The sequence below is a fragment of the Sphaerisporangium perillae genome, from assembly GCF_023276435.1.
Taxonomy (GTDB): Bacteria; Actinomycetota; Actinomycetes; order Streptosporangiales; family Streptosporangiaceae; genus Sphaerisporangium; species Sphaerisporangium perillae.
This window is the reverse complement of sequence record NZ_JALLPO010000059.1, coordinates 1-45,459: the sequence shown is the minus strand read 5'-3', so window position 1 is coordinate 45,459 and position 45,459 is coordinate 1. Positions and strand designations below refer to the sequence as shown.

36 protein-coding genes and 1 riboswitch are annotated in these 45,459 nt (G+C 70.7%); of the genes, 17 read left to right on the top strand and 19 right to left on the bottom strand.

Features of this window, described 5'->3' with window-relative positions; translation table 11 throughout:
* Positions 1 to 95 precede the first annotated feature (95 nt).
* Both MYF83_RS38030 and MYF83_RS38025 read left to right on the top strand, forming a co-directional pair.
* On the top strand, positions 96 to 704 hold the full coding sequence (locus tag MYF83_RS38030) for a thymidine kinase (RefSeq protein WP_248965662.1): 609 nt from the start codon (positions 96 to 98) through the stop codon (positions 702 to 704).
* Positions 705 to 830: 126 nt separating this feature from the next.
* Positions 831 to 1,022: a hypothetical protein gene (locus MYF83_RS38025; protein ID WP_248965661.1), complete on the top strand. Its 192-nt coding sequence runs from the start codon at positions 831 to 833 to the stop codon at positions 1,020 to 1,022.
* A gap of 50 nt (positions 1,023 to 1,072) precedes the next feature.
* Here MYF83_RS38025 and MYF83_RS38020 read toward each other — a convergent pair whose 3' ends face one another.
* Together MYF83_RS38020 and MYF83_RS38015 are read right to left on the bottom strand one after the other, a co-directional pair.
* Complete coding sequence (locus MYF83_RS38020; protein ID WP_248965660.1) at positions 1,073 to 1,975, bottom strand: serine/threonine-protein kinase; 903 nt, start codon at positions 1,973 to 1,975, stop codon at positions 1,073 to 1,075.
* Positions 1,976 to 2,094: 119 nt separating this feature from the next.
* Positions 2,095 to 2,823, bottom strand: a complete 729-nt coding sequence (locus MYF83_RS38015; protein ID WP_248965659.1) for an SRPBCC family protein — start codon at positions 2,821 to 2,823, stop codon at positions 2,095 to 2,097.
* Between the two features lie 297 nt (positions 2,824 to 3,120).
* Here MYF83_RS38015 and MYF83_RS38010 point away from each other — a divergent pair, with 297 nt between their 5' ends.
* From MYF83_RS38010 to cydB, 4 genes are all read left to right on the top strand, one after another.
* Positions 3,121 to 6,057, top strand: coding sequence for an AfsR/SARP family transcriptional regulator (locus tag MYF83_RS38010; RefSeq protein WP_248965658.1), 2,937 nt, complete (start codon positions 3,121 to 3,123; stop codon positions 6,055 to 6,057).
* 48 nt (positions 6,058 to 6,105) lie between these two features.
* Positions 6,106 to 7,080, top strand: a complete 975-nt coding sequence (locus MYF83_RS38005) for a polysaccharide deacetylase family protein (protein ID WP_248965657.1) — start codon at positions 6,106 to 6,108, stop codon at positions 7,078 to 7,080.
* Between the two features lie 183 nt (positions 7,081 to 7,263).
* Positions 7,264 to 8,718 (top strand): cytochrome ubiquinol oxidase subunit I, encoded by a 1,455-nt coding sequence (locus tag MYF83_RS38000; protein WP_248965656.1) that lies wholly within the window; start codon positions 7,264 to 7,266, stop codon positions 8,716 to 8,718.
* Positions 8,719 to 8,727: 9 nt separating this feature from the next.
* On the top strand, positions 8,728 to 9,657 hold the full coding sequence (gene cydB, locus MYF83_RS37995; protein WP_248965655.1) for a cytochrome d ubiquinol oxidase subunit II: 930 nt from the start codon (positions 8,728 to 8,730) through the stop codon (positions 9,655 to 9,657).
* 68 nt (positions 9,658 to 9,725) lie between these two features.
* Here the strand turns inward: cydB and cutA are convergent, their stop codons facing one another.
* The 5 genes from cutA to MYF83_RS37970 all read right to left on the bottom strand — a co-directional run bounded on the left by cutA (position 9,726) and on the right by MYF83_RS37970 (position 16,663).
* The gene (gene cutA, locus MYF83_RS37990) at positions 9,726 to 12,119 is read right to left on the bottom strand and encodes an aerobic carbon-monoxide dehydrogenase large subunit (protein ID WP_248965654.1); all 2,394 of its coding nucleotides are present in this window, start codon (positions 12,117 to 12,119) and stop codon (positions 9,726 to 9,728) included.
* A complete protein-coding gene (locus tag MYF83_RS37985) occupies positions 12,116 to 12,604 on the bottom strand; it encodes a (2Fe-2S)-binding protein (protein WP_248965653.1) in 489 nt (162 codons plus the stop codon). The genes cutA and MYF83_RS37985 overlap by 4 nt, the downstream gene beginning before the upstream one ends.
* Positions 12,597 to 13,493, bottom strand: coding sequence for an FAD binding domain-containing protein (locus MYF83_RS44050; protein ID WP_248965652.1), 897 nt, complete (start codon positions 13,491 to 13,493; stop codon positions 12,597 to 12,599). Before MYF83_RS44050 ends, MYF83_RS37985 begins: the two co-directional genes overlap by 8 nt.
* Positions 13,490 to 14,866 carry a uracil-xanthine permease family protein gene (locus MYF83_RS37975; protein WP_248965665.1) on the bottom strand — a complete coding sequence of 459 codons (1,377 nt, stop codon included), beginning with the start codon at positions 14,864 to 14,866 and terminating at the stop codon, positions 13,490 to 13,492. Before MYF83_RS37975 ends, MYF83_RS44050 begins: the two co-directional genes overlap by 4 nt.
* A 231-nt stretch (positions 14,867 to 15,097) precedes the next feature.
* The gene (locus tag MYF83_RS37970; RefSeq protein WP_248965651.1) at positions 15,098 to 16,663 is read right to left on the bottom strand and encodes a PucR family transcriptional regulator; all 1,566 of its coding nucleotides are present in this window, start codon (positions 16,661 to 16,663) and stop codon (positions 15,098 to 15,100) included.
* Positions 16,664 to 16,822: 159 nt separating this feature from the next.
* Here MYF83_RS37970 and MYF83_RS37965 point away from each other — a divergent pair, with 159 nt between their 5' ends.
* The 4 genes from MYF83_RS37965 to MYF83_RS37950 all read left to right on the top strand — a co-directional run bounded on the left by MYF83_RS37965 (position 16,823) and on the right by MYF83_RS37950 (position 23,354).
* Entirely contained in the window at positions 16,823 to 17,722 is a 900-nt protein-coding gene (locus tag MYF83_RS37965; RefSeq protein WP_248965650.1) for an oxamate carbamoyltransferase subunit AllH family protein, read from the top strand.
* 185 nt (positions 17,723 to 17,907) lie between these two features.
* Positions 17,908 to 19,290 (top strand): AllF/FdrA family protein, encoded by a 1,383-nt coding sequence (locus MYF83_RS37960; protein ID WP_248965649.1) that lies wholly within the window; start codon positions 17,908 to 17,910, stop codon positions 19,288 to 19,290.
* Positions 19,287 to 20,669 (top strand): YlbE family protein, encoded by a 1,383-nt coding sequence (locus tag MYF83_RS37955; protein ID WP_248965648.1) that lies wholly within the window; start codon positions 19,287 to 19,289, stop codon positions 20,667 to 20,669. Before MYF83_RS37960 ends, MYF83_RS37955 begins: the two co-directional genes overlap by 4 nt.
* A 174-nt stretch (positions 20,670 to 20,843) precedes the next feature.
* Positions 20,844 to 23,354 carry a serine/threonine-protein kinase gene (locus MYF83_RS37950; protein ID WP_248965647.1) on the top strand — a complete coding sequence of 837 codons (2,511 nt, stop codon included), beginning with the start codon at positions 20,844 to 20,846 and terminating at the stop codon, positions 23,352 to 23,354.
* A 64-nt stretch (positions 23,355 to 23,418) separates the two neighbouring features.
* On the opposite strand, the gene MYF83_RS37945 is transcribed toward MYF83_RS37950, so the two are convergent.
* Together MYF83_RS37945 and MYF83_RS37940 are read right to left on the bottom strand one after the other, a co-directional pair.
* Positions 23,419 to 25,062, bottom strand: coding sequence for a metallophosphoesterase family protein (locus MYF83_RS37945; protein WP_248965646.1), 1,644 nt, complete (start codon positions 25,060 to 25,062; stop codon positions 23,419 to 23,421).
* Between the two features lie 84 nt (positions 25,063 to 25,146).
* Positions 25,147 to 26,742, bottom strand: coding sequence for an FAD-binding oxidoreductase (locus MYF83_RS37940; protein ID WP_248965664.1), 1,596 nt, complete (start codon positions 26,740 to 26,742; stop codon positions 25,147 to 25,149).
* 174 nt (positions 26,743 to 26,916) lie between these two features.
* Between MYF83_RS37940 and MYF83_RS37935 the strand changes: the two genes are divergently transcribed.
* The 3 genes from MYF83_RS37935 to MYF83_RS37925 all read left to right on the top strand — a co-directional run bounded on the left by MYF83_RS37935 (position 26,917) and on the right by MYF83_RS37925 (position 29,964).
* Complete coding sequence (locus MYF83_RS37935; RefSeq protein WP_248965663.1) at positions 26,917 to 28,455, top strand: glycerol-3-phosphate dehydrogenase/oxidase; 1,539 nt, start codon at positions 26,917 to 26,919, stop codon at positions 28,453 to 28,455.
* Between the two features lie 170 nt (positions 28,456 to 28,625).
* Positions 28,626 to 29,540 carry a sucrase ferredoxin gene (locus MYF83_RS44045; protein WP_248965645.1) on the top strand — a complete coding sequence of 305 codons (915 nt, stop codon included), beginning with the start codon at positions 28,626 to 28,628 and terminating at the stop codon, positions 29,538 to 29,540.
* Between the two features lie 112 nt (positions 29,541 to 29,652).
* Positions 29,653 to 29,964 (top strand): WhiB family transcriptional regulator, encoded by a 312-nt coding sequence (locus tag MYF83_RS37925; protein WP_093171423.1) that lies wholly within the window; start codon positions 29,653 to 29,655, stop codon positions 29,962 to 29,964.
* A 155-nt stretch (positions 29,965 to 30,119) separates the two neighbouring features.
* Here the strand turns inward: MYF83_RS37925 and MYF83_RS37920 are convergent, their stop codons facing one another.
* The 5 genes from MYF83_RS37920 to MYF83_RS37900 all read right to left on the bottom strand — a co-directional run bounded on the left by MYF83_RS37920 (position 30,120) and on the right by MYF83_RS37900 (position 35,650).
* Entirely contained in the window at positions 30,120 to 30,776 is a 657-nt protein-coding gene (locus tag MYF83_RS37920) for a phosphoribosyltransferase (RefSeq protein ID WP_248965644.1), read from the bottom strand.
* Between the two features lie 139 nt (positions 30,777 to 30,915).
* Entirely contained in the window at positions 30,916 to 32,025 is a 1,110-nt protein-coding gene (rsgA, locus tag MYF83_RS37915; protein WP_372500363.1) for a ribosome small subunit-dependent GTPase A, read from the bottom strand.
* 200 nt (positions 32,026 to 32,225) lie between these two features.
* Entirely contained in the window at positions 32,226 to 33,479 is a 1,254-nt protein-coding gene (gene glyA / locus MYF83_RS37910) for a serine hydroxymethyltransferase (protein WP_248965642.1), read from the bottom strand.
* A gap of 23 nt (positions 33,480 to 33,502) precedes the next feature.
* Positions 33,503 to 33,584, bottom strand: a riboswitch (ZMP/ZTP riboswitch).
* Complete coding sequence (locus tag MYF83_RS37905; RefSeq protein WP_248965641.1) at positions 33,581 to 34,516, bottom strand: YihY/virulence factor BrkB family protein; 936 nt, start codon at positions 34,514 to 34,516, stop codon at positions 33,581 to 33,583. It overlaps the preceding riboswitch by 4 nt.
* 330 nt (positions 34,517 to 34,846) lie before the next feature.
* Entirely contained in the window at positions 34,847 to 35,650 is an 804-nt protein-coding gene (locus MYF83_RS37900; RefSeq protein ID WP_248965640.1) for a TIGR03084 family metal-binding protein, read from the bottom strand.
* 579 nt (positions 35,651 to 36,229) lie between these two features.
* Here MYF83_RS37900 and MYF83_RS37895 point away from each other — a divergent pair.
* The 3 genes from MYF83_RS37895 to MYF83_RS37885 all read left to right on the top strand — a co-directional run bounded on the left by MYF83_RS37895 (position 36,230) and on the right by MYF83_RS37885 (position 37,251).
* Entirely contained in the window at positions 36,230 to 36,694 is a 465-nt protein-coding gene (locus MYF83_RS37895; RefSeq protein WP_248965639.1) for a hypothetical protein, read from the top strand.
* Between the two features lie 102 nt (positions 36,695 to 36,796).
* On the top strand, positions 36,797 to 36,994 hold the full coding sequence (locus tag MYF83_RS37890) for a hypothetical protein (protein WP_248965638.1): 198 nt from the start codon (positions 36,797 to 36,799) through the stop codon (positions 36,992 to 36,994).
* Positions 36,991 to 37,251 carry a hypothetical protein gene (locus MYF83_RS37885; RefSeq protein ID WP_248965637.1) on the top strand — a complete coding sequence of 87 codons (261 nt, stop codon included), beginning with the start codon at positions 36,991 to 36,993 and terminating at the stop codon, positions 37,249 to 37,251. Before MYF83_RS37890 ends, MYF83_RS37885 begins: the two co-directional genes overlap by 4 nt.
* 696 nt (positions 37,252 to 37,947) lie before the next feature.
* Here the strand turns inward: MYF83_RS37885 and MYF83_RS37880 are convergent.
* Positions 37,948 to 39,639, bottom strand: a complete 1,692-nt coding sequence (locus tag MYF83_RS37880) for a DUF3987 domain-containing protein (protein WP_248965636.1) — start codon at positions 39,637 to 39,639, stop codon at positions 37,948 to 37,950.
* Between the two features lie 644 nt (positions 39,640 to 40,283).
* Between MYF83_RS37880 and MYF83_RS37875 the strand changes: the two genes are divergently transcribed.
* Positions 40,284 to 40,673, top strand: a complete 390-nt coding sequence (locus tag MYF83_RS37875) for a hypothetical protein (RefSeq protein ID WP_248965635.1) — start codon at positions 40,284 to 40,286, stop codon at positions 40,671 to 40,673.
* A gap of 194 nt (positions 40,674 to 40,867) precedes the next feature.
* Here the strand turns inward: MYF83_RS37875 and MYF83_RS37870 are convergent, their stop codons facing one another.
* The 4 genes from MYF83_RS37870 to MYF83_RS37860 all read right to left on the bottom strand — a co-directional run.
* Positions 40,868 to 41,719 (bottom strand): endonuclease/exonuclease/phosphatase family protein, encoded by an 852-nt coding sequence (locus MYF83_RS37870; protein ID WP_248965634.1) that lies wholly within the window; start codon positions 41,717 to 41,719, stop codon positions 40,868 to 40,870.
* Positions 41,720 to 42,024: 305 nt separating this feature from the next.
* Positions 42,025 to 44,355, bottom strand: a complete 2,331-nt coding sequence (locus MYF83_RS37865; RefSeq protein WP_248965633.1) for a GmrSD restriction endonuclease domain-containing protein — start codon at positions 44,353 to 44,355, stop codon at positions 42,025 to 42,027.
* A gap of 107 nt (positions 44,356 to 44,462) precedes the next feature.
* Positions 44,463 to 44,678 carry a DUF1905 domain-containing protein gene (locus tag MYF83_RS44635; protein WP_372500361.1) on the bottom strand — a complete coding sequence of 72 codons (216 nt, stop codon included), beginning with the start codon at positions 44,676 to 44,678 and terminating at the stop codon, positions 44,463 to 44,465.
* Between the two features lie 96 nt (positions 44,679 to 44,774).
* Positions 44,775 to 45,459, bottom strand: a 685-nt coding sequence (locus tag MYF83_RS37860; RefSeq protein WP_248965632.1) for a hypothetical protein, incomplete at its 5' end; no start/stop codon positions are given.

Below are 45,459 nucleotides of genomic sequence, written 5' to 3'. Positions count from 1 at the left end.
GGGGCGGGGTGGTGGGGGAGATGACTGTATGCTGGCGCGCCGTGAGTGAAACGTCCGCCTTGTCTAGTGCGCCCGCGCATCCTCATCGCGATGCCGTGCTGAGGTTCTTCCACGGCCCGATGGACTGTGGCAAGTCCACGCTCGCGTTGCAGATGAACTACAACCACGGACGCCAGGGCAGGCGGGGTCTGGTGCTCACCAAGCACGACCGCTCGGGCGGCCCGCAGATCACCAGCCGGATCGGCCTCGGGCTCGAGGCGGTGGAGGTGGTCGACGACCTCGACCTGGTGCGGCTCGTGCTGGAGCGCGACCGCATCGACTACCTGATCTGTGACGAGGCGTGCTTCTACACGGTGGCCCAGATCGAGCAGCTCGCCGATCTGGTCGACGAGCACGGCGTGGACGTCTACGCGTTCGGCCTGGCCTCCGACTTCCGGTCGCGGATGTTCCCCGCGGCGCAGCGCCTGTTCGAGCTGGCCGACGAGGTGTCCCGGCTGCAGGTGGAGGTGCTCTGCTGGTGCGGGCGCGAGGGCAGGTTGAACGCCCGTGTCGTGGACGGCGTCATGGCGCGCACCGGAGAGCAGGTCGTGATCGCCGACACCGACGGGTCCCAGGTGCACTATCGCGTCCTGTGCCGCCGCCACTACCGCACCGGCGACCTGGGCGAATCGCATCCCGCCTCACTGGCCGCGTCGACCACCTGATATGAGGACTTGTCAGTAGATCATTAGCGCTCTACGGTATGTGATCATGCTCCTGCCCCCCGGGAGTCCCGGCCTGGAAAGAGCGCCTTCAGCAAGCCCGAAGACAGAAGAGACGACCAGGTCAGCATGGTCAGCCGCCGAGCCTTCGCCCTCGGCGCGGCGGGCGGACTGGCCGCGACCGGCACGGGGGCCATGGGCCTCTTCGCCGCGCAGCCCGCGAACGTCCGGGACGGCGTTCCTGCGCTACTCGAGCGCTCCGGCGCGGTACGCGTTCCGCGACTCCTGGGCCACGGCCGCCGTCTCCGGCTGACCGCCTGACTTCCTGGGCCCGGAGCCGAGCGGCCTGACGGGCCCAGGGAGGCCAGAGGTCAAGGGACGGAGGAGATGTCGTCCATGCGGTCAGCGAGCTGGAGAGGGTCGCCGCCGAGCAGGGCGGACGTCGCGCGCCACCAGGCGAACCACTCGCCGCTGCGCCACATCCAGTCGACCCGCTCGATGGCGGCGATGACGTCGCCCTTGGCCTGCCACCACGGGCCGACCTGCTCGCCGGTGGCGCCGTGGCGCAGCGCCCACTGGCGCAGGTACTCGGCGGCCCGCTGGTCGACGGTCTCGGCGTAGGGGTCCGGGTCTTCTCCAGGGAGGGGATGGGGGCCGAGTCCCGCCGCCACTCCCCAGCTCCACTGGGCTTCGGCGGCCCTGGAGTAGCGCAGCGAGGCGAAGTCGAGGTTGGACCCGAGCCGGCCGTCCGGCCGTTCCACCACCACGGCGTCCAGGCGCCCGCCCGCGTCGAAGGCGACGACGAGGCGCCGGCCGGGAGCGGCGTCCTGGGGCAGCTCGACGCGGTCCTCCGCCTGCCAGGAGTTGAGGTCCACCGACGCGATGGGCGGACCCCAGGCGGCGTCGGCGCTGTCGTCGGCGATCCAGGCGGCCAGCATCTCAAGGACGGTGAGATCGGTCCACGGCTCGATGGCCGTGTTCGCCGCCAGCACCTCGTCGGGGGCGGGGATCTTCCCGCTGCGGCCGGACGACCACCAGCCGACGCCGAGGACTCCGGTGCCGACGAGCAGGCCCGCGATCGCGGCGAGCTCGGAAGAGCGCCTGGTGAGCATGGCTCCCTGCGCCAGCTCGGCGCAGCGGGTCACGCGCTCCTCGCCGAACACTGCTCCGGCCTCGCTCAGCAGCAGTGCGGCCGTCGGATGCCGCTCACCCAGCAGGTCGTGGATGAGCCGCCGAGCCTCCGATCGAGCGTCCTCCGCACGGAACTCTCGCATAGTGCTCACGTTACGCCGGGAGATCCTCTTCCGCGAGGTCCTGTAACGGCCTCGGGATCAGCTGAGCTCCGCACATACCGCCTGACCTGCGGCGACACCGGATCGCCCCTGCCGCGCGGCTATCGCCGCCGGCCGGTGCGGCCGAGGAGCCAGCCGATGACCGCGCTGCCGAGCGCGATGCCCGCGCCCATGCCGAATGCCGTCAGCACCGGCCAGACCGGCGTCCCACCGGCGCGCGACCGTTCGGCCGCCCGCCCCGCCTCGTCTCGCGGCCGCTCGAACACCTGACCCGCGGCGAGGCCGGCGGGTTCGCCGGACGGCTGCTCGGCCGCCCCCGCCATGCTCGGAACGGCCTGCGCCGCCCCCGCCATGCTCGGAACGGCCTGCGCCGCGCCCGCCAGGGCCGGGACGTGCTGGAGGTGCCGCTCGACCGCGGTGAAGAACTCGCCGGCCGTCTTCTTGGCGACCGAGCCCAGCATCCGCTGCCCCACGCCGCCGATCATGCCGCCGACGACGGCCTCGGCGTCGTAGTCGACCCGGGTGGCGCCGCCGTCGACCTCGCTGAGCCGGATGCGCACGGTCGCGTCCACGGTGCCGGGCGCGCCGGCGCCCCGCGCGCGGAGGGTGAACGCTTCGGGCTCCTCCGGGTCGGACAGGGCGACCTCGCCCTGGTAGACGCCCTTGATGGAGGCGACTCCCGCGCTGACCGTCATGCGGTAGGTGTCGGCGCCCGTGGCCTCGAGCCGCTCGCAGCCCGGAATGGTGCGCACCAGAACGGCCGGGTCCTGGAGCGCGGACCACACGCGGCCCCGGTCGACCCCGACGACGGCGCTGCCGACGACCTTCATGGACACCTCCGATGCCGAGGGAATGCCGAGAGACTAGAGACGGGCCCACGGCGGCGATAAGAGCAACTTCTGCCCGTCCGCTCCGCCCGCCCTCGTCAATTCTCGCCGCGTCACGGCTTTCCGTCCCGCGTCAAGGTCACGCTAGCTCATGCTCGTCGCCGATCGGCCGGAGGCATCGGCGGTCGCGAGACCATTTCGATTCGTGAGCAGTCTTCGCCTTTGCCGTCTTTCGGGATATAACTAGCCAATTATTCGCAGGCAGCCGGCCGGCAGACGCACAAGAAGAAACGGATATCTGTGAGCGCTCGAGCAGCGGGGCTTCACTTCGCCGTCCTGGGCCCACTGGAGGTGACCCGCGACGGGGAGAGGCTCGATCTCGGCGGCAGCCGGGTCAAAGCGGTGGTGGCGACGCTTCTGATCGCCCAGGGCAAGGTCGTCACCGTCGACCGGATCGTCGAGGCCGTGTGGGCCGAGCAGGCTCCCAACAGCGTCATGGCCAGCCTCTACTCGTATGTGACCAAGCTTCGCAAGGCCCTGGAACCGGACAGGCCCTCGCGAGCGCCCACCGGCATCCTGGACCGCCAGGGGCCCGGGTACGTGCTGCGCGTCAGGCCCGAGTCGGTGGACGCCGAGCACTTCGCCGCCCTGGCCGAACGCGGCGCCCGGCTGCTGGCCGAGGAACCGGCCGCGGCGGCGGAGAACCTCGAGACGGCGCTGCGGCTGTGGCGCGGCCCCGCGTATTCCGACCTCGGGGACAGCGACGTGGCCACGGCCGAGATCGCCCGGCTGGAGAACGCGCGGCTCGCCGCCCGCCAGGACCACGCGGCGGCCCTGCTGGCCATGGGCCAGGCCGTCCCCGCCGTGGGCCGGCTGGAGGCGCTCGTCCGCGAGCACGCGCTGGCCGAGCGCTCGTGGGAACTGCTGGCCCTCGCGCTGTACCGCAACGGGCGGCAGGGAGACGCGCTCGCCGCGCTGCGCGCCGCCCGCGAGCGGCTGATCGACGAGCTCGGCGTCGACCCGGGCCCCTCGCTGCGCGCCATGGAGGCCGCGGTACTGCGGCAGGATCCCGCGCTCGAGTGGAAGGCTCCCAAAGAGACCGCGACGCTGGCCGAGCCGGCCGAGCGGCGCGACGCCCCCGGCCCCCGGCTCCCCGCGCCGCTGACCCGCCTGATCGGCCGCGACGAGACGGTGAGCACGGTGAAGCAGCTCCTCGAGTCGCACCGGCTCGTCACGATCACCGGCCCCGGCGGCACCGGCAAGAGCCGCACGGCGCTCGAGGTGGCCCGGTACTTCGCCGGCTACGTGAGCGATTCCGGCGCTTCCGGGCGCCCCGCCGATCCGGAGCGCTCCGTCGCCGCCGAAGGGCCCTGGCTCGCCCTGCTCGCCGACGTGACCGACGAGGCGCTGCTGCCTGCCGCCGTCGGCGCCGCGATGGGCACGGCGATCACCAAGAGCACCGACGACCTGGTCGAGTCGATCGGCGACCGCGAAATGCTCCTGGTGCTGGACAACTGCGAGCACCTGATCGACGCGGTGGCCGGGCTGGCCGAGTCCGTGTTATCGCGGTGCCCGGGCCTGCGGCTGCTGACCACCAGCCGGGAGCCGCTGGCCATCGCCGGAGAGGCGACCTGGGACCTGCCGCCGCTCGATCCGGAGACCACGGCCGTCGAGCTGTTCCTGGAACGGTCCCGCGCGATCCGCCCCGACTGGCGGCCGCGGCCTGCGGAGCGCGAGGTCATCCTCCGGATCTGCCGCGAGCTGGACGGGCTTCCGCTGGCGATCGAGCTGGCCGCCGCCCAGACGCGCGTGCTGTCGCTCCAGCAGATCGAGGAAGGGCTCAACGACCGCTTCGCGCTGCTCGCCACCGGCTCGCGCACCGCCCCGGCGCGGCACCGCAGCCTGGAGGCGGCCATCGAGTCCAGCGCGCGGCTCCTCACCCTGGCCGAGCAGCGGCTCCTCGGCAGCCTCAGCCTGTTCGAGGGCGGGTTCGACCTGGAGGCGGCCGAGCGGATGGCCGACGGGCCGACGGTCCTGCCCCGGCTCAGCGGGCTGGTGTCCAAGTCGCTGGTCACCGTGGACGGCGCGGGCACGCCCCGGCGGTACCGCATGCTGGAGACGATCCGGCAGTACGCGCTGCGCGTCCTGCCCGCCGGCGAGCGGCCGCACTGGGAGAAGCGGCATCTCGCCTGGGCGGTGGAGCTGGCCGAGACCGCCGACCGGCGGCTGCGGACGTTCGACGACGAGCTGTGGATGCGCCGGCTCCGGCGCGAGCAGGCGAACACGCGCGCCGCGCTCGCCCATGCCCTCGTGGCCGGCGACGGTGAATCGGCGCTGCGGATCGCCACCGCGCTGTCCTGGTACTGGTACCGGGCGGGGAACGTCCAGGAGGGCATGGACTGGCTGACCCGGGCCCTCGACGCCGTCGATGCCGATCATCCTCTGCGCGGCCAGGCGCTGATCGGGCGGGCGCTGCTCCGCTACCTGGCGGGCGCCGCGATCGCGGGCAACGACGACGTGGAGGTCGCGCTGCGGCAGGCCGAGGTCGTCGGGGACATCGAGGTCATGGCCAGAGCCCTGCCGTACCGGGCGTACTTCCTGCAGCTCAGCGGCAACCCGAGCCAGGCCCAGCTCGCCCTCGCCGAAGGCTGGAAGCACGTCCGGGCCGCCGGGCTGCCGTGGGTGGAGGCGGAGCTGATGATGGTGCGCGGGCAGATCACCCGCGTCGCCGGGGATCCGGCGCTGGCCGCCGTCCAGCTCGTGGAGGCGGCCGACGTCGCCGAGGCGTGCGGTCACGACTGGGCGTACGTGTCCTCCGGCTGGATCAGCGCGAAGGTCGCCATGGACCTCGGGGACGCCGACCGCGCCGTGCAGCAGGCGGCGCGGCTGCTGGTGTACCTCGACCGGACCGTGGACGTGACCTCGTGGCTCGCGGGCGCCCACGCGCTCGCCGGGGCCCTCGGCATGGCCGGGCAGGCGATGGAGGGCGCGGTGATGCTCGGCACGGTGTCGGCCATCGGGTCCCGGGTGGGGTACTCGCCGCTGCTCATGGATCCGCTGGACGGGCCGCGCAACGTGGCCTGCGTGCGGGCCACCCTCTCGCCCGAGGCGTACGACGAGGCGTTCTCCCTCGGCGCGAGCCTCACCAAGGAGGACGCCGTCGCGACGGCGCGCAGGCTGATCGTCCACTCAGCCGAGGACAACGACCACACGGTGCTCCGCGTCAACCGGCACTGATCGCGGAGCTTGCGGTGCGGGATCATGCCGATGGCAAGATGGCTGACCATGATCTGGGGACGAAAGGTGTCAAGCACGGTCATCGGCCTCGTACTGGTCGCTATCTGCTCGGCGAGCGGCACGGCGTTCCCGGACCGGCCCCCGGCCGTCCCCCCGTCCCCGCCGCACGCGAACGCCGCGACCGGGAGCGCCGCACCGACCGTTAGCGCCGTCCCGACCGCGAGCGCCGCCCCGTCCGTTAGCGCCGCCCCGACCGCGAGCGCCGCGCCGGGCGGGCCCGCCGGCGCGCTGCCCAGGCCAGGGGAGGTCGGCCGGATCCGGGCACGGGCCGGTGAGGCGCTGCCGGTGGTGAGCGCGATCGCGACGAAGCGCAAGGTCGTGTTCCTCACCATCGACGACGGCTGGGAGCAGGACCCCGGGTTCGTCCGGCTGGTCAGAGAGCGCGCCGTCCCGATCACCGTGTTCGCGACGCGCGACGCGGTGGAGGCCCGGGGCGTCCCCGATCCCACGGCGGCCGGCGGACGGTACGTGGGCGCGGGCAAGTGGTCCTACTTCCGTGAGCTGCGCGACGCGGGCGCGCCGATCGAGGACCACACGCTCACCCACGCGAACCTCTGGCGGCTCGGGCCGGACGCCCAGAAGCACGAGATCTGCGGCTCCGCCAAGGTCATCGCCAGGGAGATCGGGCGCAGGCCGGTGCTGTTCCGGCCGCCGTTCGGCAACTACACCGGCACCACCCTCCGGGTCGCCAAGGGGTGCGGCCTGTCGGCCGTACTCCTGTGGACGGCCAGCGTGCAGCCGGGCGGGAAGATCTCCTACCAGACGCCGGACAAGCGGCTGCATCCCGGAGACATCCTGCTCCTGCACTTCCGCGCCCATCTGGCCAGGGATTTCCGCATCCTGCTCGACAAGATCGAGCGGCGCGGGTTCGCGCTGGGCGACCTCTCCGCCTACCTCAGGGCGGGCGGAGTGCGCCTTCCCGCTCCATCGGGCGGCGTACCCGGGAATCCGCCGGTGGGGTGACGCCCCGGGCGGGCCCGGGGACGGATCATTGGACGCGTCGCCGGGGGGCCTGGCGGCGAGCGGGGGGTGTGACGAAGATCGCAGTACGCAGGGCACCTTCCGCTCCTCGTTTGCTCTACAAGCTGTAGTACTACTAGAAGTAGAACTACAGGCGGTAGAGCTTCTTGGATCCGTGAGGGGCACATGGACGCACTGGACCTGGCGCGGTGGCAGTTCGGGGTCACCACCGTGTACCACTTTCTCTTCGTACCCCTGACGATCGGCCTGGGGATCTTCGTCGCCGGCCTGCAGACGGCCTGGCACCGCACCGGCAAGGAGCACTACCTCAGGCTCACGAAGTTCTTCGGCAAGCTCTTCCTGATCAACTTCGCGATGGGCGTGGTCACGGGCCTCGTCCAGGAGTTCCAGTTCGGGATGAACTGGAGTGAGTACTCCACCTTCGTCGGAGACGTGTTCGGCGCCCCGCTCGCCATGGAGGCGCTGCTCGCCTTCTTCCTGGAGTCCACGTTCCTCGGATTGTGGATCTTCGGCTGGGACCGGCTGCCGAAGCGGATCCACCTGGCGTGCATCTGGGCCGCCACCATCGGCTCGAACCTGTCGGCGTACTTCATCCTCGCGGCGAACGCCTGGATGAAGCACCCGGTGGGCTACGAGGTGGTCGACGGCCGGGCCCGGATGACCGACCTGTGGGCGGTCCTGACCAACTCCACGGCCCTCGCGCAGGTCCCGCACGTGATCGCGGCCTCCTTCGTCATCGCCGGCGGGTTCGTCATCGCGGTGAGCGGCTACCGGATCACGCGGGAGCGGCGCATGGCCGCCGACGCGGACGCGACCGTCCCGTTCACCCGGGCGGCGCGCGGGCGGGTGGCCGCCCGCCTCACCGGCGACCCCGCCATGTGGCGGAGCAGCCTGCGGGCCGCGCTCGTCATGACCGCCATCGCCGGCGCGGTCGTCGCGGGCAGCGGCGACCTGTCCGGGCAGTACCTGCGCGAGCAGCAGCCGATGAAGCTGGCGGCCGCCGAAGGGCTCCGGCACGACGAGAAGGGGGCGCCGTTCTCCCCCGTGCCGGGCATCGAGGTGCCGAACATGCTCAGCCTGCTGGCCGCGCACGACCCCGGCGCCGAAGTGCAGGGCATCGACGACATCCAGCGGCGGTACGAGCAGCGATTCGGCCCCGGGGACTACGTGCCGAACCTCCCGGTCGTCTACTGGTCGTTCCGCGTCATGACCGGATTCGGGCTCTCCACGGTGGGCCTGTCGCTCCTCGGGCTCTGGCTGACCCGGCGCCGCCGCCCGGCGCCGGAATGGTTCGCCAGGATCTGCCTGCTGGCGCTGCCACTGCCGACCCTCGCGATGATCGCCGGATGGCTGCTCAGCGAGATCGGGCGGCAGCCCTGGACCGTCCAGGGCGAGTTGCTCACGGCGGCGAGCGTGTCCCCCGGGGTCTCCCTCAGCGAGGTCGCGATCTCCCTGGCGATCTTCACGGCGCTCTACGGCGTGCTCGCGATCGCCGAGGCGAGGCTGCTGGTCCGGTACGTCAAGGCGGGACCCGAGCCCGTCGAGACGCCGCTCGAACCTCGCCTGCCGGACGACATCGACGCCCAGGCGGCGCGCCTGGCGCCCACCTTGATGTATTAGGAGATCGCCATGGAACTCACCACCTTCTGGTTCCTGGTCATCGCGTTCCTGTGGACCGGCTACTTCGTCCTTGAGGGCTTCGACTTCGGCGTCGGCGCGCTGCTCCCCGTCCTGTCCCGCGGCGAGGGCGAGCGCCGGCAGATGCTCGCGACGATCGGACCGGTCTGGGACGGCAACGAGGTGTGGCTGATCACGGCCGTCGGCGCCATGTTCGCGGCCTTCCCCGCCTGGTACGCGCGCCTGCTCAGCGGCTTCTACCTGCCGCTGGTCATGGTGCTGGCCGGCCTAATCGTGCGCGGCGTCGCCCTGGAGTGGCGCGGCAAGGTCGAGGGCAGGGAGCGCGCGCTGTGCGACGCGGGCATCGTGGCCGGCAGCGTGCTGACCGCGTTCCTGTGGGGCGCGATCTTCGGCAACCTGCTGTACGGCACCATGGCGGCGACCGTGCTCGGCGGGGCGCTCTCGCTGACCCTGGCCGTCGTGCACGGCGCGGTGTTCGTCGCGCTGAAGACCACCGGCCCGCTGCGCGCCAGGGCCCGCCACACCGCGCTCGCCGTGTCGGTCGCCGCCCTGCCCGTCGCCATCGTCGCGCTTCCCGCGCTGCCGGGGGCGGGGGCGGCGAACGCCGCCTGGACCTCCCACCCGGTGCTGTGGCTGGCCGCGCTGGCCGCCATGATCGCTCTCGCCTCCGCCGTCGCGCTGATCTGGCGCCGCCGCGAGGGATGGGCGTTCACCGCGACCGCCGCGTCGATCGTGCTGGTCACCGGCACGCTGTTCGGAACGCTGTGGCGCGAGCCGCTCCCTGGCCTGACCGTGGCCGAGGCCGCCTCCGGCCCGTACACGCTCGGCGTCATGACGTGGATCGGGCTGATCGCGCTGCCGTTCGTCCTGGCCTACCAGGGGTGGACGTACTGGGTCTTCCGCAGGCGCGTCACGGCCTGACGCCGGACGCACCTGAGGGCGGGGACCACGCGGTCCCCGCCCTCACGGCCTGAACGCGCCCGGCGCGATCACGGCGACGCCGTGCGGCTCCGCAGTTCGTGCAGCTCCGAAGGGGAGATGGGCATCCGCTCGATGGTGATGCCCTCGGCGTCCTCGATCGCCGAGGCGATCACCGCCGACACCGGGATCACCCCGGCCTCGCCCGCGCCCTTGATCCCAAGGGGGTTCAGCGGCGAGGGCGTCTCCAGGTGGGCGGTCTCGATGAACGGCACCTCCGTGGCGTAGGGCATCAGGAAGTCCATGAACGAGGCGTTGAGCAGCTGCCCGTGCGCGTCGTAGACCATGCGCTCGTACAGCGCCCCGCCGACGCCCTGGGCCACGCCGCCGTGGATCTGGCCTTCGACGATCATGGGGTTGATGAGCCTGCCGCAGTCGTGGACGACGGCGTACCGCAGGATGTGGATCTCGGCGGTGTCCGGGTCGGTCTCGACGATGGCGGCGTGCATCCCGGAGGCGAACGTCGAGCGGATCGGGGAGTAGTAGTCGCGCCCCTCCAGCCCCGGCTCCTCCCCCTCCTGGACCGGCGGCCGGTCCATCGAGGCGGCCCCGGAGAACTGTGTGGCCCGCTGGGCCTCCTCGTCGAAGGCGTACCGCAGCGGGTTGGACAGCACGGCCACCGTCGCCAGCGGGATGGAGGCGCCCGGGTGGCCGGCCACCCGCACCACGCCGTCCTCGATCTCGAGGTCGCGCGGATCGGCCTCCAGCGCCTCCGCGGCGATGCGCAGCGCCTTGTCGCGCACCTTGCGGCAGGCCAGGGCGATCGCGTTGCCGCTCATCACGGCGGCCCGCGAGGCGAACGTGCCGACGGCGTAGCCGAAGCGCCGCGTGTCGCCGGTCACCACCGACACCTTCTCCAGCGGCACGCCCAGCTCGGTGGCGGCGATCTGCGCGAACACCGTCTCATGCCCCTGGCCCTGGGAGGTGAGGCCGGTCGAGACGTGGACGCGCCCGTCGGAGGTCACCTGCACGTGGCCGCCCTCGTACGGGCCCACGCCGGTGCCCTCCACGTAGCAGCCGATGCCGATGCCGAGCCGCCGGCCCCGCTCGGCGGCCTCGGCCTTCATCGCGGGGAAGCCGTCCCAGCCGATCAGCTCCTTGAGCATCCGCAGGGACTCGGGGTAGTCGCCGCTGTCGTAGATCAGCGGACGGCCGTCCTGGAAGATCAGGCCCTGGTCGTAGGGGAACTCGCCGGGCTGGATGAAGTTGGCCGCGCGCACCGCCGTGCGGTCCAGGCCGAGGTGGGCCGCGATGCGGTCCATGGTGCGCTCCATGCAGAACACCCCCTGCGGGCGCCCGGCGCCGCGGTAGGGCGTGACCTGCACCGTGTTGGTGTAGATGGAGGAGAACTCCACGCGGTAGGCGCCGATGCGGTAGGGCCCGAGCAGCTGGGTCGCGGTGATGATCGGCACGATGATGCCGTACGGCGTGTAGGCGCCGTGGTCGTGCAGGATCGTCACGTCCAGGCCGAGCACCCGCCCCTCGCCGTCGAAGCCGACGCGCACGTGCTGCACCTGGCCGCGCTCGTGGGCCGAGGAGATGAAGTGCTCGCGGCGGTCCTCGGTCCACTTGACCTCCCGGCCGAGCAGCATCGCCGCCCAGGGGACCAGCACCTCCTCCGGCCAGGGGTGGACGATCTTCACGCCGAACCCGCCGCCCACGTCGGGGGCGATCACCTCGACCGACGGCAGCGGCAGGGCGAGCTTGGCGGCGATCGCCATGCGCACGCTCGTCGAGGTCTGGGTCGAGCTGTAGACGCGCAGGGACGCGTCGTCGGCGTCCCACCGGGCGTACACGCCGCGCCCCTCCAGCGGCATGGACGCGCTGCGCTCGAAGTCCAGGCGGAACGACAGCACGTGCGGCGCGGCGTCGATCGCCTCGCGTGCCCCCAGCCCCTGCGCGGACGGCACCTCCTGGACCAGGTGGGCCCCCACGTTGCCGGGGACGTCCTCGTGGACGAGGTGGACGCCGTTGGCCGCCTCCTCGATGCCCACGACCGGCTTGAGGAACTCGTAGCCGACCTCGATGAGGCCCGCGGCGTCCTCGGCCAGGTAGCGGTCGCGGGCGACGACCATGACCACCGGCTCGCCGACGTGCCGGACGACGTCCCTCGCCAGCGGGTAGGCGGTGCGCCCGTGGGTGAGCGCCGGATGCGGGATCAGCAGGGGCAGCGGGTCGCGGACCCGTTCGGGCAGGTCCTCCCAGGTGTAGATGGCGACCAGGCCGTCCACGTCCAGCGCCGCCGACACGTCGATGTCGCGGATGCGGGCGTGCGCGTGCGGCGAGCGGACGAAGGCGGCGGCGAGCGCGCCCTGGCCGAGGTCGTCGAGGTAACGGCCCTGCCCGGTGATCAGCCGCCGGTCCTCCCTTCGCTGGACCGGCTCGCCGAAGAGCTTCGTCGTCACGCCTCATCACCCATCAGCTCGGCCGCGCGGTGTACCGCCTTGACGATGTTCTGGTAGCCGGTGCAGCGGCACAGGTTGCCCGAGATGCCCTCGACCACCTCATCGTCGGCCGGCGTGGGGTTGTCGCGCAGCAGCGCGGTGACCGTGCACAGGAACCCCGGGGTGCAGAAGCCGCACTGCAGCGCGTGGCACTCGGAGAAGGCGCGCTGCACCGGCGACAGCGACCCGTCCGGCCCGCTCAGCCCCTCCACGGTGGTGATCTCGTGCCCGTCCACCGACACCGCGAAGGTCAGGCAGGAGCGCACCGGGTCGCCGTCCAGCAGCACCGTGCAGCAGCCACAGACGCCGTGCTCGCAGCCCACATGCGTGCCGGTCAGGCCGAGCTCGTGGCGCAGGCAGTCCGACAGCAGCCGCCGTCCCGGCACCTTCACCTCGCGCACGACCCCGTTGACCGTCAGCGAGATCTCGTGCAGCGTCTCAGCCATCCAGGCCCTCCCTCCCCTGCTCGCCCGCGGCCTCCTGGGCGGCGATCCGCAGCGCCCGCTCGGCCAGCACCCCGGTCAGGTGCCGCCGGTAGGCGGCGGTCGCGTGAATGTCCCCTTCGGGATCGATGCGCTCGCGCACGGACGCGGCCACGGCCGCCCAGTCGACCGACGCGGCGGGCCGGTGGGCGCACACCTCGGACATCTCCAGAAGCACCGGCACCGGGCCGACGCTCACGCAGGCCACCTTGGCCGAGACGATGCGCAGGTCCTCGTCGAGTCCGACCACGGCGGCGGCGCCGGCCATGGCGTAGTCGCCGTGCCTGCGCGCCACCTCGCAGAAGGCGCTGCCGGTGCGGGGAGGCAGCGAGGGGAAGAACGCCGAGACGGCCAGCTCGCCGGGCTCGACGGCCGACTCCAGCGGCCCGGTGAAGAACGCGCCGGCCGGGACGTCGCGCTCGCCGCCCCCGTGCCGCGCCAGCCGCACCGACCCGGAAAGGACGGTCAGCACGGCGGGCAGCTCGGCGGAGGGGTCGGCGTGGACCAGGCTGCCGATGACCGTGCCGCGGTTGCGGATGACCGGGTGGGCCACCAGCTTGAGCGCGGTGCGGAGCAGCGGCTGGGCGCGCGCGACGGAGGAGGAACGCTCCACGGCGGCGTGCCTGGCGAGCGCGCCGACGCGCACCCCGCCGTCCGCCACGACGAGGGTGTCCAGCTCGGCGACGCGGTTGATGTCGACCAGGTGGGACGGCGAGGCCAGCCGCATGTTGAGCAGCGGGATCAGGCTCTGGCCGCCGGCCAGCACCTTGCCGTGCGGCCCCGCCCCGGCGAGGACCTCCAGGGCCTCGCCGAGGCCGCGCGGCGCGTGGTAGTCGAACGCCGGTGGTTTCACGCGGTGCCGTCGCTCCCTTCCGCCAGGGCCGGCGCCGGCCCGGTGTCCGCCGGAGCGGATGTCCGCCTGGCGATGACGCGCAGCAGGTGGTAGCCGCCGAGCACGACGATCGTGCCGAGCGCGATGCCGGCCAGCGAGAAGTCCTTGGTGATCTGGTGCGACACCGGCCCGATAGCGAGGATGATGCCCGCTCCGATCGGCACCATGTTCACCGGGTCGGAGAAGTCGACGCGGTTCTCGATCCAGATCTTCGCGCCGAGCAGGCCGATCATGCCGTACAGGATGACGGTGATGCCGCCGAGCACTCCGCCGGGCGTCGCCGCGACCAGCGCGCCGAACTTCGGGATCAGGCCGAACGCGATGGCCACGACGGCGGCGATGTAGTAGGCGGCCGTGGAGTAGACCCGGGTCGCGGCCATGACCCCGATGTTCTCGGCGTAGGTGGTGGTGGGCGAGCCGCCGACCGCCGTGGCGACGGCCGTGCCGACGCCGTCGGCGAGGATGGCCCGGCCCATGTACGGGTCGACGTCGGTGCCGGTCATCTCGCCGACGGCCTTGACGTGCCCGATGTTCTCGGCGATGAGCGCGATCACGGCCGGCAGTACCAGCACGACGGCCGAGACGGCGAAGCTCGGCCTGTGGAAGTCCGGCAGGCCGAACCACGGGGCGTCGGCGACGCCCTGGAAGCTCACCCGCGGATGGGTGTCGACCTTGCTGAGCCCCGCGTTGTAGGCGGTGATGTTCCCGAAGACCTTGTCGGCCGCGAGGGACAGCAGGAAGCCGGCGACCAGGCCGAGCAGGATGCCGATGCGGCCGATGAACCCCTTGAACGCCACGATGATGACGAAGGTGACGACCATGGTGATCAGGGCGATCCACGGGTCCTGGGGCCAGTAGACGTCGGCCACCACGTAGGCGAGGCCGAACCCGATGAGCATGACGACCGCGCCGGTCACGACCGGCGGGAAGATCTTGTTGATGGCGCGCACGCCGAGGTAGTGGATCGCGACGCCGCACAGGGCTAGCACGACGCCGGCCACCAGGATCGAGCCCGTGACCGTGCCGCTGTCGCCGCCGGCGGCGCGGATCGCCACCACGCCGCCCACGAACGAGGCCGACGTGCCGAGGTAGCTCGGGACCTTCCCCTGCACGATCAGCAGGAACAGGATCGTGGCGACGCCCGACATCATGATCGCCAGGTTGGCGTTCAGCCCCATGATCAGGGGGAAGACGAAGGTCGCGCCGAACATCGCGATCACGTGCTGCGCGCCGAACCCCACCATGCGCGGCCAGCTCAGCCGCTCATCGGGTTTGACCACCTCTCCGGGGGCCAGAGCGCGCCCGTCGCCGTGCAACTTCCATCCGAAGGCCATGAGAGCCCCTTCACTGACCGGGCCGGGCGGTCGGTGGCCACCCCGCAGGCGGACCTCCGCGGCGTATTGCTTCTTGCCGTACTCGATGTTGTCGCTGTTGTCGTTGTTCTGTCTTGTTGCGGGCACATTAGACCGGCGGACGGCGGCCCACATGGTAAGGAGTTGCCAAACGTGCCCCGCCTACCAGCACTCTTCTTGCGCACGGGTGAGCGGCGCAGGAGGTGAGACGCATCAGATGCCGCGCATCCGCAGGACGTGGAGGGCGAGGGTGAGGTTGAGGCGCAGGTGGGCGTCCTCGGTGAAGTTGCCCAGCATGCGTTCGAGCTTGCCTATGCGGTAACGCAGGGTGTTGTAGTGGAAGTGCAGGCGGCGGGCGGTCTCCGCCACGTTGAGGTTGGTCTCGAGCAGCACCTGCAGGGTGCGGCGCAGGTCGGCGTTCTCGGCGTCCTCGTCCAGGGCCAGCGGGCCGAGCGCCTCCTTCACGAAGGAGTGCAGCTCGGCGGTGTCGTTGACCAGGGACAGCAGCCGGTAGACGCCGAGCTGGTCGAAGTGGGCGACGGCGCCCGGCCCGTGGAGCTGGCGGCCCACGCGCGCGGCCTTCAGCGCCTGGCCGTAGGCGTCGGGCAGGGAGTCGGCCCCCTGGGCGACCCTGCTCATGCCGGTCGAGAAGGTCGCGGGACGGCAGTCGGCGAAGGAGGCCACGGCGTCCTTGGCCAGGCGGGCCATGTCGACGCCCGAGCCGACGATGGCGACGACCTCGTGGGAGAAGCCCGCCACCGCGCCCTGCGGGTCGTGGCGCCGCAGCGCGGTGACCCACGCGGTGAGCAGCCGGTCGGGCGGGATGTCCCACTCGGGGTCGATCTCGGCCACCAGCACGCCGACGGGCCGTTCGAGATCCCACCCGAAGGAGCGGGCGCGGGCGGCGATGCGCGGCCCGCCCCGGCCGGTGAGGACGTCGCGCAGGAAGTCGGCGCGGTACTTGCTCTCTACGGCGGTGACCGCCTCCTGCCGGGTGACCACGAGGGCGGCCACGGTGGCGGCGCGTTCGAGGATGCCGATGTCGCCGTCGCGCATCGCCCCGGCCGGGCTGTGGGCGACGATGCGCCCGTGGTGGTGCCCGCCGGCGACGACGGGGACGACCGTGTAGTCCCTGCCGGAGACGGACGGGGCGGCGCGCAGCGTGGCGGCGTCCCCCGCGGCCTCCAGGACGTGCCCCGCCGGGTCGAGGACGGCCACGGAGACGTCGAGGAGCCCGGCCACCTCGGCGACGACCTCGCGGAGCCCCCCGCCGGCCAGCACGATCTGGACGAGCGCCTTGTGCGCCTCCTCGGTGCGGGCGAGCAGCGCGGCCTGGCGGTTGAGGATGTCGGTGAGAACCTGGTTGAGGATGTCGTCGAAGCCGACGTCGTTGGGCAGGAGTATCAGGGGGAACCCGAGCCGGTCGGCCTGCTCGACCATCTCGGCGGGCAGCTCGTCGACGTATCTGCCGAGCTTGATGCCGAGTGCCGCGAGGCCGCGCTCGTCGAGGTCGGCGACGAGCCTGCCGAGCGACTGCGGGGTGTTGCGCAGGGGGTAGCCCGTGGTGAGCAGCAGCTCGTGGGGTTTCACCCAGGCCAGGATGTCGGGCACCTCCATGACGTTGAGCCGCTGGACGATGCGTTCGAGGCCGTTCCTGCCGCCGATCAGGCGGGCTCCGGCGAGGGTGGAGACGCCGAGCACCTCGCCCACGGAGACGCCGTGAATGATGGTGCCGGTGGAGGCCAGTCGCATCGCCGGGGGTGATGGGTCAGCAGTCATGGTCATGCTCCAGAGTGGAACGCCTTTTCCGTGATTCTGACGGAACAGTTGTCTGTCAACAAGAGCCAACTCTCTGGAGAACTGTTGGCAGCTTTCTCCGTACGGCAGGTCTCCAAGACCGTTCTACGGTCTCCCCAGACTCGCGGGGAGGCCGGGGTAGTGACACTGGGGACGCGCACACCGATCCGACATGGCACGCCGGCGCACGCCAAGGCGTTCGGGGCGGCGAGCACCGCGCTGCGCCCGGCGCTGGAGTCGCCCCGCAGGCCCGCGCGCGTGCTCGCCGCGTTCCCGCTGGGCGTCTACCTGGAGATCCGCACCGACACCGAGCCGTTCGTCGTGGCCGTCGTCACCGGCGACGCGACCCGGCTGCCCAACGCCGTCGTGATCGGCGACCCGCTGCCGTCGATCTCCAGCGGCGACGAGGCCGCCGTCGGCGACGGGTGCGTCGAGATCGGCCGCGTCACCGTGCACGTGCGGCGCTGGTGGGACCCCTCCCCTCCGCTGGGTCCGGTCGGCCTGGAACGGCTGGCGCGGACGCTCCCGGCGTTCACCGAGATCTGCCGGGCGCCGGGCCGCGAGCCCGGCCTGGACCCCGGCGGCGCGGCGGCGATGCTCGCCGAGGGGTGCTCGGATGGGTCGCTGGTGACGGCCATCACCGCCGCGGAGCGGCTCATGGGCCTCGGTCCCGGCCTGACTCCGAGCGGTGACGACATGCTCTCGGGCATCCTGGTCGCGCTGCGGCAGTTCGGCCTGGCGACCGGCGTGGAGCGGGCGGTCTGGGTGGCCGACTGGCTGGCGGCGACGGTGGCGTTCGACGCCCGCACCCGCACGACCCCGATCTCGGCGACGCTGCTGCACTGCGCCGCCCAGGGCCAGGCGTGCGCGGAGGCGCTCGCCGTGCTGCGCGCGGTCGCCGGCCTCCAGTCGCTCGAACCCGCCGTGCGCAGGCTGCTGCGGCTCGGCCACACCTCCGGCGCCGACCTCGCGTGGGGTCTGCGGGCCGGGATGTCCGCGGTGCTCCGCCTCGGCGGCATGGCGCCCTTACCCGGCCGGTGACCGGCGCGGGCGGTCGTCGGAGGCGCTTCGCGCGACGCGGGCGGCCGTGGCCGGCCCTCGAAGGGGCGGCCCGCCGGACGGACGTCGTGCCACAAAGCCTGTCAGAAACCGTGTAAGAAATCGCCTGAGATGCGGTGAGAGACCATTGAGAGTGGAACGGACGTCATGCGAGGGGCGGTGAGCCGGTGACGACGAGCACCGATCTGGTGGAGGTGCGCACCGGGCTCTATCACGACTCGGTGAGCCTGATGCGGATCAGCCAGGCGCTGGGCTCGCGCCCGGGCGTCACCGTCGCCGTGGTGGCCATGGCGACCGAGCTCAATCTCGATCTGGCACGCGACGCCGGGTTCGCGGTCCCGGACGCGGGCCCCACCGACCTGCTGGTGGCCATCCGCGCCGGCTCGGAGGCCGCGGTCAAGGACGCGGCCGAGGAGCTCGAACGGCAGTTCTCCCTCCTGGCCAAGGGCGGGCAGGCGGGGGGCGAGCGGGCCGAGAGCCCGCCGCGCACCACCCGGGCCGCCGCCCGGGCATGGGACGCCTCGCTCGCGCTGGTGTCGGTCCCCGGCGAGCACGCCTTCGCCGAGGCCATGGACGCCGTCGAGGCCGGGCTGTCGGTGATGATCTTCAGTGACAACGTGCCCGTCGAGCAGGAGGTCCTGCTCAAGGAGCGGGCGAGGGAGCGCGGCGTCCTGGTGATGGGCCCCGACTGCGGCACCGCGGTCGTGGGCGGCGCGGGGCTGGGCTTCGCCAACGTGCTGCGGCCCGGGCCCGTCGGCGTGGTGGCCGCCTCCGGCACCGGCGCGCAGCAGGTCACCTGCCTGCTCGACCACGCGGGCGCCGGGGTGAGCCACGTCCTCGGCGTCGGCGGCAGAGACCTGTCGGCCGCGGTGGGCGGCGCCTCGACGCTGACGGCGCTGGCCGCCCTGGACGCCGACCCGGCCACCGAGCTCATCGTGCTGATCTCCAAGCCCCCCGCTCCCGAGGTCGCCGAGGTCGTGCGCCGGGCCGTCGAGGAGCTGTCGACGCCGGTCGTCACCGCCCTGCTCGGTCCCGGTCAGGACGACCTGACCACGGCCGCCGAGAAGGCCCTGCGCGCCCTCGGCCTCCCGGTCCCCCAGTGGCCCTGCTGGACCGTGCCCCAGCGGGCGCCGTCCGCCGAGCTGTCCGGGCTGTACGCCGGCGGCACCCTGTGCGCGGAGGCGGCCATCATCGCGGGCACCGGCGCCTTCACCGACTTCGGCGACGACGAGTACACCCTCGGCCGGGCCCATCCCATGATCGATCCGACGGTCCGGCTGGAGGCGCTGGGGCGGGCCTCCGGCGTGATCCTGCTGGACGTCGTGCTCGGCCACGCCGCCGATCCCGATCCCTCCGCGCGCCTGGCGCCCGCGATCCGCGAGGCCCGCGAGCGCGGCGCGGCCGTGGTCGTGGCCCTGGTCGGCACCGAGTCCGACCCGCAGGGGCTGCGCCGGCAGGCGGAGGTCCTGGTCGCGGCCGGGGCGTCGGTCTTCACCTCCAACGCGGCCGCCGCCGGGCACGCCGCGAGCCTGGTCAGGAGTGCGCTGTGAGGTTGTCCATGCTCGACGGCGAGCCCCGCGTGATCACCGCCGGCGCCGCCGTGCTCGCCGAGGCGCTCGACCAGCAGGCCGTGCCGCGCCTCGGGGTCGACTGGCGGCCCCCTCTCCCGGGCACCTCGCAGGCCCTGGCCAAGGTGCTGGCCGACCCCCGGCGCGAGCGCGCGAACGAGATCGCCGTCGGCCGCATGCTGTCGGCCAGGCCGAGGCTCGTCGGAGTGCGCCCGGCGCGCGAGGTGCTCGACCTGCCGCCGCGCACGTTCTTCCACGCCGGGCCGCCCATCGACTGGGAACGCGCCTCCGGCCCGATGCGCGGGGCGCTCACCGGCGCCGCGATCTTCGAGGGCCTGGCCGCGGACGCCGAGGAGGCCGAGCGCCTGCTGGTCGCGGGCAGCGTGAAGCTCGACTCCTGCCACCACCACCGCACGGTCGGCCCGATGGCCGGGGTGGTCAGCCCGTCGATGTGGATGTTCGAGGTCGTCGACGACGAGCACGGCGGCACGGCGTACTGCTCGCTGAACGAGGGCCTGGGCAAGGTGCTGCGGTACGGCGCCTACGGGCCGGAGGTGATCGAGCGGCTGCGCTGGATGGGCGAGGTGCTCGGGCCCGTGCTCGCGGCGGCGCTGGCCGTGAGCGGCCCGATAGACCTGCGCTCGCTGATCGCGCAGGCGCTCCAGATGGGCGACGAGCTGCACAACCGCAACCGCGCCGCCACGTCGCTGTTCGTCCGCGAGATGGCGGCGGCGGTGGTCGAGGCGGCGCCGGAGCACGCCGCCGCGGTCCTGCGCTTCATCAACGGCAACGATCATTTCTTCCTCAACGCCGGCATGGCGGCGGGGAAGGTCGGCGCCGACGCCGCGAGGGACGTTCCCGGGTCGTCCCTGGTGGTGGCCATGGCCCGCAACGGCACCGATTTCGGGATCCAGGTGTCCGGCCTGGGCGACAGGTGGTTCACCGGCCCCGCCGGCGTTCCCGACGGTCTCTATCTGGGCGCCTACGGGCCCGAGGACGCCAACCCCGACATCGGCGACTCCACGATCACCGAGACCTCCGGGCTGGGCGGGTTCGCCATGGCCGCCGCCCCCGCGATCGTCCGCTTCGTCGGCGGGGACGTGTCGGACGCCGTCGCCGCGACCAGATCGATGTACGAGATCACGCTCGCGGAGCACCCCGTGTACCAGATCCCCGGGCTCGGCTTCCGCGGCACCCCCACGGGCATCGACATCGCGCTGATCGCGAGAACCGGACAGCTTCCGGTCGTCAACACCGGCATCGCGGGCCGCGTGGCGGGAACCGGGCAGGTCGGGGCGGGTCTGGTGACCCCGCCGGCCGAGGCGTTCACCGCGGCCCTGACCGCGCTCGTTGAAGTTTAAAGGAAGACCGAATTCCCATTGACCCAAGTTTGACCCTAATATCAGTGGCCAGTCTCACAGTCCAGATGACGCACACGATCTTTACATGATCCATAAATGGGGATATGACGCGGACGAGCGTGAATTGGGGACCGCGGTATGACGACCGATCGCACGCTCGGGAGGGCGCCCTCAATGGCCGAGGGTAAGAGTCCCCTGGGCGACGCCGGTGTCGCGCCGGAGGGGCAGGGGCGGCTGGTGGGCCGGCGTTATCGCCTGCTCTCACCGGTCGGCCGAGGCGGCATGGGCATGGTCTGGCACGCCCATGACGTGCTGCTCGACCGCGACGTCGCCGTCAAGGAACTCATCCTGCCCTTCGGGCTGGACAGTGCGGGCAAGCAGGTCGCCCACCGGCGCATGCTGCGCGAGGCCAGGTCGGCCGCGCGGCTCAGCCATCCCGGCATCGTCACCGTCCACGACGTCGTCGAGGAGGACGGCCGTCCCTGGATCGTGATGGAACTCGTGCGCGCCTGGTCGCTGGAGCAGGCCGTGCGGCAGAGCGGGCCGCTGCCGGTCGTCCAGGCGGCCGAGATCGGCGTCCGCGTGCTCGACGCGCTCCGGCACGCCCACGCCGCCGGCATCCTGCACCGGGACGTCAAGCCCGGCAACGTGCTGCTCACCGCCGACCGGGTGGTGCTCACCGACTTCGGCATCGCCGCCATCGAGGGCGACGTCACCATCACCCAGACGGGCCTGCTCATGGGCTCGCCCGCCTACATCCCGCCGGAGCGCCTGCAGGGCCGCTCGATCACCCACGCGGCCGACCTGTGGTCGTTCGGGGCGACGCTCTACGCCGCCGTCGAGGGCCGCCCGCCGTACGAGGGCCCCGACGCCGTGGCCGTCCTCGGCGCCGTGCTGACCCAGGATCCCAACCGCCCGCAGCGGGCAGGAGCCCTGCTGCCGGTCATCGAGGGCCTGCTGCGCAAGAACCCCGCCGACCGCATGCCCGCCGCCCAGGCCGCCGACCTGCTGGAGCGGGTGCTGCGCACCCACGGCTCCGGCCTGCCGCTCAGGGGCGGCGAAAGGCCCGCGATGGCCTCGCTGCCCACCCGGGCCGACCCCACACCGATGCACATGCTCCCTCCGCTGGACCCGCCGTCCGGGCCGCTGCCCTCGCGCATCATCGAGACCCCCTCCGGGCCGGTGCGCGTCCCGGTCGACCAGAACTCCGCCGGCCAGGCGGGCGACCGCCCCGACCTGTTCCACCCCCAGGGTGGCACCGGCCCGCAGAGCGCGCCCTACGCGGCGCCCGCGGGATACGACGCGTTCCAGAGCCCCTCGGGCGGGCGGCCGAACCCCTATGACGCGCTGAGAAGCCCCTCCGGCCCCCAGCCGTTCGAGGCGGCCAACGACGCCTCGGGCCCCCGGCCGAACCCCTACGACGCGCTCAGGAGCCCCTCGGGCCCGCAGCCCGGCCCCTTCGACGCGCCGCGCGGCGGGTCCGGCAAGCAGCCCGACCCGTACGACGCCCTGAGAAGCCCTTCGAGCACGCAGCCGGTCAACCGGTACGACGCGCTCAGAAGTCCCTCCGGGCCGCAGACCGGCGGCCCCTACGACCCGCTGAGAAGCCCCTCCGGCCCGCAGCAGCCCGGTGGCGCCCCCTACGACGCCCTGAGAAGCCCTTCCGGGCCGCAGACCGGCGGTCCGTACGACGCGCTCAGGAGCCCTTCCGGGCCGCAGACCGGCGGTCCGTACGACGCTCTGCGCAGCCCCTCCGGGCCGCAGCCGGGCGGTCCCTACGACGCGCTGAACGATCCCTCGGGCCAGGGCGGCTCCCACGACTCGCTCGTGGGCGGAACGCCGGGCTCGCGGGTGTGGCCGCCGTCCGCGTCCCCGAACCTCGCCGACCGGCTGGCCAAGGACCTCGCCGGCGGCGATCCGTTCGGCGGTCCGGGCGCCAGGGCCGGCTCCCCCGAGCGGCGCGAGGCCGCGCCCGACGGGCGTGGCCGCCGTCAAAGGCCCGGCCCGCTCGAGGACGACGACGCCCGCGAGGGCCGCTCCCCCGTGCTGCTCGTCCTCGCGGGCATCGGGGTCATCGGCGTGGTGGCCGCCCTGCTGTTCGTGCTGTGGCCGACCGGCTCCTCCACGCAGGAGGACGTGGCCGCCCCCCTGGCCACCAGCGGCGAGACCGCCCCGGCCGACCCCGCGACGGGGGACCCCGCACCGGTGGAGACCGCCGACACGCTGGCCGCGCCCGAGCTCCCCAGCAGCTTCCGCACGCAGACCGCCGCCGGGGTGTCGGTCGCGGTCCCCAAGACCTGGACGGCGTCGGCCTCCAACGAGGCGGTCACCTACACCGGGCCGAAGAGCTCCGGGCGGCGCATCCAGATCAAGAAGGTCGCCCCGACCGGTGACGACGGCCTCGCGCTGCTCACCAAGTCCAAGGACGAGGCCACGCTGACCGACTACGCCCAGACCCGGCTGGAGTCCTCTCCGCTCGGGAACGGCAAGTGGCAGAGCAGCGTCTGGGAGTACACCTACACCGCGCTCACCGAGGTCACGACCCACGCCGTCACGCGGTACGTCGCCTTCAACGGCAAGGCGGCCTACGAGATCACCTTCACCGCGCCCGACGCCGAGTGGGACCAGTCCGACAACCGCGAGACGATGGCCATCCTCTGGAGCAGCCTCAAGCCCGCCGGCTGATCACCGCCGCCCCGTCCCTCGGCGGGCCGACCGGTCCGGGGGCGGGCACCATGGCGCCCGCCCGTCATCCGGCGGGCGCGGCGGGCCCCGCCACCAGGGGGATGATCACCTCGTCCTCCATCGGCGGCTCGACCTCCTGGGGCCGGCAACCGGTCGCCGCGAAGCAGCGGATCCGCAGCTTGCCGCCCTCGACGGACACGTGCAGGAAGCTCTTGAAGAACGGCGGGCTGTCCCAGTCGGACAGCTCGGAGAACCAGCGGTGGAACGCGTGACCCAGCGGCAGGCGCACCGGCATCGGCCGGCCGCCGAGCAGCCCGGCCGCCCACTTCATCCTCGTCGTGATCTCCACACCGGCCCCGTCCGGGCCACCGGCCGCGCCGTCCCCGGCTGCGGCGTCGGGGACGTCCTGGCCTGCCGTGGCCGCCTCGCCGGGCGCCGGCTCGTCCGCGGTCCCGTCACCGGTGCCGACGGGGCGCGGCGGGAGGTTGCCGATGTGCTCCGACATCAGCACCAGGCCCTCGTCGGGTGTGAGGTAGAGCCAGCGCTGGCCGAACCGGTCGCGGTAGAGCTTGCTGTAGAACGACAGCGAGTCACCGCGCAACGGGTAGCACTTGAAGTCGTCCTCCCGCACGCCTCCCACGTCGACCCGGGGGATGGTGTGGGTGGCGTGCATGAACGCCCCTCCGCCGCCGGAGACGATGTACTGGATGGTCCGGTCGCCGACCCTGACGGGATAGCGCTGGTAGTTGTGGGTGTCCCCGCCGATGGCGGCCACGTAGTTGTTCGCCGGGTCGCGCACGATCTCGTCGACCGTGCCGCCGTCCTCGATGGGGCAGGGGTGGTACTCGTTGCGGTCGTAGATCGGCTTGCCGGTGATCAGCACCTTGGGCCGGGGGTCGGCGGAGACGCGCCGCAGCCAGGCGGCCTGGTCGCGGTCGATGCCGCCGCGGATGCCGGTGTCGATGCCCACCAGCAGCAGGCCCGGCAGGTCGATCACCCAGTACGGCCCCGGCTGCGCGGCCCGCTGGCCGGGAAGGGACCGCCGGGACCGCGCCGCGGCCAGGCGCGGCTCGTCGACGGTCTCGGGCCGCTTCCACAGCAGGCCGCGGAATCCGGCGGGGCTGAAGGAGAACCCCCGGCGCTCGGCCTCCAGCGCGGGCGCGTCGCAGAAGACCCGCATGAAGCCGCCCAGCCCGTCGTACCAGTCGTGGTTGCCGGGGAGGGCGTAGATCGGCGCGGGATAGTCCTTGTAGGGGCGGAAGAACTTGTCCTCGTACTCGTTGCCGGAGCCCGTGGGGTAGATGACGTCGCTGGCGACCACCGCGAACGCGGTGTCCGCGCCGAGGGCGAGCATGCCGGGCACGACGGCGTACTGCGAGGCGTCGCCCTCCCCGGTGTCGCCGAGGATCAGGAAGCTGTACTCGGGCCCCGGGTCGACCTCGATCCGGAGGCCGGGGTCGACGCCCTGCTCTTTGCGCGCGGCCATCCACCGCCTGCGTACCTCGTCGGACGGGTCGCCGAAGAGCTGGGCCAGGATCTCGTTGCGCGAGCGCAGCAGCGTCCGCCACTTCAGCCAGGAGAAGGACCTGCTGTCGGGGCGCAGCTTCTGGAACGTGCCGATCTCCTGGCAGGACCATCCGGCGCCCTCCTCCGACACCCGCGAGGAGGAGCGCTTGCCGCGCTCCGCTGCCCGATCCACATCGACCATGACCCCATCTTTCCGGATCTTGCTCGATCGCATGGCGGGAATCGCCAACCGGAATCAACGGGATGTTCCAGGCGACGTGCCGGGTCAGGGAATCAGGATGCCCGGGTTGAGGATGCCCGCCGGGTCCAGACGCTCCTTGACGGCGCGCAGGATCTCCACCCCCAGGTCGCCGATCTCGGCCGCGTAGGCCGTCCGGTGGTCCCTGCCGACGCCGTGGTGGTGGGAGATGGTGCCTCCCGCGAGCACGATGGCCTCGTTGACGGCCCGCTTGGCGGTGTCCCACTGCCCGAGGGGCTCGTCGGCCTGCGCGGTCACCACGGTGAAGTACAGCGAGGCGCCGGTCGCGTACACGTGCGACAGGTGGCACATCACCAGAGGGGGGCTGCCCGGCCCGGAGGAGTCGGCGGGCGCGAGGGCCACGCTGAGCACCAGCCGCACGGCGTCGTAGAGCCTCGGGATGCCCGACCAGAAGCAGGCCGTCTCCAGCGTCTCCACGGTCGCCCCAGCCGACAGCAGCGCGTCGCGCAGGTATGGGGCGCTGAAGCGGCCGTGGGCCCACGCCTGGCCGGGCTCGGGGCCGAGATAGACGCCGCCGAGGCCGGACAGCGTCGCGGCGGTGCGCTCCCGCCGGTAGGCGACGTCGTCGTCCTCCCCCTCGTACCCGACGACGGCCAGGCAGCCGGCGTCGGACTGGACGCCGCCGATCTCCCCCGGCTTGGCCAGGCCGACCATGGTCTCGGTCTCGTCGGACAGGCGCAGCACCGTGGGCATCGGCCCTTCCTGGGCCACCCGCCGCAGCGCCGCCGTGCCTGCCTTGAACGAGGGGAACCGCCAGCCCTCGTACACCTTCTCGGCCGGCGCCCGCCGGACGCGCAGCCGCAGCGAGGTGATGACCCCGAAGGCGCCTTCGGAGCCGAGGACGAGCTGGCGCAGGTCGGGCCCGGCGGCCGACTTCGGCGCCCGGCCGAACTCCAGGGTGCCGCGCGGGGTGGCGACGGTCACGCCCACCACCATGTCGTCGAAGCGGCCGTACCCCGCCGACGCCTGGCCGCTGGACCGCGCGGCCGCGAAGCCGCCGAGGGTGGCGTACTCGTACGACTGCGGGAAGTGCCCCAGGGTGAGACCGTGGCCGGCGAGGAGCTGCTCGGCCTGCGGGGCGCGCAGCCCCGGCGAAAGGTCGGCGACCATGGACTCGGTGTCCACCGAGAGCAGCCGGTTCAGCCGCGCCAGGTCCAGCGCGACCACGCCGGCGAACCCCTGCCGCGACGCGACGAGCCCGCCGACGACCGAGGTGCCGCCCCCGAACGGCACTACGGCGACCCGGTGCTCCGCGCAGACGCGCAGCACCTCCAGCACCTCCTCGTGCGATCCCGGCAGCAGCACCGCGTCCGGCGCCTCCGAGCCGTCCCCGGCGCGCATGCGCAGCAGGTCGGGCGTGGACTTCCCCCGCGTGTGCCGGATCCTCGCGTCGTCGTCGAACCGGACGTGGTCCCCGCCGACGGCCTTGCGCAGGTCGGCCAGCACCAGCGGCGACAGGGCGACCGCGGGCAGCCTGACCTCGCCGAAGCTGGCCGGCGGCTCGGCGGGCTCGCGCACGCCCAGCAGCTCGCTGAGCAGTTTGCGGACGGATTGCGGCAGGTCGGCGGCCTTGGCGGGGTCGCCCCAGCCGGACCAGAGCATCGGCTCGGCAGCGGTCTTGGGAGTTTCCACGCCCTACACTGTGACACGCCCGGCTGTGGTACCCCGGCCGGGTGCCCCTCTGGAGGTGCCCGCAGCGTGAACCCCTCCCCCGGACCGCCTCCGGACCGGCCCGCCTCCGCATCCCCGTCCCCGACGGAGTTCCCGTCCGCCGGCGTGGCCGAGGGCTCCTCGCTCAACGCCGCCCGGCGGGCCCGCGAGCTCGCGGACGTGCGGGAGACGGTCGTGGACCTGCTCGTCGTGGGGCTCGGCGCCACCGGGGCCGGAGTGGCGCTGGACGCCGCGTCCCGGGGCCTGTCCGTCGCCGCGATCGACGCCCACGACCTGGCGTTCGGCACCTCGCGGTGGAGCTCCAAGATGATCCACGGAGGGCTGCGCTATCTCGCCAAGGGCCAGGTGGGGGTGGCCAGGGAGAGCGCCGTCGAGCGCGGCGCGCTGCTCGCCCGCACGGCCCCGCATCTGGTGCGCGCCCAGCCGTACGTGCTGCCCCTGACGCCGGAGGTCTCCCGCGGCCAGGCCGCGGTCGTGATGGCCGGGTACCGGCTCGGCGACCTGCTCCGGGCGTCGGCGGGCACGCCGCGCGGCCTGCTTCCCGGCCCATCGAGGGTGCCGGCCTCCCAGGCCCGGGACCTGTTCCCCGCGCTGCGCGCCGATGGCCTGCGCGGCGGGCTCGTGTCCTTCGACGGGCGGGTGGTGGACGACGCCCGGCTCGTGGTCGCGATCGCCCGGACGGCCGCCGCCCACGGCGCGCGGATCCTCACCCGTTGCCGCGCCCTGTCGCTGTCCGGCGACGGCGCCGAGGTCCGCGACGAGCTGTCGGGGGACGTCTTCACCGTCCGCGCCCGCAAGGTCGTCAACGCGGCGGGCGTGTGGGCGGGGCAGCTCACCTCGTCGGTGTCGCTGCGGCCCTCACGGGGGACCCACCTGGTCCTGCGTCCCGGCGCCCTGGGCGAGCCGCGCGCGAGCCTGCACGTGCCGATCCCGGGGCAGGGCGCACGTTTCGTCCTGGTCCTCCCCCAGGCCGACGGGCGCGTGTACGTGGGGCTCACCGACGAGCCGGTGGAGGGCCCCGTCCCGGACGTCCCCGAGGCGCCCGAGAGCGACATCGCGTTCCTGCTCGAGGTGCTGAACTCCGTTCTCGGGGCTCCTGTGGCCAGAGAGGACGTGGCGGGTGCCTACGCGGGCCTGAGGCCGCTGCTGAGCGGCGATGGGCGCACGGCCGACCTCTCCCGCAGGCACGCCGTCGTCACGGCTCCTGACGGCGTCCTGACCGTCGTGGGCGGGAAACTCACCACCTACCGCCGGATGGCCCAGGACGCCGTCGACGCGGCGTTCCCCGGCGCTCCCGCCAGTCGCACAGCGCGGCTGCCGCTCGTCGGCGCGGACGCGGCGGCACGCGCAGGCCTTCCCGGTGCCGGAGACGCCGCCGAGGCGGGCGGCCCGCCGCGCCGGCTGGTGGAGCGGTACGGCTCGGAGGCGGCGGCCGTGCACGCGCTGGCGCTGGGCGACCCCGCGCTGGCCGAAACCCTGCCGCTCGGCGTGACCGTCGCCGAGCTGGTGTGGGCGGTGCGGCACGAGGGCGCGCTGGACTCCGGGGACCTCCTCGACCGGCGCACCCGCATCGGCCTGGTGGGCGAGGACCGCGCGGCGGCGCTACCCGCGGCCGAACGCGTCCTGCGCGCCCACGCCGGATAACGCGTGAGGACGTCCCGCGGCAACCCACCCCGGGAATTCGGCGCGTGACTTATCTCACACGCCTGAAGCCGCATATGAGCCCACGATGGGGACAGCCGGAGGATTCGAGCCCCGCACGGAAGGGCCCTGAGCCATTAGGTTAGTCTTACCTAAGTCATCGGGGAGGAATCGTGACGACAGACCGGGTACGGGGGTGCGACCACCCGGCCGGCTGCCATACAGGCGAGGTGCCGACGCTCGCCAGCGCCACGGCCGCGGCGCGGTTCTGGCTGCTCATCGAGCATGCCGGCCCCTGGGCGTCCCACCTCGCCGACTGCGCGCTGCCCGCGAAGGTCCACGCGCTGATCGGGGGCGCGACCGAGCTCGGCATCCGGCCGCAGCTCATCCGTCCCCCGCTACGCCGCCGGACGACGGGCGGCGGCCCCTACAGGCTGATGGTCGCCGATACCACGGCACCGGTCCCGTGGCTGGCCGAGGGGTCCTTCGAGGACCCTGGAGATCTTGACCTGGGATCTCTCATGCGCGGAGTGGTTCCGGAGTCCTGCATACTGGTGAAGGAGCCGGTGTTCCTGGTCTGCACGCATGCCAGGCGCAACGTGTGTTGTGCCCGCATCGGCCTTCCCATCGCGCGGGTTTTGGGTGAGAGCCAGCCGGGAAGAGTGTGGGAAACCACTCATGTGGGCGGCGATCGGTACGCCGCTAACCTTGTGTGCTTGCCACACGGGCTTTACTACGGCAGCATGTCTCAGGCTGCTGCGATCGCGGCGGCAAACGCGTACCGGCACGGCGAGATCGTTCTCGACCGCTTCCGGGGACGCGCAGGCATCCCTGAGCCATCGCAGGCCGCCGAGCATTTCGTCCGGGCACACACGGGCGAGTTCTCGGTAGGCGGAGTGGCCGTGGAATCCACCAGGTCGGACGGTGACGTCACCGAGGCGATTGTGCGCCACGGAGAGGTCCGGTTCCGGGTTGTGGTCGAGCGGACGGCGTTCGCGCCGTGCGGTACGGCATGCGCCGACACGATCATGACCTACCGGCTGGCGGCACTGGAGCCCTTCCAGTGCGGCACGCCCGTGCTGACCTGAGGCTCCGTTTTGGAGCCGGGAACACCACGGCTTACCACAGCGTTGGAACGAGGGACGCCATAAGCGTCCAATGCGGCACAAACACGAAATCTCTCACCTAAGGTGGTTTCTCATGTCTCAGGTACGTCGGCAGATCGCCCGCCCGCGCCCCAGCTGGGGTTGGCAGGATGACGCCGCGTGCCGGGGAGAGGACCTTGTGCTGTTCTTCGGTCCCGACGGCGAGCGTCAGCCGGAGCGCGACATCCGCGAGCGCAAGGCCAAGGCCATCTGCGCCCAGTGCCCAGTCCGCGCGGAGTGCCTCGACTACGCCCTTTCTCGCCCCGAGAAGTACGGCACGTGGGGCGGGCTCAACGAGGACGAGCGCGCGTCCGAGCGTCGCCGGCGCATGCGGCGTGCCGCCAGTGCCGGCATCAGTGCTGCCTGAACCTCCACCGGCATGATCCCTCAGCATGATCATGCGGCTTTTCCGCTCCTGTACGCCTCCAGGGCCGCAATTGCCGCATGATCGTGCGGGTGACCCTCCCTCACGGGGAGGCGCCCACCCTTCCCCCTGTCCCGTGCGCAAGGCGAACACCCCGTTCACCGCTCCTGCCCTAGCAGGCGGAGAACGTCCGCGTCCGTCAGCTGGTCGAACTTCTCATACCACTGGCCGACAGCGTGAAAGCCGGGCGGTGTGGCGAGCACCACGACCTCGTCGGCCTCATCCGCCAGCGCCCTGACCGTATTCGGCGCCCCCACCGGCACGGCCAGCACGAGCCTTCGTGGCCCGGCCGCCCGCACGGCGCGCAGCGCCGCCCGGGCCGTCCCCCCCGTCGCGAGCCCGTCGTCCACCACGACGACGTCCCGCCCGGCCAGCTCGGGAAGCCGGCGCCCGCCCCGGTAGGCGGCGACCCTCCTCGCGAGCTCCTGCCGCTCCCGCTCTACGACCGGCGCCAGCTCCGCAGCGCTGGTGCGCACGCGGGACAGCAGCGACGCGTCGAACACCGGCTCCCCGCCCTCGGCGATCGCGCCCATCCCGAGTTCCGGCTGCCAGGGGTGGCCGATCTTGCGGGTCACCAGGACGTCCATCGGGACGCCCAGCCGCTCGGCGATCGGCGCGGCGATCTCCACGCCACCGCGCGGCAGGGCGAGCACGACCGGATCGGTGAGCCCGGCCTCCGCCAGCACCTCCGCGAGCGCCACTCCGGCCTCCGCCCTGTCGGCGAAGGGCAGGAGCACCCGCCGGCCAACGCCCATACCCCCAACCTACCCCTGCACCTGCGGCGCCAGAACCGTACGGCGTCCGCGCACCGAGGGAGCCGAGCCGGCGCGCCCGTGCCGCCGACGGGGCGGAGCCCGGCGCGTCCGTCTCCGGTCGCGCCGGGCTCCGGGGCGGTCAGGGACGCCCCTTACCTCTCATCGACTTGTGGATGATCTTCCATTCGCGCGTCTGCTCCGACCGGAGCCGGGCGTCGGTGCGCCGCGCCATCCACGCCGCCTCGCGCTGGAGCTTGCGCCAGCTCTCCAAGCGGCGCTCGGGCAGCTCGCCCGACTCCAGGGCCGCGAGGACGGCGCAGTCCGGCTCGGTCTCGTGGGAGCAGTCGGCGAACCGGCACCCGGTCGCGAGCTCATCGATGTCGGAGAACACCATGTCGACGCCCTGGCTCATCTCGTACAGTCCCACCCGGCGGATCCCCGGCGTGTCGATGACCAGCCCGCCCCCGGCCAGCGGGATCAGCTCGCGGTGCACGGTGGTGTGGCGGCCCCGGCCGTCGCCCGCGCGCACCTGCTGGGTCTCCATCACCTGCTCGCCCGCCAGCGCGTTGACCAGCGTCGACTTTCCGGCGCCCGACGCGCCCAGGATCACCGCGGTCCGCGAGTCGCCGAGATGGCTCCGCACCACCTCGACCCCCTCTCCGGTGATCGAGGAGACCGCGTGGAGGTCGACGCCCGGCGCCGCGGCGGCCACGTCGTCGAGCAGCCCGGCGAGGTGCTCCCCCACAAGGTCGGACTTGGTGATCAGCACGACGGGGCGGGCTCCGCTCTCCCAGGCCAGGGCGAGCAGCCGCTCCACCCGGCCGAGGTCGGCGAAGTCGTCGGCGTGCATGGCCGGCTCGGCGACGAACACCACGTCGACGTTGGCGGCCAGCACCTGCCCCTGCGAGTCGCCGGACAGGCCGCCCCGCGAGACGCGGCCCACCCCGCCCCGCACGAAGGCCGTCTTCCGCGGCAGGATCGCCTCCAGCTCGTAGCGGCCCTCGGGCAGCCGGGTGAGCGCGGCCCAGTCGCCCACGCAGGGCAGCGCCACGGGGTCGGCCGCGGCCGCCCGCCGCAGCGGGGCGGCGTACTGGGCATGGTGGTGGCCGTCGGCGGCGATGACGTCGGCGGCGCCGCGGTCCACGCGCGCCACACGGGCGGGAACGGCACCGCCCGGGAGATCGGCTGCGAGGGATTCGTCCCAGCCGAGCGAAACAAGATCATGACCAGGAGTGGTCAACTCAGGCACCTTTCGAAGACCGGGTGCCTGCGGCTTCAGCGCGAGGACGACACCCGGGAGGAAGAGGAAATGAAAACGGGCACGCTCAGAAAGACCCGCATGATCCTCACCTCCCGGTCGTCAGGCCGCCTTCCCTCGAAAGCGGCGAAGCCGGGCCCACTTTATCGCGGACCCGGCCTGCACGAGCAACACATTTATAGAGGTGCGGGTCAGCTCAGGCCGGGGGCCGGGAACTTGGCCGTCAGCTCGCTGACCTCTCCGTGGACGCGGGCGATGACCTCGTCGGCGTCGCCCTTGGCCAGAGCGGTGACGACCTCGTCCATCCAGGCGCCGATCTGCCGCATCTCGCTCTCGCCCATGCCGCGGCTGGTGATCGACGGCGTGCCGATGCGCAGGCCCGACGGGTCGAACGGCTTGCGCGGGTCGAACGGCACGGTGTTGTAGTTGGTCTCCAGACCGGCGCGGTCGAGGGCCTGCGCGGCCGGCTTGCCCGCGACGCCCTTGGAGGTCAGGTCGATCAGGATGAGGTGGTTGTCGGTGCCGCCCGACACCAGCTCGAACCCGCGGCCCGACAGCTCCTCGGCCAGGGCCTTGGCGTTGGTCACCACCTGGTGGGCGTAGGTCCGGAAGTCTTCGCCGGCGGCCTCGTGCAGCGCCACCGCGATCGCGGCGGTCGTGTGGTTGTGCGGGCCGCCCTGCAGGCCGGGGAACACGGCCTTGTTCAGCGCCTTGGCGTGCTCGTCGGAGGTGGCCATCAGCATGGCCCCGCGCGGGCCGCGCAGCGTCTTGTGCGTGGTCGTGGAGATGACGTCGGCGTGCCCCACCGGCGAGGGATGAGCGCCACCGGCGACCAGTCCGGCGATGTGGGCGATGTCGGCGGCGAGGACGGCGCCGACCTCGCGGGCGATCTCGGCGAAGGCCGGGAAGTCGATCGTGCGCGGAATGGCCGTGCCGCCGCAGAAGATGAGCTTGGGGCGGTGCTCGAGGGCGAGCGCGCGCACCTCGTCCATGTCGATGCGGCCGGTGTCCCGGCGCACCCCGTACCTGACCGGGTTGAACCATTTGCCGGTGGCCGAGACCGACCAGCCGTGGGTCAGGTGGCCGCCGAAGGGCAGGCCCATGCCCATGACGGTGTCGCCGGGGTTGAGGAACGCCAGGTAGATGGCGAGGTTGGCCGGCGAGCCGGAGTACGGCTGAACGTTGGCGTGGTTCACGCCGAACAGCGATTTGGCGCGCTCGATGGCCAGGGTCTCGATCTGGTCGATCACCTGCTGGCCCTCGTAGTAGCGCTTGCCGGCGTAGCCCTCGGAGTACTTGTTGGTGAGGACGGTGCCGGTGGCTTCGAGGACGGCCCTGGAGACGTAGTTCTCCGAGGGGATCAGCTTGACGGTGTCGGCCTGGCGGCGTTCCTCCGCCCTGATCAGCTCGGCGATCTCCGGGTCGACGTCTGCAAGAGAACTCATGGCCCCTACCCTTCGTTGGCTCCGGCGGAGACCCAGGCGCCCGGCCTCCGACCTCTTCGCTCCCCGGTGGTAGCCCACCCAGACGCGCCAGTCACGTCGCGTTAGACGATAGCGGACTCGCCGTTTCTGCCGACCCCGCCACCCGGCCACAATCGGTCCACTTCGGCGTTCAGCGTGGCGCCGATGAGCACCGCGAGCGCCGTGATGTAGAGCCACAGCAGCACCGCGATGGGGGCCGCCAGCGAGCCGTAGATCGACAGCGGCGAGAACCAGGCGGCCAGCACCTCGCGCAGGACCGCCGCGCAGACGATCCAGATGAGCAGCGCCAGCAGCGCTCCGGGCACCTCGCGCCACCAGCGGGTCCGTACGGGGACGCTCACGTGGTACAGCAGCGTGAGCACCAGCACCGAGCCGATGACCACCACCGGCCAGTACAGGACGCTCACGAGGCCGCTGTACTGCGGGAGCGCGCCCGACAGGATCGTCGGCCCGATCACCAGCACGGGGATGACGATCAGAGCGATCAGCAGCGCCGCCAGGTAGAGGCCGAACGACAGGATGCGCGTCCGGATGATCCCCCGGGTCTCCCCCAGGCCGTAGGAGATCGAGATGAGGTCGACGTAGACGAACAGCGCCCGCGAGCCGGACCACAGCGCGAGCAGGAAGCCCACGGAGATCAGCGAGACCTGCCCGCCCTTGAGCACGTCGTCGAGCAGCGGCCGCACCACCCGGTCGACGGTGTTGCCGGTGAACAGCAGCTGGGCCTGCCGCAGCACCCAGCCGCGGGTCTCGTCCACGGTGCCGGGGCCGAGGACGCCGCTCAGGTGACCGAGCAGGCCGATGAGCCCGAGCACGAACGGGGGCAGCGACAGCAGCGCGAAGAACGCCGCCTCGCCGGCCAGGCCCGTCACCCGGAAGTTGAACCCGGCGACCGTGGTCGCGCGGACCAGCGCCCAGAGGCGGGACTCGCGGACGGCGCCCCACGCCCGGGATCCGCGCAGGGTGGACATGCCGGCGGCGGCGTTCCGCTTCACCATGGCCCTGACCGACCTCCAGCGAGGTGTCCGCCCCGAAGGGCCTGACGGCCTGGCGGGAGCGTCGGTGGACGTCATGGCATCCAAAGGTATTCGCAACATGGCTCTACCACGACCCCACCGTGTAACGATCTCCTTGCCTGCGTCTACCCCGGGAAGCGCTGCCCTACCTGACCAGGTGCCGGCGACCTTCAATGTTAACCGTGCCCGGCAGGTAACAACCCGGATATGCGCAGGTCAGAGCCAGGTCAAGGGCGTACGAGGCGCGCGCGTGCGCTCGCCGCGGGATGCCGCGCCGGCGGGCGGACCGGACGAGCGGGCCCGGCGGGCGGGTCAGGTGAGCGCCCGGACCTGGCCGGGCGGGCGGCCCGCGCCGGGCGGTCCGGCGAAGGCCTGCGCCACCGACATCCACGCCTTCGCCGTCTCACCGCGCACCTCCAGGGCGGTGTCGGCCAGGGCGCAGCGCTGGGTGACGAGCAGGCAGAAGTCGAGCGCCGGGCCGCGCACCAGGTCGGCGGCGTCCTGCGGCCCCTGGCTCCACGGCGTGCCGTCCGGGAGCGTCAGCTCCACCCGCACCGGGTCGGAAGGCGGCTCCATCCCCCGCATCGAGAAGCCGTAGGGCATGGCGCGCACGCCGAGCGACGCCACGTGCCGCAGGCGGGCGGTCGGCGTCCGCACGATGCCCAGCGCGTCGGCCACGTCCTGCCCGTGGGCCCAGGTCTCCATCAGCCGCGCGGTGACGAAGGACGCGGCGGACATGTCGGGCCCGTACCACGGCAGCCGTTCCTTCGGGTCGAGCTTCTCGAAGGCGTCCAGGCTCCGGGCGCGGGCCGTGCGGAACCAGTCGAGGACCTGCTCGGGGGACAGGGTGCGCGCGGCGACGGCGATCTCGTTCACGGCCGCGTCGCCGCGGGCCAGCAGGGCCGGCAACGCGGCGCGGAAGCCGTCGGGGTCGGTCGCGGCCGTGGTGGCCGCGTCGTCGAACCACGCGAGGTGGCTGATCTGGTCGCGCACGGTCCAGCCCGCCGCAGGTGTCGGACGCTCCCATCCCGCCGGGTCCAACGTCCGGATCATGGCCGTCAGCTCCGCGCTCTCGGCCCGGAGATCGGTTACCAGCTCGGACATGGAGACGGCCATGGACACCTCCGTGTTACATGCGCTTGCGTCAGCGTAACGGAGTCTTGTTCTGGGAGGAACAGGGGAGAATCAAGGGTGTGATCTGCGAAGAATGCAAAGATCATCGGCATGAGGAGTGCCGGGGCGGTTCATGGTGCGACTGCCAGCACCAGACAAAAACCCACCGTGAGCAGGAGCTTAGCGGCTCTGGGCAACATGAGGAACATGACCCCGAGCCAGCCCTGAACTGGCTGAGGCAGGGCTGACCCTGTCCCGGACGGAAGGGCAGGGGTACCCGGTGGGTACCTCGGCCAGGATGTGCCCTGCCCAAATGGTGACCTTGCGGCTCCATCTCGGCGCTGGGAGAACAAGGTCACTGGGCTGGCCGACCACGTCGAGGCGATAGGCACCACGCGAGCGCAGAGCTAGAGATCGCGATCGATATATCGAGTGGGCGGTCCTGCTGGTGCCTGTCGGCACTGATGTGGATCTTGCCGGTTGGTGATCCGGGCCTCTTGTGGAGGCTTTTCGGTCCAGCCATAATCATCACGGCCTCCTGGAGCGTTCCAGGGGGCCGCTATCCCCCCGAAAGAGAACCCAATGACGAAGGAACTACCGAAGGAACTGTCCCCGGGAGACAAGAAGAAGGTGCTGGTAGTCACCTTCTCGATCGTGATCGGCTTGTTGATCGTGATCGGCCTGTCCAACTCCCAGGCTGGCACGGTCGACTCGCAGGCTGCCCCGGCGTATCAGCGCCAGGCGGATGGCGGGACGTTCGCGTCCCCCCAGGAACTCCTCCAGACGCTCGATGATCTGGGCGCTCCCTGTACGGACCCCGCGTACGGTGACGCTGACATTGCCAGCGTGGAGTGCTGGGGAGGGTACGACACCGTTAGGTTTGTCACGCTTAAGCCGGGTCAGAGCTTCTGGCAGGGTCTCTTGATGGTCATGCGCCCCCCGGCCTTCCGCCTACAGGGCCAGAACTGGTACATGGTCGCAGACAAGGACCCGGACTACGGCAGGCAGGTGAAGGAACTTATCGGCGGAGACACCTTCATCCGCTGAAGGCAAGGGAGCCGATAAGCGATCAGCTAGCATCGAAGAAGCGGGACCTGACTGCGGTTATCAGCCAGGTCCCTTACCCCCACGGTAAGGGAAGAGCACCGAGTGACAACGAAGAACATGGATGATCGCGTCAGTGCCCTGGAGTCCTGGGCGTTCCAGACGGGCCGAGACCTGGCCGCCATCAAGGCGGTTCAGGCCGAGCACACCGAGACTCTGGCCGACCACACCCAGCGCCTGGAGCAGATCGAGCAGGGTATCGGCCTCCTTCTCGCCCACTTCGGCATCGAGGGGTCTAAGTGAGCATCAAGGACAGCGCCCTCAGGTTCGCCACCACGGTGGAGAACGAGCACATCCAGATCCGGGCCGACCAGATGGAGGTCGCCGAGGGTCTGACCAACCGCATCAACGGGGTGGCCAACAACGTCAAGGAGCTGGACGCCAAGGTGACCGTGCTGGACGAGAAGGTCGCCTCGCTCCAGGAGGACGTGGCCGGGGTGAAGGCCACCCAGGCTCAGATGCTGGAGATCCTGATCGACATCCAGCGTCGCCTGCCCTAGGGCTCAGTAGACAGCCGGCCCCTTCCCGCAAGGGGAGGGGTGCTTTTGTGTCCAACTATGGAACGTTCCCCCACATCGAAAGAAGATCTACATGCACCCCCAGCAGTTGCCTCCACAGCCTCAGCCTGCTCCCCGACACCCCCTTCTTGGACTGGTACTCCTCCCTGAACACCTTGGGGCAGATCCTCTTCCCTGCACTGCTGGCGATCGTCTTGATCGGCGGGGCCGTCGTTGTTGCCAGCTCCGGATCAGCCCCTCACGGCGAGCAGACGCTCCTGACTGACCAAGACATTCAGGAGCTTCGCCAGGATCTGCCGCCTGCTTGGCGTCCCTAGCTTCTTCGGGGTGCCTATACGCAAAACGCCCCCGGCTTCGGCTGGGGGTTTAGAACGCTCCGAAGAAAGTACGAGATGTACGAGAACCCCCAGAAGAATGGACCGGCTACCGGGAACCGCAGCCACGAATCAAGCGCCGTAAGGACAAGCCCGAGAGGGAGGGGATGTCCGATGCTCTGGTCTGGTTCTTCGGCATTGTCGGCGTCGTCGTCGTGGCCGTCCTGATCATGGCCATGTACGCATGGAACCCCCTGGCCTGCTACCAGGGGGGTCCATCGATTATGTCCCAGTCACATGTAGCGTTCCAGCCTCAATAGTCACAGGAGCCCCGGCCGGTAAGCCGGGGCCACCGTAGGCCGCGCTAGGCGGCAACCTCGTCAGGGGCCTGGAATAGGGCCACCGGAACCGCAACCGGCTTAGCGGCCAGGCGAGCGTTGGAAGCCTTACGGACCCTGACCGGCTTGACGGTCTCGGCAACCGGCCTAGCCGTAGACATGGCGAGCATGGCGGCGAGAGCAGCAACCCCGGTCAGGGGTGCGGGGGCGGGCTCCTCGGCCTCGACGGTCGGGCCATCGAGCAGCGCCCGGAGGGCGGCCACCCCGAGAGGCAGATCCGGGTTCACCGTGATCTGCATGGGGGCAACGGTCTCAGGCGTGGCGGCATCCATCTCCGCCCACTCATCTTCTGTCAGGTAGAACGCCATGCCGGGGGCGGCAGGCTCGATACCGTCGGTGACGTAGTCGTCACTGTGAATGAGAGCGGCCGGCACTTCCGTAAGATCTGTCAGAGCCGAAGGAGGGGTTGGCTCTGCCGCGGCAGTCGGGTCGGCGGGGGCCTGGCCGCTCTCTTCTCCTGTCCGATCCACGTATCGGAACATCACGGCGGGCCTGCCGCCCGTGCTGGGAGCCTTGAAGCTCTCGACGGTGTCCAGGGCGGTGAGCAGCGTCTCAAGTTCGGTCTTCCGGATGCCGAACTTGCGGTAGATCACGGTGGACTGAACACCCTCCTCTCCCGCCTCAGCAATGAAGCTCTCCACCCGCAGGGCCAGCGGGAGTTCCTGCGACATCTCGGCCCCCGGCAGGATGAAGCTCACGCTCTCCACGCTGTAGGTAACCAGGGCCAGAGCGGCGTCAAGGTCAGAGACACTGATCTCTTCCCGCTGGCCGGCCAAGGCGTACAGCGCGGCCAGACGAACCATGTACGCCATGGCCCGTTCGGTGTACTGGCTCAGTTCCTCTGACCCACTGGTCAGGGCCTCACAGATAGGCCGGTGCTTGCCCTCGAAGACCTGTGCCACATGCGCGGGCACGGTGACGATGTCGGCATCCCTGGCCCAATCGGCGACCTCACGCAGTGCCCGCGCAGCGGTCCTGATCACGTTCTGGATGTCGGTGGCCTCGAAGACCGGCAGGGTCTTGGACTGGCTCACGTAGACCGGGAAGAACCGGTTGTAGGTGCCGCCCGTGGCGTCCTTGGACCCCCGGATGGCTGCCCAGTTTTTCGGCTGGGCATGGCCGATGATGGCCACGTGCGGGTTACGGACCTTGATGTCATCGTGCTTGGTCTTGTGGCCGATGGTCTGCCCATCCCAGGATTTGCGCAGGTAGACACCCACCTTGGCATCGCGTCGGGCGTTGGTGATGAAGGTGTCCATCTCCTCCTCCACGAACAGCACCGGCTGAGCGGTGCCGTTGGCCGTCCGCTCGTCCAGCTCCCCGATGAACCCCAGGCCGGTGGCCGGCAGCCCGTGCACGGTGTTGTCCTCGGTGAAGGTCTTGAAGGCGGCCTCCAGCACTTGCATGGCGATGCCAGTAGCGGTCCCCTTGCGGCCCTTGCCGGAGGGGCCGACCAGGACCGGCCAGAACATCAGGGGTGATCCACCCTTTCGGGTCTCCACGCTGGGCCCGTGGCTCACGTAGGCGGAGAACCCTGCCATGAGGGAGACCAGTACGCCCGCCCGGTCCCCTTCCGTGTGGGGATCCAGGGCGTTGGTGATGAGGCCAAACAAGCCAGTGAAGGCGGCAGGGCTGATGACAGGCTGAGGGTTGAGCATGAGCGGTAGCCTTACTGTGCTGGCCCACAGCGTGAGTCTTTGGCGAGAGTAGCGCTGTGGGCTGGTCTTATGTTGAAGGCCGACTTTGGTGCGTCAGGTGAAGAGTCACACTGACGAAAGCAGATTCAATCTGCATGAAGCCGAGCGAGAAAGAAGTTATATCAGTCGCATTCTTCTGTCAATACAGAAAGGGCTGAGCTTCTTACTTCTCACATTGGTGAGACCTGGGGGGATACCCACGTTCATCGCACACGGGGCCCGGGGAGTCTGCCTCCTCCGACCAGGTACGAGTCTGGGGATTCACAAATTCACAAGGAAGTGCCACTCGACCTGCATTTACGAATGCAGATGGCGACCCTGAAACTCCCGCCGATACCGCTGACAAAATAAAAAAGCCCCGAGCCGTCCACGGGGGACGAACTCGAGGCTTATAAGAGTTCGGTGATCCCGTGGGCCGGGGCGGCTCTCCACCGCCGTGTGATCGTGGGGTGCTGTTATCCGTCCCTCGGCATGAGCACGAGACGTCATTGGAGTTGAGCATGTCGTGGACCGAAACTATGCAAGGGCCAGCGACACGTTCGTGGGTACGGCGTGATGTTTGTCTTACGGATCTTGGTTGCCCGCAGCCTGCTGACTGACTGATCGTGCAGGGTGCCGGACCCGCGCTGTCGTCCTCTTCTGCCGATGTGCGTGCGTCAGACAGTCGGGGGCGCATCCACAGCAAGAGAGGCGAGCACTCGCGATACGGCTGCATCCAGCAAGAAATCCAGCAAGAAGGTGTAGGTCGTCGTTACAGTGCAGGCATGGCGAAGTGTTTAAACTGCGGAGACAGTTTCAGTGTCCCAGCCGCGCGAAACGCATACAACGAAGTGCTTGACGGAGAAGGCGACTACGACGAAGACCATGGCGGTGACCTCTGTTTCGACTGCGCCATACCAGCGGAAGTGGCGTCGAACATGGATCTCGGTCGCGCAATCATGATGATGAACGGCGACGAAGACTACGACGCAGACCATGTAGAGAAGTACCTGTGAGCGACTGACTGGGACACGGCCCGACCCTTCGCAGGACGCTGCGGTATTGAGACGTCTCGGGGTCCGATCAGCATCGACACGCCAAGTCCGCCGACCGCAGCCGCATGTGAGAGCTACCCCGCCGGTCACCTCGACCAAGCCTGGCCGGGCTGCGGTCGTACCGCCAGTTAACAAGTAGCCGCAATGGGCGTCTGTCAGCCTGGCGTTGGTTTGGGCGTCAAGTCGAGATCGACGACAACAGGGGCGTGATCACTGCCCGCGGCGATGCCCTCGTCGTAGAGATGCTGGATTCGCCGTACCGTCCAGTGGCGGCTGATCCAGACGGAGTCGAAGCGCCGCGCGGTTCCGGGGAAGTCCTTTCTGCGCCCAGTGCGGTGGGTGACCGCGAGCGGGCCCTGTGGGCGGGCCACCTGAAGCGCAGCGACATCCTTCGGGCAGCCGCCTAGCCAACGCCGCAGCGCATCGTCAAGGGGGTGCACCTTGCCCGGCCCGAACAGGCGATCGTCCCCCGGCTCCCCGCGCAGGTGCCGGTCCCCGGTATGCCAGTGTGTTCGTGTATCGGCAAACTGAAGCGCATCCACCAGCGGGGTGTTGGCGTCCGCCCCGAACAGCAACGGCCCTGGCTGAGTGGCCAACCATGAGGCGAATACGACGGCCTGGCGCGGTTTCACCAGGCCCCAGGTAACCCCCGGCGGGGCGTGGTAGGACCCCACTGTCAATGGCATCCCCTCAATGGCCGTCTCGGCTAGCAGGGTGCGCTCGGGTAGCGGCCCGTCCGTGAGCAGCCAGGTAGAGCGCGGTGATGAACCGCGACCGGCGATCGCGACGCCACGACGACGCACCGGCCGGTCGTCGGGCAGCGCAGCACGCAAGTCGACCGCGCGGACCATCCAGTCAAGTCCAGCGGCTTGCTGCAGCACACCAGCCGATCCCGGATTGACTTCCTGCAGCAGCGCGAGATCCGCGCCTAGCTCCTGCAGCAGTGCTCCTTGGCGTTCTGCCGCTGCGGTGCTGCGATATGCCACATTCCAGGACACGACACGCATCTACGTATCTCGCCTCATCTTCACCCGGAAAGCGCGTGAGAGCGTATATCTGACCGTCGGGGGTTTGAATACCTGTGGGCGCGGCCGTCAAACCATGATGGCACACGGCAGACGTTCGCGGAGGTCTTGCCGACCTAGAAGCCGTGTGGCTCCGCTAATTCCAGGCAGCCAAGGGTGCTCAGACGCACTCTTCTGCTGCCGACCGCGCGCTATGGGGTGTCATGGTGAGCGGATCGAGTCGGCGCCCGGACGTGCCGATGAGAGAGCGCCATCACGAACTTCGAACGTATCGTTTCGGCCCACGACTATTTGAACCACCGGTCGTGCTGATACTTGGATGCCTCGGGCCCGTCGAGCTCGTGCGTCGTATTGTTGAGCCGGACGAGGAATACCGCTCCTTTCGCCCCGGTCTTCTTCGAGGTTGTATATACCGGCCCTGAGGCAGGCGCGACGTTGATCCGGGCAACCGTGCGTTCGTCGATGGTGCCGAACGCGACGGTCACGTTGGCCGTCACAGCCTTTCCGAATGCCTGAATTAGCAGGCCGGTCAGCCACTGCTCCCAGCCGTCGGTGTTCTTCTTGGAGAAGACGGTTAAATCCTCTTCCAGACCTAGCACCGACCCATCGTCCTGGACGCCGACGAGCAGCGTACCCCCGTGACCGTTCATAAAGCCGGCGATCGTCTTGATCACCGCCCACTCTATCGCCCGATCCTGCTGCCCGGTGTCCAGGTTCTTCCGGCCGGTCGACTTGAACTCGACGACCTTGCTCTCCCCGGCTTTGATCAGCGACTGTATACCACGTGCCAGGGCGTCACCGCCGCGTTGTCCGGCGAATGGGCTACCCTGACCGTCACCCCGGTTCACCGGTCGGCCGGTCGCATCCTCGATCTGACGGATCAGCCGTTCGTAGCGTGCGTCGAAGACGGCGCCGAAGTCGTCCTGACGAAGTGCGACCGGGTCGATGTCGTGGCTGGTGAGGATCGCGTCCAAGTCCTGCGGGTTTACCGGCACACCGGTTTCGATCGCGGCCAGATACTTGCTCGGCGCGCTCGCGCCCATGTATCCCCATGTCTGCCCGTCGACGGCGGTCTTGTTGACGATGCAGTTGGCATCCGCGCTGTCAATGCCGTTCGCTGCGCACCATTTCTGCGAGAAGATGTGGCGGATGTCGATTGAGTCAGCCGCGTACGCCTTCGCGTCGATCGTCTCACCGGTACGGAAGTCGCGACCGCCCCGCTTCATCACGAGTGCGTAGAGACCCTTGTAGGCGGCACTGTTGCGGGTGCGCAACCCCAGCAGTCGTTCAGCCTGGAACTGCGACTCGCGGACCGTGCGCGGTTCCTCGCCGTCGTCCTGAATCCACGCGAGCACGTCCTGCAGGTCGTTGGCGAAGCGGGTGTCGGTGGTGCCGCCGTACAGCTCACCGAATACCCCGCACCAGTACCACTGACGTAACTTCGCGATCGGCTTTGGAGTGAATGCGACCTCGCCAAGCAACGTGAGGATCGCCGTCAAGGGAACGAGCTGGGTGCTGTACGGGAGGTCACGGGCACGGAAGATGCGCTCGACGTGGAGGAACCGCACCACCCGCTGCAACGCCTCAGTGACGGCATCGGCCCAGCGCCGGTACTCGCTCAGCGGAAGCGACAGCATGTCGCGGCGCTTGGCCGACACCGCCGGGACGCGGTCACCGCGAACACGTTCCCGGGTGCGCTCCTCCCAGCGGCCACGAGTCCAGAGCAGCGTGACGATCTGCAAGAAGGTCGTGGCGTCCAGCTCTGCGAGCAGCGGCTCGTCCACCCAGGTCGCCTGCCGACTCTCCCAGTCGTCGCGCAACCGGAAGTTTTCCGCGGCGTACGTCGCCGTCAGAAGCTCAAAGACCGTCAGCTCCACGCCGCCAGTGTTGACCTTCTCGAAGACTTGGCAGACGGCCTCCTTGGTTGTCTTCTGATGAAGCGCGATCCGCGGAACGCTGTAGTGGAGGAACGGCAGGATCAGCGCCTCCTGGAATCTCTTCCAGATCATCACCTGCTCCTGCGGTGGTCCCGCCATCAAATAGGCAACCTGCCAATCGGTGGTGGCAGCCGAGTCGAGCACGATGTCGAGCGGAAAGAGGCCGGCCTTGCCGGCCCGCACCTGCATCTCAGTCGTGGAGGCGTCGAGCACGACGTCGCCGCGGGCATTCACCCGTCGCTTGCCTGCCGGTAGCGACAGGATGGCGTCATTCCGGTCTTCGTCCGGGTCGATGCACGCATCGATGTCGGCGAAGTACCAACGCTCAACGTCCTTCTTCCGGGTATCCCGGGTTGGGACCGGTGCTCCGGAACGGAGCGCCAGGTAGAGCGAGGTCGTGCGCTGCTGCCCGTCGAGCAACAGGTATTTCGGGGCACTCGTCGCCGAACTCGGGACTCCCTCGAGTGGCCGGGGCTGGAATCGCACGTCAGCGTTTCCGGTCTCCAGCGTCATCACGGCGCCGATCGGGAACGAGCGAGAGACCGAGGCCAGCAGACTCACGATGTGGTCGTCGTCCCAGACCCACCCACGCTGGAAATCGGGTAGCTGCAGTACTCCTTGGTGTGCTTGGTTGAGTAGCTCCGCCAGCGGAATGTCGCCACTATCGAACGTCTTCGCCACTCCGGTTCCTCCCCACAGACACGCTCTCGCGACAGGGTAGACCAAAGCGCCCAGGCGGACGCCACGATGAACACCGCCTGAGGAGCCAGTCCCGCACGCACAGTGCTTCAGAAACATCCGCTGATGCATTCATCTGCCGCTGATCGTGCGCTGATGCTGGCTTGTCGCGCCGGTGGTCGAAAGTCGATGAGCTCGACGGTTACGGTCGCGATGTCACCTGCGTTGAGGGCTTCGGCTGTGCGGACAGCACGTTTGATGGGCAGCACGTAGCTGCCACGCGCTGCGCGCGCGCACCAAGCGCTCCCTGTCGACGGGAGGAGCACCGGTCGAACGCACTGGCTTGCCGCTGATCGGGCGACTCATACCGACGATGAGCGTGGCCGTGAGGCTTGAGTGTGCACCGTAATGGATGCCGCGGATCAGATCAGCGGGACCATGTCGTCGATCAGAGCGAACCGGTTCCCGGCCGCGTAGGCAACCTGGAAGTCGCGTCGAAGCCCGATGGCACTGACGGACAGGTAGACGGGCCGGTACCGGATCAGATACTTGGCCTTACGGAGCGCATCGTTGCCACGGTCGGGTGCGTTCAACTCGACACCCTCGCGACCGTAGGCGCCGATCCGGTCGACGAGACCGGGTACGTCGATCGCCCGCTCCTTGACCTCGATGTACCATCGCAAGGCACCATCAGGGTCGGAGACGGTGATGTCCATAAGCCGGTCTTCCACCGCGATGAGATAGCCCTTGGACGACAGCGCCCCATAGACCCGGGCGTATTCGGCGGCCTGGATCAGGTACTCCCAGTTGATGGCCGGCGCCTGCGCCTGCTCATTTCGGCTGACCCACGCATAGGGACCCTTGCCAGGCGGCAGCCCCTGCAGCGTGAACCGGTATGTTCCGACCGGCCTGATCAGCCCGTCTCGATGGCCCGAGGCCACCAGCGTCCGGACGCCGACCGGTAGCCGCTCGTAGACGGCGTCGAAGTATGGCTCAGAGACATCCGGATAAGACCACTCACGGCACGCGGCTGTTACCCACCCACGGATGAGATCACGCAGATCGTCTTCTACCCGTCCCACCGAAACCTCCCAGAAGCCGGGCGTT

Bases quoted from the DNA above. Each gene is read 5' to 3' on its own strand.
- glyA (WP_248965642.1), bottom strand. From the start codon at position 33,479: ATGAGTTCTCTTGCAGACGTCGACCCGGAGATCGCCGAGCTGATCAGG.
- MYF83_RS37940 (WP_248965664.1), bottom strand. From the start codon at position 26,742: ATGCTCTGGTCCGGCTGGGGCGACCCCGCCAAGGCCGCCGACCTGCCG.
- MYF83_RS38020 (WP_248965660.1), bottom strand. From the start codon at position 1,975: ATGCGAGAGTTCCGTGCGGAGGACGCTCGATCGGAGGCTCGGCGGCTC.
- cydB (WP_248965655.1), top strand. From the start codon at position 8,728: ATGGAACTCACCACCTTCTGGTTCCTGGTCATCGCGTTCCTGTGGACC.
- MYF83_RS37905 (WP_248965641.1), bottom strand. From the start codon at position 34,516: ATGGTGAAGCGGAACGCCGCCGCCGGCATGTCCACCCTGCGCGGATCC.
- MYF83_RS37900 (WP_248965640.1), bottom strand. From the start codon at position 35,650: ATGGCCGTCTCCATGTCCGAGCTGGTAACCGATCTCCGGGCCGAGAGC.
- MYF83_RS37970 (WP_248965651.1), bottom strand. From the start codon at position 16,663: ATGACTGCTGACCCATCACCCCCGGCGATGCGACTGGCCTCCACCGGC.
- MYF83_RS37925 (WP_093171423.1), top strand. From the start codon at position 29,653: ATGTCTCAGGTACGTCGGCAGATCGCCCGCCCGCGCCCCAGCTGGGGT.
- MYF83_RS38005 (WP_248965657.1), top strand. From the start codon at position 6,106: ATGATCTGGGGACGAAAGGTGTCAAGCACGGTCATCGGCCTCGTACTG.
- MYF83_RS38015 (WP_248965659.1), bottom strand. From the start codon at position 2,823: ATGAAGGTCGTCGGCAGCGCCGTCGTCGGGGTCGACCGGGGCCGCGTG.
- MYF83_RS38000 (WP_248965656.1), top strand. From the start codon at position 7,264: ATGGACGCACTGGACCTGGCGCGGTGGCAGTTCGGGGTCACCACCGTG.
- MYF83_RS38025 (WP_248965661.1), top strand. From the start codon at position 831: ATGGTCAGCCGCCGAGCCTTCGCCCTCGGCGCGGCGGGCGGACTGGCC.
- MYF83_RS37975 (WP_248965665.1), bottom strand. From the start codon at position 14,866: ATGGCCTTCGGATGGAAGTTGCACGGCGACGGGCGCGCTCTGGCCCCC.
- MYF83_RS37870 (WP_248965634.1), bottom strand. From the start codon at position 41,719: ATGCGTGTCGTGTCCTGGAATGTGGCATATCGCAGCACCGCAGCGGCA.
- MYF83_RS37880 (WP_248965636.1), bottom strand. From the start codon at position 39,639: ATGCTCAACCCTCAGCCTGTCATCAGCCCTGCCGCCTTCACTGGCTTG.
- MYF83_RS37950 (WP_248965647.1), top strand. From the start codon at position 20,844: ATGGCCGAGGGTAAGAGTCCCCTGGGCGACGCCGGTGTCGCGCCGGAG.
- MYF83_RS37920 (WP_248965644.1), bottom strand. From the start codon at position 30,776: ATGGGCGTTGGCCGGCGGGTGCTCCTGCCCTTCGCCGACAGGGCGGAG.
- MYF83_RS37945 (WP_248965646.1), bottom strand. From the start codon at position 25,062: ATGGTCGATGTGGATCGGGCAGCGGAGCGCGGCAAGCGCTCCTCCTCG.
- MYF83_RS37985 (WP_248965653.1), bottom strand. From the start codon at position 12,604: ATGGCTGAGACGCTGCACGAGATCTCGCTGACGGTCAACGGGGTCGTG.
- MYF83_RS37895 (WP_248965639.1), top strand. From the start codon at position 36,230: ATGACGAAGGAACTACCGAAGGAACTGTCCCCGGGAGACAAGAAGAAG.